53 protein-coding genes and 2 pseudogenes (2 of these 55 running past the window's edge) are annotated in these 57671 nt (G+C 58.2%); 21 read left to right on the top strand and 34 right to left on the bottom strand.

Annotated features, from left to right (window positions below; all coding sequences use genetic code 11):
- Positions 1-672, bottom strand: partial view of a type I secretion system permease/ATPase gene (locus NKH97_RS16930; RefSeq protein ID WP_352760969.1) — the 5' end (the start) only. Its footprint begins 1035 nt before the window's first position; only the first 672 of its 1707 coding nucleotides appear in the window; its start codon is at positions 670-672; its stop codon lies off the left edge, out of view.
- Positions 669-2252 carry a hypothetical protein gene (locus tag NKH97_RS16925; protein ID WP_352760966.1) on the bottom strand — a complete coding sequence of 528 codons (1584 nt, stop codon included), beginning with the start codon at positions 2250-2252 and terminating at the stop codon, positions 669-671. The genes NKH97_RS16930 and NKH97_RS16925 overlap by 4 nt, the downstream gene beginning before the upstream one ends.
- A gap of 243 nt (positions 2253-2495) precedes the next feature.
- Here NKH97_RS16925 and NKH97_RS16920 point away from each other — a divergent pair, with 243 nt between their 5' ends.
- From NKH97_RS16920 to NKH97_RS16905, 4 genes are all read left to right on the top strand, one after another.
- Positions 2496-4661 (top strand): ATP-grasp domain-containing protein, encoded by a 2166-nt coding sequence (locus NKH97_RS16920; RefSeq protein WP_352760964.1) that lies wholly within the window; start codon positions 2496-2498, stop codon positions 4659-4661.
- Between the two features lie 134 nt (positions 4662-4795).
- Positions 4796-5125 (top strand): hypothetical protein, encoded by a 330-nt coding sequence (locus NKH97_RS16915; RefSeq protein ID WP_352760962.1) that lies wholly within the window; start codon positions 4796-4798, stop codon positions 5123-5125.
- Between the two features lie 296 nt (positions 5126-5421).
- Positions 5422-7728: a CapA family protein gene (locus tag NKH97_RS16910; protein ID WP_352798025.1), complete on the top strand. Its 2307-nt coding sequence runs from the start codon at positions 5422-5424 to the stop codon at positions 7726-7728.
- A 387-nt stretch (positions 7729-8115) separates the two neighbouring features.
- Entirely contained in the window at positions 8116-9513 is a 1398-nt protein-coding gene (locus NKH97_RS16905; protein ID WP_352798023.1) for a UDP-N-acetylmuramoyl-tripeptide--D-alanyl-D-alanine ligase, read from the top strand.
- A 192-nt stretch (positions 9514-9705) separates the two neighbouring features.
- Here NKH97_RS16905 and NKH97_RS16900 read toward each other — a convergent pair whose 3' ends face one another.
- Positions 9706-11865, bottom strand: a complete 2160-nt coding sequence (locus NKH97_RS16900; RefSeq protein ID WP_352760953.1) for a CapA family protein — start codon at positions 11863-11865, stop codon at positions 9706-9708.
- 527 nt (positions 11866-12392) lie between these two features.
- On the opposite strand from NKH97_RS16900, the gene NKH97_RS16895 reads away from it, so the two are divergent.
- Positions 12393-14390, top strand: coding sequence for a hypothetical protein (locus NKH97_RS16895; protein ID WP_352760952.1), 1998 nt, complete (start codon positions 12393-12395; stop codon positions 14388-14390).
- 1200 nt (positions 14391-15590) lie between these two features.
- Positions 15591-16799 (top strand): pilus assembly protein TadG-related protein, encoded by a 1209-nt coding sequence (locus NKH97_RS16890; RefSeq protein WP_352760949.1) that lies wholly within the window; start codon positions 15591-15593, stop codon positions 16797-16799.
- A 310-nt stretch (positions 16800-17109) separates the two neighbouring features.
- On the opposite strand, the gene NKH97_RS16885 is transcribed toward NKH97_RS16890, so the two are convergent.
- Both NKH97_RS16885 and NKH97_RS16880 read right to left on the bottom strand, forming a co-directional pair.
- A complete protein-coding gene (locus NKH97_RS16885; RefSeq protein ID WP_352760947.1) occupies positions 17110-17592 on the bottom strand; it encodes a DNA ligase-like domain-containing protein in 483 nt (160 codons plus the stop codon).
- Between the two features lie 147 nt (positions 17593-17739).
- Positions 17740-18087 carry an ATP-dependent DNA ligase gene (locus NKH97_RS16880; protein ID WP_352798018.1) on the bottom strand — a complete coding sequence of 116 codons (348 nt, stop codon included), beginning with the start codon at positions 18085-18087 and terminating at the stop codon, positions 17740-17742.
- Positions 18088-18105: 18 nt separating this feature from the next.
- On the opposite strand from NKH97_RS16880, the gene NKH97_RS16875 reads away from it, so the two are divergent.
- Both NKH97_RS16875 and NKH97_RS16870 read left to right on the top strand, forming a co-directional pair.
- On the top strand, positions 18106-18294 hold the full coding sequence (locus tag NKH97_RS16875) for a DUF3606 domain-containing protein (protein WP_352760941.1): 189 nt from the start codon (positions 18106-18108) through the stop codon (positions 18292-18294).
- Entirely contained in the window at positions 18291-18494 is a 204-nt protein-coding gene (locus NKH97_RS16870; RefSeq protein WP_352760939.1) for a hypothetical protein, read from the top strand. Before NKH97_RS16875 ends, NKH97_RS16870 begins: the two co-directional genes overlap by 4 nt.
- Here NKH97_RS16870 and NKH97_RS16865 read toward each other — a convergent pair.
- Both NKH97_RS16865 and NKH97_RS16860 read right to left on the bottom strand, forming a co-directional pair.
- Entirely contained in the window at positions 18470-18625 is a 156-nt protein-coding gene (locus tag NKH97_RS16865; protein ID WP_352760993.1) for a KTSC domain-containing protein, read from the bottom strand. The two genes, NKH97_RS16870 and NKH97_RS16865, sit on opposite strands and share 25 nt — an antisense overlap.
- A 569-nt stretch (positions 18626-19194) precedes the next feature.
- Positions 19195-19461 (bottom strand): terminase small subunit, encoded by a 267-nt coding sequence (locus tag NKH97_RS16860; RefSeq protein WP_352760938.1) that lies wholly within the window; start codon positions 19459-19461, stop codon positions 19195-19197.
- Positions 19462-19868: 407 nt separating this feature from the next.
- Here NKH97_RS16860 and NKH97_RS16855 point away from each other — a divergent pair, with 407 nt between their 5' ends.
- Entirely contained in the window at positions 19869-20084 is a 216-nt protein-coding gene (locus NKH97_RS16855) for a hypothetical protein (protein ID WP_352760936.1), read from the top strand.
- A 1521-nt stretch (positions 20085-21605) separates the two neighbouring features.
- Here NKH97_RS16855 and NKH97_RS16850 read toward each other — a convergent pair.
- From NKH97_RS16850 to NKH97_RS16815, 8 genes are all read right to left on the bottom strand, one after another.
- Positions 21606-21779, bottom strand: a complete 174-nt coding sequence (locus NKH97_RS16850; RefSeq protein ID WP_352760934.1) for a hypothetical protein — start codon at positions 21777-21779, stop codon at positions 21606-21608.
- Between the two features lie 73 nt (positions 21780-21852).
- Complete coding sequence (locus NKH97_RS16845; RefSeq protein WP_352760932.1) at positions 21853-22152, bottom strand: hypothetical protein; 300 nt, start codon at positions 22150-22152, stop codon at positions 21853-21855.
- Positions 22153-22868: 716 nt separating this feature from the next.
- Positions 22869-23156, bottom strand: a complete 288-nt coding sequence (locus NKH97_RS16840; RefSeq protein WP_352753853.1) for a hypothetical protein — start codon at positions 23154-23156, stop codon at positions 22869-22871.
- Positions 23157-23840: 684 nt separating this feature from the next.
- A complete protein-coding gene (locus NKH97_RS16835; RefSeq protein WP_352760929.1) occupies positions 23841-23993 on the bottom strand; it encodes a hypothetical protein in 153 nt (50 codons plus the stop codon).
- Between the two features lie 272 nt (positions 23994-24265).
- Positions 24266-24748, bottom strand: coding sequence for a DUF2269 family protein (locus tag NKH97_RS16830; RefSeq protein WP_352760927.1), 483 nt, complete (start codon positions 24746-24748; stop codon positions 24266-24268).
- On the bottom strand, positions 24748-26034 hold the full coding sequence (locus tag NKH97_RS16825) for an SDR family oxidoreductase (RefSeq protein WP_352798010.1): 1287 nt from the start codon (positions 26032-26034) through the stop codon (positions 24748-24750). The genes NKH97_RS16830 and NKH97_RS16825 overlap by 1 nt, the downstream gene beginning before the upstream one ends.
- Positions 26031-27554 carry an FAD-dependent oxidoreductase gene (locus NKH97_RS16820; RefSeq protein WP_352798007.1) on the bottom strand — a complete coding sequence of 508 codons (1524 nt, stop codon included), beginning with the start codon at positions 27552-27554 and terminating at the stop codon, positions 26031-26033. The genes NKH97_RS16825 and NKH97_RS16820 overlap by 4 nt, the downstream gene beginning before the upstream one ends.
- Complete coding sequence (locus NKH97_RS16815; RefSeq protein WP_502895246.1) at positions 27551-28042, bottom strand: hypothetical protein; 492 nt, start codon at positions 28040-28042, stop codon at positions 27551-27553. The genes NKH97_RS16820 and NKH97_RS16815 overlap by 4 nt, the downstream gene beginning before the upstream one ends.
- A 634-nt stretch (positions 28043-28676) precedes the next feature.
- On the opposite strand from NKH97_RS16815, the gene NKH97_RS16810 reads away from it, so the two are divergent.
- The 3 genes and pseudogenes from NKH97_RS16810 to NKH97_RS16800 all read left to right on the top strand — a co-directional run bounded on the left by NKH97_RS16810 (position 28677) and on the right by NKH97_RS16800 (position 29470).
- On the top strand, positions 28677-28886 hold the full coding sequence (locus NKH97_RS16810) for a hypothetical protein (protein WP_352753860.1): 210 nt from the start codon (positions 28677-28679) through the stop codon (positions 28884-28886).
- Positions 28887-28901: 15 nt separating this feature from the next.
- A complete protein-coding gene (locus tag NKH97_RS16805) occupies positions 28902-29267 on the top strand; it encodes a hypothetical protein (protein WP_352753861.1) in 366 nt (121 codons plus the stop codon).
- Positions 29218-29470, top strand: a pseudogene (locus NKH97_RS16800) (hypothetical protein). Before NKH97_RS16805 ends, NKH97_RS16800 begins: the two are co-directional and overlap by 50 nt.
- A 37-nt stretch (positions 29471-29507) precedes the next feature.
- On the opposite strand, the gene NKH97_RS16795 reads toward NKH97_RS16800, so the two are convergent.
- The 3 genes from NKH97_RS16795 to NKH97_RS16785 form a co-directional block, all read right to left on the bottom strand.
- On the bottom strand, positions 29508-29963 hold the full coding sequence (locus NKH97_RS16795; RefSeq protein ID WP_352753862.1) for a Ros/MucR family transcriptional regulator: 456 nt from the start codon (positions 29961-29963) through the stop codon (positions 29508-29510).
- Positions 29964-31246: 1283 nt separating this feature from the next.
- Entirely contained in the window at positions 31247-31729 is a 483-nt protein-coding gene (locus NKH97_RS16790; protein ID WP_352753863.1) for a Crp/Fnr family transcriptional regulator, read from the bottom strand.
- A 603-nt stretch (positions 31730-32332) separates the two neighbouring features.
- The gene (locus NKH97_RS16785) at positions 32333-32461 is read right to left on the bottom strand and encodes a hypothetical protein (protein WP_352760916.1); all 129 of its coding nucleotides are present in this window, start codon (positions 32459-32461) and stop codon (positions 32333-32335) included.
- A gap of 245 nt (positions 32462-32706) precedes the next feature.
- Here NKH97_RS16785 and NKH97_RS16780 point away from each other — a divergent pair, with 245 nt between their 5' ends.
- Entirely contained in the window at positions 32707-32850 is a 144-nt protein-coding gene (locus tag NKH97_RS16780; protein ID WP_352760991.1) for a KTSC domain-containing protein, read from the top strand.
- A 207-nt stretch (positions 32851-33057) separates the two neighbouring features.
- Here NKH97_RS16780 and NKH97_RS16775 read toward each other — a convergent pair whose 3' ends face one another.
- The 4 genes from NKH97_RS16775 to NKH97_RS16760 all read right to left on the bottom strand — a co-directional run bounded on the left by NKH97_RS16775 (position 33058) and on the right by NKH97_RS16760 (position 35889).
- Positions 33058-33690 (bottom strand): outer membrane protein, encoded by a 633-nt coding sequence (locus NKH97_RS16775; protein WP_352760914.1) that lies wholly within the window; start codon positions 33688-33690, stop codon positions 33058-33060.
- A gap of 404 nt (positions 33691-34094) precedes the next feature.
- Positions 34095-34283, bottom strand: a complete 189-nt coding sequence (locus NKH97_RS16770) for a hypothetical protein (RefSeq protein ID WP_352798001.1) — start codon at positions 34281-34283, stop codon at positions 34095-34097.
- Between the two features lie 122 nt (positions 34284-34405).
- A complete protein-coding gene (locus NKH97_RS16765; protein ID WP_352760911.1) occupies positions 34406-34615 on the bottom strand; it encodes a hypothetical protein in 210 nt (69 codons plus the stop codon).
- A 539-nt stretch (positions 34616-35154) separates the two neighbouring features.
- Positions 35155-35889, bottom strand: coding sequence for a Crp/Fnr family transcriptional regulator (locus NKH97_RS16760; RefSeq protein WP_352753334.1), 735 nt, complete (start codon positions 35887-35889; stop codon positions 35155-35157).
- A gap of 567 nt (positions 35890-36456) precedes the next feature.
- Here NKH97_RS16760 and NKH97_RS16755 point away from each other — a divergent pair.
- The 3 genes and pseudogenes from NKH97_RS16755 to NKH97_RS16745 all read left to right on the top strand — a co-directional run bounded on the left by NKH97_RS16755 (position 36457) and on the right by NKH97_RS16745 (position 37905).
- The gene (locus tag NKH97_RS16755) at positions 36457-36603 is read left to right on the top strand and encodes a hypothetical protein (protein ID WP_352753332.1); all 147 of its coding nucleotides are present in this window, start codon (positions 36457-36459) and stop codon (positions 36601-36603) included.
- 740 nt (positions 36604-37343) lie between these two features.
- Positions 37344-37568 carry a DUF768 domain-containing protein gene (locus NKH97_RS16750; RefSeq protein ID WP_352753328.1) on the top strand — a complete coding sequence of 75 codons (225 nt, stop codon included), beginning with the start codon at positions 37344-37346 and terminating at the stop codon, positions 37566-37568.
- A gap of 75 nt (positions 37569-37643) precedes the next feature.
- A pseudogene (locus tag NKH97_RS16745) lies at positions 37644-37905 on the top strand (hypothetical protein).
- Positions 37906-38069: 164 nt separating this feature from the next.
- Here the strand turns inward: NKH97_RS16745 and NKH97_RS16740 are convergent.
- Both NKH97_RS16740 and NKH97_RS16735 read right to left on the bottom strand, forming a co-directional pair.
- Positions 38070-38723 carry an outer membrane protein gene (locus tag NKH97_RS16740; protein WP_352753326.1) on the bottom strand — a complete coding sequence of 218 codons (654 nt, stop codon included), beginning with the start codon at positions 38721-38723 and terminating at the stop codon, positions 38070-38072.
- Between the two features lie 1539 nt (positions 38724-40262).
- A complete protein-coding gene (locus NKH97_RS16735; protein ID WP_352612257.1) occupies positions 40263-42245 on the bottom strand; it encodes a BTAD domain-containing putative transcriptional regulator in 1983 nt (660 codons plus the stop codon).
- 151 nt (positions 42246-42396) lie between these two features.
- On the opposite strand from NKH97_RS16735, the gene NKH97_RS16730 reads away from it, so the two are divergent.
- The 3 genes from NKH97_RS16730 to NKH97_RS16720 are packed head-to-tail and all read left to right on the top strand — an operon-like array spanning position 42397 to position 45055.
- Positions 42397-43395 carry a DMT family transporter gene (locus NKH97_RS16730; protein WP_023813935.1) on the top strand — a complete coding sequence of 333 codons (999 nt, stop codon included), beginning with the start codon at positions 42397-42399 and terminating at the stop codon, positions 43393-43395.
- Positions 43379-44209 (top strand): hypothetical protein, encoded by an 831-nt coding sequence (locus tag NKH97_RS16725; protein WP_245273307.1) that lies wholly within the window; start codon positions 43379-43381, stop codon positions 44207-44209. The genes NKH97_RS16730 and NKH97_RS16725 overlap by 17 nt, the downstream gene beginning before the upstream one ends.
- Before the next feature lie 42 nt (positions 44210-44251).
- Positions 44252-45055 (top strand): DUF1194 domain-containing protein, encoded by an 804-nt coding sequence (locus NKH97_RS16720; RefSeq protein ID WP_023813932.1) that lies wholly within the window; start codon positions 44252-44254, stop codon positions 45053-45055.
- 107 nt (positions 45056-45162) lie between these two features.
- On the opposite strand, the gene NKH97_RS16715 is transcribed toward NKH97_RS16720, so the two are convergent.
- The 8 genes from NKH97_RS16715 to NKH97_RS16680 form a co-directional block, all read right to left on the bottom strand.
- Positions 45163-45465 carry a DUF982 domain-containing protein gene (locus NKH97_RS16715; RefSeq protein ID WP_023813931.1) on the bottom strand — a complete coding sequence of 101 codons (303 nt, stop codon included), beginning with the start codon at positions 45463-45465 and terminating at the stop codon, positions 45163-45165.
- A 138-nt stretch (positions 45466-45603) separates the two neighbouring features.
- On the bottom strand, positions 45604-46590 hold the full coding sequence (locus NKH97_RS16710) for an ABC transporter ATP-binding protein (protein ID WP_023813930.1): 987 nt from the start codon (positions 46588-46590) through the stop codon (positions 45604-45606).
- Positions 46591-46598: 8 nt separating this feature from the next.
- Positions 46599-47558 (bottom strand): ABC transporter ATP-binding protein, encoded by a 960-nt coding sequence (locus NKH97_RS16705; RefSeq protein WP_013531724.1) that lies wholly within the window; start codon positions 47556-47558, stop codon positions 46599-46601.
- Positions 47555-48526, bottom strand: coding sequence for an ABC transporter permease (locus NKH97_RS16700; protein WP_352797992.1), 972 nt, complete (start codon positions 48524-48526; stop codon positions 47555-47557). The genes NKH97_RS16705 and NKH97_RS16700 overlap by 4 nt, the downstream gene beginning before the upstream one ends.
- A complete protein-coding gene (locus NKH97_RS16695) occupies positions 48526-49542 on the bottom strand; it encodes an ABC transporter permease (RefSeq protein WP_063167981.1) in 1017 nt (338 codons plus the stop codon). Before NKH97_RS16695 ends, NKH97_RS16700 begins: the two co-directional genes overlap by 1 nt.
- 39 nt (positions 49543-49581) lie before the next feature.
- Positions 49582-51243: an ABC transporter substrate-binding protein gene (locus tag NKH97_RS16690; protein ID WP_352612259.1), complete on the bottom strand. Its 1662-nt coding sequence runs from the start codon at positions 51241-51243 to the stop codon at positions 49582-49584.
- Positions 51244-51262: 19 nt separating this feature from the next.
- Entirely contained in the window at positions 51263-52168 is a 906-nt protein-coding gene (locus NKH97_RS16685; protein WP_352612261.1) for a proline iminopeptidase-family hydrolase, read from the bottom strand.
- 54 nt (positions 52169-52222) lie between these two features.
- Positions 52223-53737 (bottom strand): leucyl aminopeptidase, encoded by a 1515-nt coding sequence (locus NKH97_RS16680; RefSeq protein ID WP_352797987.1) that lies wholly within the window; start codon positions 53735-53737, stop codon positions 52223-52225.
- 246 nt (positions 53738-53983) lie between these two features.
- On the opposite strand from NKH97_RS16680, the gene NKH97_RS16675 reads away from it, so the two are divergent.
- Positions 53984-54886 (top strand): LysR family transcriptional regulator, encoded by a 903-nt coding sequence (locus NKH97_RS16675; protein ID WP_352774271.1) that lies wholly within the window; start codon positions 53984-53986, stop codon positions 54884-54886.
- 244 nt (positions 54887-55130) lie between these two features.
- Complete coding sequence (locus NKH97_RS16670; protein ID WP_352442409.1) at positions 55131-56588, top strand: NCS1 family nucleobase:cation symporter-1; 1458 nt, start codon at positions 55131-55133, stop codon at positions 56586-56588.
- 36 nt (positions 56589-56624) lie between these two features.
- Here NKH97_RS16670 and NKH97_RS16665 read toward each other — a convergent pair whose 3' ends face one another.
- Together NKH97_RS16665 and pyrG are read right to left on the bottom strand one after the other, a co-directional pair.
- A complete protein-coding gene (locus NKH97_RS16665) occupies positions 56625-57161 on the bottom strand; it encodes a DUF1697 domain-containing protein (protein ID WP_352442408.1) in 537 nt (178 codons plus the stop codon).
- An 18-nt stretch (positions 57162-57179) separates the two neighbouring features.
- A protein-coding gene (pyrG, locus tag NKH97_RS16660; RefSeq protein WP_352442407.1) for a CTP synthase crosses the window boundary here: on the bottom strand, positions 57180-57671 show its 3' end. Its footprint extends 1146 nt past the window's final position; only the last 492 of its 1638 coding nucleotides appear in the window; the start codon falls outside the window, past its right edge; the stop codon is at positions 57180-57182.

Genomic DNA, 57671 nt, shown 5'->3' with positions numbered 1-57671 from the left:
CCTGCTCCAACGGCCGGCGATTGCGTCCGCCATTGCGAAGGCACTGACAACGTCTTTGTGCCTTTCCGCGGAAACGAGCACCTCTTTTGCCTGCTTGACGGCATCGCGTTCAGCTTGGCGGGGTTCTCGTGTGAGCTTTTCCTTCAACAGGCTCATGCAAACCAGCAAAACGGTGGCTGCCGTCGCAATAAGACAGAGAACCGGATGAATGAAGTACACGCACAACAGGAAAATGGGCGCCCAAATTACGTCCAACCAAGCAGACAACCCGCGTTCGACAAAGCCGGAGACCTTCTCGATGCTCAGCAGAAGCGGCGGATTGGCGACTCCTGACGTCAATCCGGCTTTCACCGACTGGCTGGTCAACTGATGCTCGATCCAGACTCCCCAGCGAGAAAGCATGCGGCGACGAATAGTTTCCAGCGCGACACCAGCTACCAGCGCAAGTAAGGCAGCAGAGGTCAATATAACAAGGGTTTCCACACTGCGGCTGGAGATAACTCGATCGAATATTTGTATGAGGTAAAGCGGGCCGGTAAACCGGAGGGCATTGATGAACACGCTAAATGTCATGACAGCGGCGAGACCGGGGATCGACCTTCGCCACATGTCGCTGAGGGGCGCGCTAAATCGCCGCCTGCTTCGCATGTTCATCAGCACACTGTCTTTCACGCCCGTCCTACGCTCGTATGCCTGTCAGGCTCGTTAAAAATTCCGGAAAAATTCATAACTCTCGCGTCAAGGTCCTCTTGAGCATTCACCTCGCTTGGTTCAAGTCCGATTTGTACGGCCGGCTCAAGCAGACGTAACACCCGGCCGCCTCCCAAAGCCGGCCAAGCTTCATTCACCAGACTGGACATTTGACTTGCCGGCAGCGGAGGATACCCGAGTGCCTGCACGATGCCGCTTATCGATGACTGGAGTGCACCATGACTTTTCGCCAACACAGCCGCCTCTATAAGTTCTGCCGGCGCCTGCACAGACATCAATTTGGGGATAGAACTTTTGGTCCGTCGCTTGGGGAGATTGACCGAGACGCTTCCATATGGGCTGGGCCAAATTGCCAGGTTGCTGTAGGCACCGTCTCCCAGCTCCGCGAGTATCAATTCACGCGCGACCTTCGCCAAGAAATCGATCCGCAGTTGGTGAGAGTGGGCACGATCCTCACCATCCGGCAGAGTTGTCTCCGATGATTCAGCTATACGGCGAAGATACGGGTTATTGCTCTGCCCATTAGACAACTTTTCTGCAGCCCGGACTCTCAACACCGGGTTCAGTGCGCCGTCCTGGAGTTCCCATGGAGAATAGACGTGCAGTCCGGTGGCCTCCTCAGCCTCTCTGACGCCGAGCGGCGAACGGCCAATTCTGCCACTGATGGCCAACACCTTGTGACCGGCGGCTCGCAGTGTATCAACGCCACACTTTGCTCCCATCGCATCGTAGGAAGCGAATATTGTCCCCAAAGCCATGCTACGAAACGATTCAGCCAGAATTAGCTCTGAGGTTTCCTTCTGCTGCAATCCGTCGGCGATCTCGATGACAGCAACGTCACATCCGGTCTCGGCTGCATGATTTAACAGGCGGAAAGCGCCCTTTTCAACCAACTCAACCGGCGCAAGATACGTTGTTGCAAACCCTGCATCAGTAAAGTCAAGAACAACGTCCGCACCAGCGTCTCGCACAATCCAGGTGTCACCGCCGGACCCTGTACCGGTGATTTTCAATGCAGCAACCTTAAGCCCCAACTTCTTGAATCCTCTAACCAGCGACGTGGCCGTCAGCGTCTTTCCGGCATTCATAGAAGTTCCAAGGGAAAGAACGATTGGTAAGGAAGGGCGCAAGTCGTCGGAGCTTACCTTATAATCCCACACGTTTAGCCGGCGACCGAACTTATCGCCGATCAGGCCGAGGGGGGTAATCTTTGTTGGAGGAGCCATCCGATCATGCCTGGAGAGCTCGCAAGCAGCGATCCCTCCCCCAGCTACCAAGTCACACGGCCCAAGATCGGGCCCAATTGTGGCCTCGAACTGGTCGGGTGCGTATCGGTTTCCATAGCAGAGGATTATCTCATCCCCGGGAAACATAATCGCCTTCCTGCCATTGATGAGCTCCAACCTGCTATGGTTGCCGAGTTCGTCCACTCGAGCCAGGACAAGGTCTCCTGCGACAGGCTGTAAAGACCCATTTATGAGCGTGCGCATATGAGAGGCCGCGACGCGACGAGTGGCGAATGCACGCTTGGCTTTCTTCATGCGCCCGCGCTGAATTCTACAAACAGACATGATAACACCCCAACGCTACTGAAGTTTCACAGACATTACTTTTTTTGTTAAACTTTTATTTAATTTTGTTTAGGCTCATTCCAAGCCTCTGCTGTTTTTTTTCGTTGCGTTAATCATTAGCTAACCATAATATAACGGCGGGTTGCACGCAAGCACGATGAGGGTCTAGACCTCCAAGGCCGGACCGGAAATGTGAATTCTGGGATAATGCGGATGGTTAAAGCATGCCAAACCGAAGAGTTGGGTCCATTTGAGGTAGCCGGTTTCAAGACATTGTCCGGGCTCAACATGTATAATGCAAATACGGTTGTTAAATTAACCCTGAATTTAGGTCAGATGGCGACCGCTCGCGTTTCCAGTTTTTCTCCTACGGCCCGCTCCGGGCTTTATGAACTGTTCCCGCAATGTGATCAGGATGTTGTGGTGCCCTCGTATTTGGCAGATGCAATCCTGGCTGCGGATCTTGAGCTTCGCCGCGCAATGAATTTCTATTCGTTTTCGATGGAGTCATCGCGGGTGAGCGGTCCGGACGAGGGCAATCCCGTGATCGTTTGGGAGTCTGACGACCCGCAGATGTCGCGCGCGGCTGCGGCGGCTGTCATTGAGGCGGTCGGAGAGGCCGCACGAGACGGGGATGCGTCAGCGAAGTATTCCGTTGCCCGCGAACTGAATCTGGAAAGAGCAAAGAAAAGGCGTCTTTCAAATTCGACCGCTGTTCTGGTCGCCGCAGCCAAGAGAAATCGAATCCCCTTCGAGTTTGTCGCCCGCAATCACCTCCGCCTCGGCCAAGGTAGGCATCAGAAGCAGCTTTTCTCCACGATATCGGGATCGACGTCGTTTGCCTCGGCAAAGGTGGCCTTGGACAAAAGGCTGGGCAACAGGCTTTTGGCGCAGGCAGGCATACCGGTACCTCGCCAACTTACTGTCCGCAGCAAGGCAGAGGCAGTCGCCGCCGCTAAACATTTGGGTAGGACGGTTGTAGTTAAACCCGCTCAAGCAAATCAAGGGCGCGGAGTTACTGTCAAACTACGGGGACGACGCGCCGTCGAGGCAGCGTTCGACATAGCCCAATCGGAGCGCTGCGGGGTGTTGGTCGAACAGTTTGTCGCTGGGCCCGAATATAGAGTGACAATTGTCGATTTTTGCGTCGTGGCGGCGGTCCTGTGTTGCCCGCCCGAGGTAACCGGTGACGGCGAAAAGACTCTGCGCCAGTTGGTTGATGAGTTAAATCGAGAACCCGACAGGGACGGGAGGCGTCTATCGCGTCTGGAAGTTGACGACGAACTTCTTCGGCACCTGGCCCACCATCGTCTTTCATTGGCGTCCGTGCCCATTGCTGGGCAAAGGGTGGTTCTGCGACCGAACGGTCATCTCGCACGCGGCGGTGTCCCAGTCGACATCACCAACTCCGTCCATGCGGATAATCAGAAGTTATGCGAGCGCATTGCCAAGGTCATAGGCCTCAGTATTGCCGGAATAGATCTAATCATGCCCGACATTGCGCAATCTCACAAAGAGGTCGGCTGCTCTGTCATCGAGGTGAACGCACGACCAGGGATCGAGTTTCATCTTTGGCCGCGGGCCGGCACGGCAAGAGATGTGAGTGAAATAATCCTGGCAAATATGTACAGCGATGCAAAATCATCCGAAGTCGCTACCGTACTCGTTATTGGCGACCGGCATACCGGCATGGCGGCAAAAGCAATCGAGCATAGATTACATGCAGAGGGACGAAGTACCGGCCTTCTGTCTAAAAGAGGAGCATATATCAACTCCGTTCCGCAAGAATTTGCCCAGCGAATAAATCCGCAGATGTTGGCCAGGGATCCTTCTTTGGAAGCCCTTATTTACGCGGCCTCTCCGGCAAGAATCTTGGAAAATGGGCTTGGTTTGGGCACTTGCCACGCCATTTCCTTGACGGTGACCAACGAAGAGAATCGCGGAAGCCTTGAAGTTCTGGCCAAGACGGTGCTGAATCACGCCAACCGCGGATATTTCATCGTTGACAAGGAAGACATTGTTTCAAGGCACGCATTGTCGCGCATGCCGTCTGAAAAATTAATTCTGACAAGCACCGACACTGAGCTTGGGTCTGACTTGAGAAGCCATCTGCAAGGCGGCGGATTGGCTGTCTCGCTGCGATGGAGCACCGACGGTTCCGGCCCTAAAATGGCGCTTGTGTCGGTCTCTGGCGAGCTTGTGGCGGAACCTGCCACCTTTGCGTCGCGGTCCCCGCAGCTCAGGGGCGCAATGCATGCAATGGCGGTTTCATATCTGGCAAAACGGGATGGCTGGTTCGATGAGGCAGCGTCCCCACTTTCTAATCAGTCCCAAGCGAACGCAGTTCAACCGCAGAGAGAAGTGTCTCTGCTTGAGTAAAGGGAGTAACGCTTATGAATACTGTTTCAGTGACTACCACACCAAACGTTTCGGAAGGTGATGCAGCCGCACTAGTTGCCCTAACTCTGCAACGCTAGAGGAACAAGACGGGGGAACCCCGTACTCGCGTAAGGATGTCCTACAAAACTTTCAGGCGCCTGACCGGACGGCGCACCGGTGGCGCGAAGTTCGTCAGAGAATTCTCCGCAGAGATGGTGAACCTGGGTTGGCTGATGGTCCGAATGCCGTCGGCGTTGGGTTTCGTGCGCGCGACGTCCGTCGACAAATGGCCCCGCACAAAATCGAACTTGGTGGCGAAAGAACTCAAACTTATTGACGATGGAGCTTTGGAGGAGGCTTTGAACATTGCTCGGCAAGAACTGGGTGAACCCGGTCAGGCGGGCATGTCACTAAACGGTCATAGCGCGCCTGTTGTGAAAGGACCAGCTGCGAAGGACAGGTAGGTAACGTTTGCAGCTTAACACCAGCAGGCGACTGGCTTCGGAGTACGTTAACTTGGGCGGACGGCCGTGCTAGGCAACCGGGGCGCGAGTTCGGCTGGGAATAACCCTGCGATGTTTCACACGCCAGTACTTGAGTTGACGCGGGTGCTCATTAGCCATCCGGTGCGCGCTCATCTCACACTCGCCGCCCCGCGTCGACAACGGGGTGGAGTGGAGCTGCACCATTTTGCGCAATATAAGTTTGCCGTATCGGTGCTCGACACAAGAAGAACAGCTACTTATTCGAGGGATTCAATATGGCGACTGGCTTCGTCTACCTTTGGGAGTCCTGCGACTCGGACTTCACTGGTGGCCGCGTGCAACTAGCCGAAGTCGAATTGCCTTATCTTTACCAAGATGCCGACAGGCAACGACTGCGCGGGCGGTACGTCGACGTAATCAGCCATCAAGGCGTGAAGGCGCCCTGCCCGTCAGGTTTAAATGGCGCTGCCTTGGCCGGGCCGGACGGTAACTTTACGTTCAAACCGTTTGGCGGTGGAAGTTGTTATGGTGAGCAGGAAGGCCGTGACGCAGCCACGCATTTCGGCCAGGTCAACGTCTATTACCATGTATCCTTGGTGAGCCACCGCGTGAACGAGGTGCTTCGTTCACTTGGCGCGCGGCCCTTGCCCAAGGTCAGAGCTATCGTCAATGCACAACAGTTAAAAAAGAAGGGAAGCCCTGAGGCCATCCGCACGGTGGTACCGATCAGGGATACTAAGTACCGGTACCCTGCGATAATGGAAAATCTCGATGATTTTTCAATCCCCCTCTGCGGTGAACTGCTCTTTGGCCCGGGCCGCGAGGTTACCACGGAAGGGTGGCTGCCGCGGATTTCGGGCGGCGCTTATTTGTGCGATCCATCCCACGATGCCGGCATCATATACCAGTCGTTCGGACTTCATGTTGTGCGCCACACCGCCGACGTGCAGGCCGACAGCTTGCATGCTCCGCGGGTTGCATTCAGCAGACCGACCGCCCTTGAGGTCGCGGCGAGCATGTACTTGGCGGGCGCAATGCTCTCTACCCCATATATCTCGAGCTGGCATGTTCTTCACGATGCCGAGTTCGTGCCAGCGCACAGCCTCGCCAACGACGCCCAAATAGACGATACCGAAACAGCGCCGCAAGAGGCTCTCGTCGCGCAGGCCGTCGCAGCGGCATTATGGGATCTGCATAAGGCACTTCCTCAGGACAAATCTGTCTGCATGGAGTTGATCCTTGGGGCCCTTTTGCACCTCGGGCGGCTTTCTGACAGCCCGTACGCACCTTCCCGGATTCCAACCAGAGCGATCAGATCATCGGCACGAAGTTTTGCCTCGTGCTTGCTTCATACGGACCAAGTAAGGTTCGGCGGCTATCACGAAGAGCTGATCCGAAATGTCCTCGAGAGGCGCGGGATAGGCTTTAGTTCATACGTGACTAGTATGTTGCTGGCCCCCTTGGTTCCGCCTCTCGCCTATAGCCTCAGGGAGTCGGAGGCAGTGCGGGGGCATGTTGCCAAAATTCGCGATAAGTTCGCGGAGGTGATAATTCCGGATGATGTTGATCTAATCGACCCGGACAAACTCGAGTCATTCCTATTGTCATCCGGCACCGCCCCGTACCACCTAGCAGCGGTCGGAGATGTGATGACTGGGATGCGGATGCGGCATAGAATCCGCAGGTTCGGCACAGACTATGCCTTCGCATGGGTCAGGCCGGTCTTTAAGCGCACGGCCCTGATAACCGGGAACCTGGAAGGGCCATTCTCCAGCGTCACTGAGAAGGCAAATACCACTCGAAACTATTCATACAAAGTCGATCCCCGAACGGTTTCTGTCCTGCGCCGCGCCGGTTTTGCTGCAATGACCATCGCGAACAACCATATTCAGGATTGTGGCCGCGATGGCGTTATCGAGACTTTAGATACCTTGGAGAGACACTGTATCAAGCCGTACGGTGGCGGAAAAAACCAGGACGTTGCGCACAACCCGGCGATATACGATGGCACAGATATTCGCATCGGGCTGCTGGGTTATTACTGGAACCGTCGAACGGCGGCTCGTAGCGATCTCCCAGGGTCGGCACAGGATCTGCCCGACCTGGTGGAGCGGGATCTTGCGCGACTGCGTCCGCTGGTCGACCGGATCGCCGTGATGGTACATTGGGGTGTGCCTTACCAGCGCGAACCCACCGAGGAAGACCGTGTCAAAGCACAATTGTTCATTGACTTGGGCGCCGACGCGGTAATTGGACACCACCCGCATATCCTTCAGCCGATAGAAATATATAAGCGCCGGCCTATATTATACAGTATTGGAAACTTTTCTTTTGGATCAGGTAACAGCAAAGGTGAATCTATATTGCCTTGCTTTCGTTTCAGACAGGAAACAATAAACTTGGACATCTTTCCAATATACGTCCAAAACAGAGATCCACGTCTGGATTATCAACCTAAGATAATGGGAGGGAATGCCGGGCGAGCTACAATCGACCGGCTGATTAACATGTCGCCTAGCCTGATCGGTGCGATTGACGAAATTCAAGATCGTTGCTTGAGAATATCAATACCGTCCCTCTGAGATGTTCATGTGTCAGACCGCATCAACTGGCAAGATCACGTAATGTCCTTGAAAGCGCTGAGTGCCGCCTGCTTTACGCTAGCAGAACCTTGCCTACGCAAAGGCCCCAGTGGCTAGGATCGAACTTGCGGGTAGCAGGAATATTCAGACGCCTGTCAGATTGGGAGACGGTGAATTTACAGCGGGGCTTGAAGCCCTTCGGATCGTCAGCCCACTATATCGGTCTTGAAAGCGACTGACAGATAAATGGACATGGAGGAGACTTGGCTGAGCGAGCCGTTTTAGGAAAGGAGATTCCCGCCAGTCCGTGATGCGAAGACGAGCGTGAGACGACTATTCGAAGTCGAGATGAGTGCCACTGCGATCATTCGGCGAACAGGAGCGGAAATGAATCCTTGGGCGAAGGCTGAGCTGGCGCAGATTACCGGAGGCACGTGGGAGGGCGACCTGCCGGAAGCCTGGACGACGGAACGTATAGCGTTTTGGGACGCCTTGGTCTGCCCGGGTGCGCTTGTGATCCCACATGTTAGCACGTACCGATACGGCGTGGACAAGTTAAAGATCGAGCGAGACGCACAACGGGGGCTCGCACTCTTCGTGGACGAAGAGTTCCAATCCGACAACGAAGAATTTCCGTTGCTACGGGTCGCCTCGGTCCGCATCGCCATGCGGCGCCTAGCCGAGCATGCGCGAGCAGCCTACAGCGGCCGCCTCATCGCAACGAGCGGCAGCGTCGGGAAAACCAGCACGACGGCTATGATCAACGCCATTCTCACCGCCACCGGTCACCCACAGTTTCCCGGAGGGAACTTCAATACCGTCTCCGGCGTGCTCGGTCTCATCGCTAACCTTCCACGCAGTGGTATTCATACAACCGAGGTATCCATTGGATTTTTTCGACGCCTCCAAGACCTGTTTGCGCTCAAGCCGCACGTCGCTCTTATTACCTCTATCGGTGACGCCCACCTCGAAGAGTATGGATCGCGCAGGGCCATCGCCGAGTTGAAAGCTCGCGTGTATGATGTTGCTGAGGGCGGAACAGCGATTGTCCCTCGAGATTCAGAGTATTTCAACTACCTTCGCGAACGCGCCCTGTCGTTTGGGGCAAGAGTCGTGTCGTTTGGCGAACATTCCGAAGCCGATTACCGGCTCGAGACCTATTCGCCTGGAGACAACATGGTCAGCGCGGTCCTGAAAGGCAAATATCGCCGCTACAAAATCCGCAATCCTGGACGTCATATGGCGTTGAACAGCCTTTGTGCCCTGGCTGCGGCCGATTCTCTTGGTCTTGATTTGCATGTTGCGACCAATGCCCTGGCTGTGACGGAAGCTGTCCACGGACGGGGGGAAGTCATACGTATTGCCCTCGCATCGGGTGAGGTCCAAATCGTCAATGAAGCCTACAATGCAAATCCTACGTCTGTAGCCGCCGTGTTGGCGGCATTTGCTGAGCAGCGCCGTCCCGCGGGCGGCCGAAAGCTTGCTCTCCTAGGGGACATGCTGGAACTCGGGCCGATGTCGGCCAAATTTCACGCCAGTTTAGCGGAGCCAATCCTCGCGGCTGACCTCGATATGGTGATGACGGTCGGAGAGCAGATGAGATATCTCCGCCGTACGCTACCGGAATACCTCTTGGGCCCACACTTCGCGACCGCGGACAACGTCTTGGCCGGACTTGCCACTATTTTGCGGGCAAACGATATCCTTCTTGTGAAGGGTTCAAATGCTGTGGGTTTGAATGAAATTATAGTTTCCTTGGGCCGGCAATTCAGATCCCATCAATGATATTCGACTTAGAGCAAGATGATGAGTAGTAGCATTTCAGCCTTTGCCTGATGATTGCGTAACGCATGGGATATACGCAAAGCAGACCGCCGGAGGACACTTGGTGTCGCTGCCCAACTCATCTGCTCACGTTGAGCCACGAATTTAAAATCTTTTGCAAGGATCGAAAGTCGGGAGATGACCAAATCGCGGCTACGACCGCAAACCGAAGCGTGGTGAGATGGGAGCTTGATTTCGTAGATACCACCAACCCAAATCATCTTTCCTAAGTCTAATTTGCTTATCGAAAGAGCCCGGCACTGTCGCGCGTTTCCTTAGTTCGGCTAAGACTAATGCTGCTTGACCTGCATTTACAGGGCGCGTGCGGAAATTTGTGACACGATTGTCGCAAGCCACCGGATACAGTCGCAATTCCGCTTGCCCCGGACCTAGATGCAACTGCGCAATGAGACTGTATGGGAACCCACTCTCCTCCGCATATCGGCCCGGAGCATTGTAAACGAAGTTACCCAACGAGCAAACCAACGTTCCCTCATTGCAAAACTCCACCTGCTGGAGAGAATGGGCTCCATGCCCGATGACCAAATCCACCCCGGCATGCATCGCTTCTTTCGCTACTGCGAACATCTCCCGCGTCGCCCAGCGATAATTCTTGGCACCGCCCCAATGCGGCTGAAACACAATCATTGCATCAGGAAATGCGACCCGGTAGCGTCGCACTAGCTCGGGCAAGAGATGCAAGAAACCCTTCCCAAACCCAGCCACCCCCGGCGTGGTTGGTCCAGCATAAAATTTGAAATTCTGATCGTAGTCTGCGCGGTACTCAAAAGCCGAAAACACTAGTATTTGTACAACACCCAGATCGATCAAAAGTGGCGTTGTTGCTCCGGCAAGATCAGAACCCATGCCGATCGAAAGAATCCCGCTGGAGGATAATGCCTCTCTCATCGCTATCGCCGGCCCTTGTCCAAAGTCCATCGCACGATTGTTACCAAGCGTCACGGCGTCTACCCCTAGGCGCCGAAGGACGCTTAGCGTGCGCTGAGGTTCTTCCCAAGACAGATATTTCTTCATTCCTCCGAAGATGTCCGGTGGCGAAACTGCGAGGACCGTCTCGAGGTTAAGGATCAACGCTGCACGATCGGAGATCAGCGGCTGCAGGGCGTCAAAGAAGCTGTCGGGCGCTGCAGTTATGCGGTTGCGTACCTCGGCCCATCGATCGCCCAGGTTCTCGTCACCAAGACTTGTGTCTCCACCAAAGACAATTGTCGGCATTGCGGCTTGGGAGACGTCTAGCCTGTGAAAAGGCAAGTCCGGACCAGCCGAAATCACCGGAGCAGGCGCTTTGGCTCGGGCTGGCATCCGAATAGGTTCTGGCCTACCGATGGCTCGCACATCATTTGGCTGGTGTAGCCCCGGAAATAGCTGCCTGTCGCAAGTTTCAGCAATAAGTCGGCATGCATCAATTGGCGTGCCGTGTGCTGGGTACATATAGAGCCCGAGCCCCGGTCGATTGTTGGCTTCGATGATAATGTAACTACCTGTGTGCGGCGCTGTGGTGTGATCATAAGCCATGACATCGAGGCCGATCACATCCAAGCCGGGCGCGATCTGCGTCGCTCTTTCGGCGATACGTCGCATCTCCGGGTGTACGCTGTCGGTGATGTTTCTCGTTTCCCCTCCAAGCAGCCAACCGGATTTGGCAGCAAGAGGAACGATCCGGCCGTTTGATGGAACATCATCAACCGTCATTCCCTGCCCGGACAAGAAGTTTTCGCGTGCGGTGTCGACCTGGATTGGATAGTACGACAGATGGGGATTGCGAGCCCGCCGGGCATTTTTTTCATCGATGAGGGCGGCAATGGTTCGCTGTCCATCGCCGAGAACGTGGGCAATAACCTTCTCGATGACCGCAACGCAATGTCCATCTATGACCAGATAACGCGCTTCGACTGCATTGCTAAAAAATGCTTCGATGAGAATGCCCTTTGAAGACTCTAAACTAGCCAAACCCCAGGCTTTGTCCAATGTCTCGGGCGTCACATCCACGGTGACCCCCCTGCCCTTTCTTCCGTCCGCAGGCTTGACTACAACGCTACCCATCCGTGCCACCAAGGGGCGCGCAGTCTCTAACTGATCGAAAACAAAGAAGTGCTGCTGGGCGACCTCTAGGCCTTGTTCTCTTAGGATCTGTGAAGTGAGTACCTTGTCTTTTAAGATGCGGCTCCCCAAGCGAGACATAAAACTCGTTTCACTCTCGAACAGATAACAACACCGGCCGCTTTTTTTCACTCGTAACAAATCGCCAACTTGCGTTGATGTGTACCCAAGTGATTTGAACGCGGCCTTCATGGACTGCGCCGTCCGAAACTGGGGCATTCCGTCGTAAACATTGATTGGACCCAGAAGAGGTATCTTTACCATTTGATCCACCGGTTAAATCCAACTCGGCCACTCTAACCGAGTCAAGGACCTGAGAAGTCCGACATCTTATATCAACGGCCTCAGCCACTTGGTTAAGGACGAAGATCGAATTCCCAGGTAGGTGAAACCGCTCGCGCCTTGTTGTTGTTTCGCGGTGTTGGCAACTCAAGTACGTCAATCCATAACGTGTCGATAGCGGCACAATGGGTAGAGATTGATGAAGCCTGGGCTTGCCGCGCAAAACACCTCGGGCGGTACGATCACTTCCCGGAGGCACGTATGAGGCCTAGAGCCCGGCTCTCGCTTTCCCGCTTGCGAGCACTCGACTGTTATATTATGATTAGCTAATAATCAACAGAACCGCACGCAGACACAAGACTGTAGTACTTTATTGAAATTTGAAATAACCCTCGGGCTGGGGAGCCTAGGTGTGAAACATGGGTGGGGCGCGTATCATGTCCTTGGTCAGAGTTCAACGCGGTCGGACGAGTAAAGGGGCCGAGGCATCTCGCATTCAGTCGCTTGTCAACGATCGCACCGGTGACTTTATTTTAGAGGACGCAGATAAACTAGCCAGACACAGGGGGGCGGAGTTCAGCTACACGAGGCAAGCTGGGTTCCGTAATTTCGTGCCAGCCCGCCTGATCAATACGATCGATGACCTGCGCAACGCCATGACGCGGGAAACAGCCTCTGGTGCGGCATTTGTCGACTACCTGCTCGACGGCCCGTACCAGTCGGGAAAGGGCGTTTGGATCAATCGACGTAGTGAAATCATTGATTTCTACCGCAGGTTAATTTCCCAGTGCCCCGATCTTGAATCAGAGTGTCCATATGGGGAGTACTACCGGACGAGCAATGTGCGAACGCGGGGCGACAACAAGGTCACCCTCAAATCTATCCAGGATGCACCCGTCAATCATCAGCAGGCCATCGTAGAGCACCGGCACAATCGCACGCTTGGCCGGCAGAGGCCCGTAGTCATGTTTGCCGGAGGACCTGCAGCGAAGATCGCCGCCATAATCACGTCGATGGCTACCGCGGATGGAGCAAAGCGGTATGAGGTGAAATTCGCCCTCGACGGGGCAGAGCAGTCCAACGAGAGCGGTTCCGCGAGTTACGAGCACATCAACCACGCTAATGCACTTAACGCCGAACAGGACAACACAGGTCTCGGGATTCTTTTCTCGGCTGTGAAGCGGGCTCTCCTGGGCGAGGCCGATCCGGCAGTAGCCCTCTCAGTTGACTATAAAAAAGTTGATCTATGGCCCCGCGCGGTCGCCGCTCGCGATATTCCGATCTATCTCAGCAATGAGTTCCACGGACGCTTGCAAACGATAAAGGCGATGCTTGGTCTCCAAAACGACCACGTGAAGAGCCGTCTCGCCTCCAAGGCATCAAGCGACATACTGAGCTATCTCGAACAGTGCCTCGGCTGTTCGTTTCGACTTCCAAATGAGGTTCGAAGGGCTATCTTCCTTTACTTCACACAATCTCATTTCAGGCATTCGCTGAAAGACAATGCCGCACTTGAAACAGAAGTTGGGCTCCGCCCACAAGCACTTTCGGCTGAAGACCTCACGCGTCTGTATGGCGCAAGCATTCTCAAGAAAATTGTTGCGGCGGATCTGTTCCCGGAGAATGCCTGCATCCGGCATGGCTTCGATGCCATTTGCCGCGGCATCCTCGTGCGTCACGATGCGGAATACCTGCACAGGCGCGCCATACGCCACATCTACCTGGAGAACGTAGGTGATACGACCAAAGCCGTTGCCGTCGTCGTTGAATCGCTTGTGACCGGCGAGCAAAAGTGTCTGCCCGTCGACCATTTGGCTCTTTCACTAGGGCCGACGGCGACATTTCACTATGGCGATAACCCAGGTCTGGCCAACAGAACCTTGGACCGGATGAAGATTGGCTTGCCCATTCCATACCAGACCATTGCCGCAGGCTTCTCCGCACAGGTTCTTTTCCGGATTACCGATCCTGTTAAAGCTGACAACATTCCGTTCACGGGAATGAAACAAACCCATTTCGTCGAAATCGGCAGAACCACCACTCATGTATTGATGAAGGTGACTTGCGGTGGTGTAATTGGACTGCCTGTCTATAGCCGAAGTTACGGCCTCAGCGCGTTAGCGAGTCTCCTAAGAACGATCACGCCTGACATGGGATTGCAATTTGAAGACGTGGTTTGCGCCTGGCCCTGCACCCGTGCCGTCAACGCCTCCAACAACGGTCAGATCGTACAGATTGCTCAAAATAGCGTAGTGCGTTTCGGCGAAGGCGGAACGGGTATGTCGAAGATGGCAACGAACGCGCAAACTATGATTGATCTACTTGGCTTGGATTGGCCTTTGCCTTCAAACCTTAGGATTCCTCGCGGGCTTTATGAGCACACAATCATCAGTCGCGCTCGCCGCATTAAGAGCCGGCTTTTCAAAAGTCGCTAGAGGTGCGCGGACACCCCTCCTGGGTGCCAACTAGAACGCTGTACGAGTTCGTAGGAAGTGGAACAACTCTTTACCTAAAAGCAGCTCGCATCCATTTTGCATCATCAGGGTTCAGATGAAGCGAAGATCGTCATCGGGAGTGGCACGTGCGTTATGCAATCCATCTGTTGGCCGCGGCGGTAGTCGGCTGCTGTCTGGTTTATTCCGACTGGGCGCTGGCCTGGAAGGTAGGCAACGGGACAACGACTGCGAACGTCAATGGCACGAAGCTGACCGTATACACATACCATCCAAAAAATTGCAGCAATCCCTCAATTCTGTTCGTCTTCCACGGGCTGAGTCGAACGGCTTCGTCCTACAGAGACTACGCACGACCCATCGCGGATCGAAATTGCCTGATCGTCTTAGCGCCTCTCTTTGATCTAGAAAGGTTCCCGAGTTGGAGCTACCAGCGGGGGGGCATTGTCAATAGCGGTGTAATTCAGCCTCGGGATAGTTGGACCGTCTGGTATGTGAAGGGATTAGTAAACTGGGCAAGATCGCGTGAGGGGCTTCCAAATGCGAAATATTATCTTTTTGGGCATTCCGCGGGGGGGCAATTCATGTCTCGGGTCGCGGCATTCGCCTTGCCCGATGCGAAAAGATTCGTAGTTGCAAACCCATCCACTTACGTCTTGCCGTCGCTAGGAGAGCCGACTGCATATGGCCTGGGATGTCTCTCCACGGGCTGTGTCTACACCCCGGATCAGGCCACGGCGGAATTAAAGGCTTACCTGGCTTTGCCGTTGACGATTTATCTTGGAGAGGATGACACAGGGGATGCCGAGCTAAACGAGAGCGCAGCCGCCATGCGCCAAGGAGCAACACGGCTCGAACGAGGCCAATACACATTCGACATGGCGCGAGCCGTTGCGGCCGCTAATGGGTGGCTCTTCAACTGGCGCCTCGTCATTCTGCCGGGCGTCGGACATTCCGCAAGCGACCTGCTCCAGTCTAGCCAAGCTGGGAACGTATTCGGGCTGAAATAGCGAGTTTTGTGATCCTGACATTTCAATTTCAATTAGAGATTCTATCGCGTCAACTCCCAACGTAACCGGAGGCGATCTCAAGGAGAACAAGTGGAAGAGTACAAGCATTTCCTAATTTAGGAATACGTAAACGCTTTGAGCTAAGTTGCCTTTCGTGAGAGGGGCACCTTGAATGCGACGGATGAAGCACCGGCTACTCGATACACGGGGAACTTTTGCGGTGGCGACAGCCTTAGTGGCAGTTCCGCTGAGCTTGGCATTGGGCATGGCCGTAGACTTTACCGCCGCATCCAACTGGAGGTCGCGACTGCAGGAGGTAGCTGATTCAGCAGCTCTAGCAGCTATGGGAAGCGAGGAAGGAGAGGAGAAAACTGTTCAAACGGCCAAATCTTTCGTGCTGAGCAATGGCTCCTTTGCGGCTCATCTTACGGTCGACGTCAGTATTGCATCGTCCACGCCTGTATCCCGAGAGGTAGCTGTTGAAATCGCGGCCGAAATACCGACTCAGTTTATGAGCCTTGTTGGCCTTCGTACGATCGAAATTAAAGTCAAGGCAAACGCTCGCAAGGCAGCCCCAGATTATTGCATATATGCTCTCGATCCTTACTCATACGGCGCAATGACGGTAGCCGGGTTGGGGAATTTGTCTATGCCAAACTGCGGAATCCAGGTCAATTCGTCTGATCCGAGAGCGCTGAGGCACATCGGCAGTGGAAAAATTGCCGCTACTAAGATTTCTGTGGTCGGCAATTACGAGGGGGGCGGATATACTGCGAATCCTAAGACTAACCAGCCCCCCCTTGATGATCCACTCGTGAGTACCCCAGAGCCAGTCCTGCCAAGCCATTGCGACTATGAAAATCAGATGCTCTCAGATGTTGAGATACCTGCGGGTCGCGTATTCTGCGGCAGCATAATCTTTAGCGGCAAAATATCGCTTGCGCCGGGAACGCACTATTTTAACAACGCTGTTGTAGGATTTAGTAACAATTGCCGCCTGGTTGGACATGAGATAATTATCTACGTCAGTTCGAGAACCAGCATCATTCAGGCAGGAGGAAACGGCAGGTTGGAGATTACCCCCCCGACAAGCGGCATTTATTCTGGTATTGCTATCTTTGGATCGCGAACGGCAGCGCCCGGCGAGCTGCCGATAGTATCGTTAGCAGTAAACAAAAACTATTCGATCAAAGGCACAATTTACTTGCCGAATCACAATCTCACATTAACTGGAACAGTTGATCGGAAATTGGACGCCATATTTGGGTTTGTAGTTGCGTGGCAAGTATCTTACAGTGGCAACTCAGACCTTCTCTCGGACGGATTTACGAGTAAACCGCCGGAAGGTCTCGGAAATTCGTCGATTGTGCTCCTGCCATAATGCGGCGCGAATGCTCTATAGGCGAACCACGCATCAACCTTGGGGCGCCCTAAACATTCATGGAAGAGCAGGCTTCGTCGCAGGATGGCCCGTTGAACTGGCAACGATCGTTGAATTTGTCCTCCAGTCAGTTTCCCAACCTGCACGAAGCCGCAAGGCTTACGGCGGGTCAAAGTCCCGAAATCAGCTTCGATCGCGCGACATCCTTTTTCCTCGGGCTGCTCCAGCCTACGCTAGCTGCTCCTCTCGGCGGAGGTTGACCACTTTGTGGCACCAACTATCTTCACCCCGCATGATACGGAACCGACCCTCAAAAGCCCTTCCACACCCGCGCGTGGCGCCACCATGCCGTTTCTCCTAGATGCCGATCTCGGCACAACGTCAGGCACACGATTCTGACCCGGCCGACCAAGCCTGGCTTGATCCATTCGGCCTTGTCTTTCTTCAAGCCCTTCGGCGCTGGGCCGCCGACCTTTCCCTGCACGCGGTCCCAGAGGCGCTTGCGTTTGTCGAATCTGAAATTGACGTTGGCGGTGCCGACATAGCGGCCCTTGTCGGCCATGAGAACTCTTGCCGCCTGCCCCGGATCACGCTGGACCCCGATGATCTCCATCTCCTTTTCATCGTAGCACTTGATTTTGCGCCAGTTCATCGTCGGGCCGCTGCGATAGAGACTGTCCCGGCGCTTCGAGACGATGCCTTCCTGTCCAGTCTGGTCCGCGACGTAGTAAACGACGTCACCCGTGCCGGGCATCGCCTCGCTGAATTGGATGCGGCCGCCGGCCTCGATCATTCCCTGCAGGATCTCGCGCCGGTCCTAGAGCGGGATGCTGCGCAGGTCGTGTCCGTTTAGGTGCAGCAAATCGAAGGCGACGAGATAATAGTTCTGATAGGTCTCGCGGCTGCTGACTGCCGACTGCAGCGCATGGAAATCGGAGAGTCAAGCCTCATCAACCACAATGGCCTCGCCTTCGATGATGAAATCGTCGGCCTCGATCGCCGCAGCTTGGTCGGCAAGTACCTTGTAACGTGCAGTCCAGTTATACCCTCTCCTGGTCAGCAAGCGGATGCCGTCTTCGTCCTTGATGAGCTGCGTGCGGTAGCCGTCGAACTTTATTTCGTGAATCCAGTCGCCACCCTCCGGCGGGTGATCGACAAGCTCCGGCTCCATCGGCTTGATGAACTTCAAGCGCATGAATAGACCCACACCCATGATTAAATCAGCTTTAGCTAAAATAGATCCAAGAAGGATGAACAATGCGGCCAGGTGCGCGTTGCGGATCGACAACCTCCAGGAGGAACACCAATGGGAGACGACAAGAGCAAGCGTGATTTCCGCGACCGCGACCGGGTATCAGGCGACGAAGAATATGAGGTCGGTTATCTCGCCAGCAAGTTTCAGCTTACGATCCCCGAGGTGCGTGAACTTATAAAAAAACACGGCAACGACCGGGAGACGCTGGAACGAGAAGCAAAAGCGCTGGGCAGTAGATGACCAAGCTGTCGGACCTTGGCCCGCCGATCCTTGGCGAGCAGCACGGCGGCGAGCCTGCCGACGAACGGGAGAATTTTATGATTTGCCCGGTATGCGGCCAGCGGCTCGACATGCGTGACTTCCGCCAGGTCGCTTGGCACGATCAGCCCCAACACGAGCCGTTGGAACTGGAGCTCTATGTCACGAGCCGGAATGGGTAGCGATTGCGGACGTGGTCGTTGAAATATCGGCCCTTGGCAAAGGCAGCTTTGAACGCGGTGAAGGTCTCAACCGGTACGTCCAAGAATTCGTAGTGCTTCCCGCTGGCTACAAACCAGACTGAGAGAACCATGTTGTTCGGGTCATAGTCGAACTTGCGTATCGAGGTCGACGGCATGGCGCCCAACGAATGGCGGAGGCCTTGGTTGCATTTCCGCGCTCTTGCCGCGGCAAGCGCCACGGAAAGCAGCCTATTAAGGGCCGCCTTTCCCCTCCGGCGGAGTGTTCGGTTCACCATTCATTTACGATTAGCGCAGTCTCATATGCGGACATGCTAGGTAGCTCGTACATGCCATAAGCCCCGGTGCCGCGACCCAGCGCTGGGGCTTTTTGTTCCCTGGATGAGGCCCGCCGGGGCGCCGCTGCCGCGAACCGCGAGCCGACTCGATCCATCTTGTCCGTGGGCGAAGGGCGTGGACAAGTATCGATACGACAACATGTCTGATCGGTAGCGCACGCGGCGTGGTGCGCAGCGGGCACGTGCGCGCTTGCTGCAAGCGTTCCTAAGCGGCTTGTCTTCGTGACGGTGGCTGCGGCAGCCGCCTTGGTAGCTCAGTTCGCAGTGCAGCACAGCGAAGGCGCCCCTGACCTCCATGTTTCTAACTGGATCGCGCCAAGCCGGAGGTGATCACCGGTGTCGCTTCAATCTTTGACGGCGACACGATCGAGATTCATGGTCAGCGCATTCGCTTCAATGGCATCGATGCTCCCGAGTCGGCGCAGCAGTGCGATGACGCTGCTTGCCTGGCTGCGAGGGCGGCGGCAACCAACATTCCCTAACAGACGCGGATCCTGCACATCTGCGGTCAATTCACTGTAACCGGCCCGGGCCGCCTGCGTGGCGTTCAGGTCGATCATCAATTCGTCAACGAAGCGCGCTTGCTTCGGGGTCAACTCGTTTGCGGGCATGGATGGTCTCCCCGGTCTGAGCGGGTGCGGAAATTTGGTATGTTTCGAACATTGCTAGCGGCGGCCCGCTAAGGTTGTTTTTTACTGTTGCACCTGTGGAGGAGTGCGGCGGTGGACCACCAACCAAAGAACAGTGTTTCGATTGAGCAATTACACGGGCAGTGGGCGGTTCAGATCGTCTAGGATGGCGCGATCACGCAGCAGCTTTTCGAGACCGAGGAATTCGCGAGGAATTTCGCAGCCGGTCAATGGCAAAGGCTCAACCCGAAGCCTGTTCCCCCAACGCGCCGGCAACGCTTTTAGATTGCTAAGCTTCAAAATTACTCAATTCGCAGATGCTGCACCGGGGCCGGAACTTTGATGCAATAGCGAAGTTCGGGAGGAGTATTTTCGCAGCAGGCACGCAGATGAACGGGATCGTAAACGACATCCTGGCCGAGGTGGCAGAGATACTTCCTTCGCTATCACCGGACGAAAAAGTTTCGCTGCCGAAACTCCCAGTTAACGCACCCAACTTTCCCAACGACCTGGAACCGGTGATTCGAGCGGAGACGCCACCCCCGGAGCAGAAGAAACCGTCGACCGTCAGTGCGACGGGAAGCCACCTCCAAGGTGAAGCCTGATGTCGGACGACGGGCGGAACCGAGTTCGGGAAGGCGCGTTGCTCACCAGCGCCACTTCACGAAAGGCCGGAGCAATGGCGGACAACCTATCTCGCAGGCAAGAACAACGCGGCACGCGAAGACTCATGGCGTGGGGCGTGGCGGTTATCCCCTTATTTTTCTCGGCCTGATGGCATTCTTTGTACTTACGCCTTTATCGAACGGCTCTTGGCAGACGGCACCGTTCAAGCGTGCTCCTGAGCAAAACCAGGGCGGTAATGCGCCAGCGGACACGTCACCCAGCCCAGGCGTGAACAAAGACCCTCAGGAAAATACTGAAATGCCCGAGCAGCAGTAGTGGGGGTGGCAACACTCCGCACCAGCTGGAAAACGTTTTCCGGGGCTGCCGGGCGATTTTAACAAAGAACCCGCCTGACTGGGCGGGGCTCCCGGCGCATCTCCGAGCATGAATGTGCCGTGAGCAACACGTAGGGGAATACCACAATGGGAACAAGCCAAGAACCCGTTAGGTTTTGCGATCCAATTGCCGAGCATCGATCGCTATGATCGAACTCGCCGCTTTATCCTCAGCCAAACCGATGAGGCAATCGATCTCGAGCATCGCCTCGATAGGGCCTCGACGACTTATCGACCAGCGAAAGGGTGTGGAGCGGGTCTCTGAGTTGATCGTGGCCTCCTTTATCCGAGCGACCTCGCCTTTGCCAACGCGTATTTGAACAAGTTCCGATCGAGCGCGGCTTTGAACTAAACAGTCTTGCGGCCGAGGACCTCGCAGCTTAGGTGTTCCTTCGCTTTCACAACGGCACAGTCGATGACACCGCGCCTCTTGGAGCAGCAAGGAAGAGCCTAATAACGGTGGGATCTTCGACAACCCGTATAACGCCGCAGACCTTGCCGAGAAGTACGATTGACGTTGAAGAGCGCTGCCGTCATCTTGGCATCTAACGGGCCGTGAGGGCGTGCGATGCGGCGACAGCAGCATTTGTTGCGGCAGTTGCAGTGAGAATGAAGCAGTGGATACGAGAGCCTACGGCAGGTCAGTCTCGTGGGCGGCAACCCGGTTCAAAGCCTCCGTTACTCATTGATTGCCCGCTGCGGGGTAGACCCGGCTGCAACATCGCAACTAGAAGGACGGTCTTCAGATCCTCAGTTGGCGGGCCTACCTGCGAGTCTCCGCAGGCGCTAATTTTTTTGTAAGGCTGGAACCTGTTCGTGAAATCGAAGTTTGGTTTGCAGCTTGGCTTCCGGGCCAGGTCTCGAAGCAAAAGGCCCGTCGCTGTTTCAGTGTCCCTCAGCGGCGGGCCTACTTCGTCAGCCGCTCGACCGTCTCGACGATGGCTTTTGCCAGAGATTCGCACGCCAATTACCGGCAAGCAGCACGGCAATTTCACAGGCGCATTGTGTAGGGATTATCGGGCAGCAGCCGACACGATCAAGCAGCCGAAGCATTGAGTTGAGTGACCGTGCCGACCAATGTCGGATAGAGGTCGTCAGCCGCCGCGCCCCAATAGGCGGCGGACTCTAATGGCGCTCCTTCAAAAATCGGGCTTCACGAAGCAGCGAATTCCAGTCTGTTCCGATAAGCTTGATCAGATCGCGCGCGTCCGGCTCTGAAATGCCGACTTCTTCAGACAAACGTCGGGCAAGCAGTTGCTGAGTGTCTTTGTCCACACGTCCATCGCCATCCTTTTTCATTGGCTCCTCCTTTGAACCAACTCCCGGAATGCGCTTTCGATCACGGAAGGAAAAAGCCTGCCGTCCCGGCAAGTCAGCAGCCTTCCGTGATCTTTTTCATCTGGCCAGGAGCAGCCGAGTTAGCACCGGTATCCTGTTGACCTGGCGCTGCCTGTTTGGCGCTGCCAGTTTGTTTACCCGGAGCGCAGTCCTTGGCGGAGTTCGAGCTCGTTCCACTCGTGGTGGTCGAATCCGTCCCCTGATCGGTCGTAGTGCTCGGCATGGTCTTGGTTGCCGAGGTCGACGATCCGCCTGTCGTCGTGTCGGTCGATTGCGCAAACGCGAGGCCAGTTGACAGTGCCATAATGGCTGAAGCGAAAAGAACCTGTTTCATGATCAACTCCATATCGGTTCCCTTCGGCACCGAACTTCGCTGCGAAACGACGGTTCCAAGAAAATGCGCAATCGCATACCCGCAGCCCATCGCGCGCAATGGCGACGGGCTCGTAGTCATGCTTCGGTATTGTACTCGAGGTCGATTGCCTCTTCAGAGTTAGCCATAAACCACCTCGGGAACATCACGGTCTGCGTTTGTGCGAGCATCGCCCGGAAAGATTCTTGCCAGCCTTTGCTTAGCGCCGGGATGCGCGTGACTGGCTTACTGTGATGCGAGCACGCCAACTCAGCTGGGAACAGCGATATGAGGCTCTCCCATTGAAGAAAGCACATTTGCAAGGTGGTCTCTTCGCGCAACTCCACGAGAGGCCGGCGCCTACGCAATCCCAGGGCCTAATCGAGCCGGTGGCACTCTGGTGACCGTGGTCGGGCCGACCGACGCACGGCCGCCAATGGCGGTCGACTTCGTCGCGGTCGACTTCCGATCGTGCTGAACTGAGGGAGATCGCCAGCGGACGGACGACTGGGGACGACATCGGCAACACCTCCATGTCGACGATGCCGTGTCCGCCTTCACCGACGAGCGCGGAAGACGATCAACCGCGTTCGTCCGTGTGCGACACGCGCCGAGCGGTGCGCGCGGCCGGCTGGCGCTATTCAGATCGGCTGCCGCAGGTCGATTGACATGAGGAGCGCCAAGGACCGTATCTAATTTTATGTTCTCTTCACGATTCTGGGTTTGGTCATTCGCCGGGATTGAGCCGCGCTCTCGACGGCCAAGGTCAGCCGCTTCTCGTCTTCGACGGCGCGGTCGACTGCCTCAATTTGCTCTTGGAGCGCCTTCAGCTCGGCTCCGTAGCTGGAGCCGTCGCTATCCCCAATTTGAAAGCCACTTGCCCGCATCGCGTCGCGAGTATGGTGCACATTACGAATTCCTTCGCGTCGAGTCGCGACCAGAATTTCCCTAAACTCATCAAGACGTTCAACGTGACTGCGAGTCATTGCGTTCTCCTAATTCGTCGTTATCGTCGCCGACGGCCATTCAAGAACGGTGGAACCTCACCGCGCAGAAGGCTTAAGTGACTACATGGGATGCCCTCGACAAAGCATTAGTGCGGAAGTTCAAATTTGAACGGCTTGCAATAACGTGTGGAGCGAGCACAGCTTCATTAGACATCGGTACATATTATTGCCGACGCTTGATACAACGAGGTTCGCTTCGGCATCACCTACAATTCTAGTCCTCGAAGCCCATACATAGCGTCTCACAAACCGCGACGGAGCACTGGAATAACACGCCCGATCGATGAGATCGGGTTGGATTTTCGACATCTGATCGATCGCCGACAAGTACACCAATGTACCGTCTGAATTAGCGAAGCGCGGCGCACCCTTGCCGCAATCGGCATGTTCACAGAATTGGTTTGGATCCGCGCCTGCTCGTCAGGCGCCGGCGTCATGCCTTCCGCAAACCTTAGCGGTTCGTCGGATTGGTCGGCCCGACCAAGGCCTGGGTCGATGGAAAGCTTGTTGACAACCGTCGCGTTGACCTCCCGGTCGACACGATTGAACTGCAATTGACCCTTCATATTATGGCTGAGGATGTCCTTCCTTCGGCGTCGCCGGGCCACCCAAGCATCATCGTTAGCCTGATCGAGAATGACCGCTCGCCGATCGGGCAGGTTCTCATCGGCTCTCCGCTGGGTCGATGACAATAGTGCAACTGGTGATGTCGAGATTTGATTTGGGGGCCACAGGCTGGCAGATGGAACGGCGCATGGCCGGCAGGTAGATGTTGCCAATGGTCTTCCTTGCCATCGGCCGGGCGAGATATTCCATTCAGAAGCCGTCGGCCATAATCAGACAGCGCCTGGACTGGAACGCGTCGCGAAACGCCGGTTCGGCATTGGAATCGCCGCCTTGGGTATCTCCTTCGCCCAGAAGGAACCAGCGGCCCTCGCATTCTTGGTGGTTGCTGTCCTCGCCAGCCGGGGCGAAGGGCACTGGCGCCGCGGAGGCGCAAGGTAATGCCTCGATCGTGATGGCTCGGTTTGGTTTTTCCTAGTCACGGGAACAGACGCCGCAGGGCGGCGTTTAGCGAGCCACGACGGCTAAAAGGCCAGCCACTCGATCGGCGGGCGCGCAATCATCAGCCAGAAGATGGCGAGCACAGCCGCAAAGGCTGGAAAGCCGAAGGCGAACCAGAGCCTGAACAACTGATTGTAACGCTCAGGCGGGGGTTGGTTGGACGCCGCGGCCAATATGGCGAGATTGCGCATCTTGATCTGCATCCACACCACAGGCAGCCAGAACAGGCCGGTCGCAATGTAGAGCATGATCGAAAGAACGATCCATCCTTCAGCAAGCGAATAGCCCGCGTACTGGGCGAGAGCGATTCCGGTCACAGGTTGCGCAATAACGGCCGTAGCCGTGAACAGAAAGTCGGCGAGGACGACGACGCGGGCGACAGCCGCGATGGTCGCGGCATTTCCGGTTCGGTGTGCCAGAAGCATGAAGAAGGCGATGCCGGCGCCAGTTCCCAACAGCACAGCCGCACCGATGACATGCAGGTATTTGAGCACGAAATAGATCATCAGCGTTCCTCCAGCACCGCCAGAGCGACAAAATGCAGAACCAGGATCGGCAGGATTTTCATCAGCGGGCCGAGCGGCTCGTTCCAGAGCTCCGGTCGCAGAATGCTCCCAGCGATCGCATAGAAAAGCGACAGCGCGATTGCGCCGAAGAGACCAAGCCGGCCGGTCGGGCGCCAGGCGATCAGCGCACCGACGATCATGTCGGCCAGCGCGCCGGCGACGACAGCCGGCCCGGCCAGCGCGCCGACCGCGGTGTCGATGAGCAACTCAACTCCGCTGCGCCAGCCGGTGGTGAGGGAAATAACGCCGGTCATGATCCAGAAGAAGGGTAGCACAACGAAGATGGCAGGCTTAACAACGTAGAGACCAGCGAACCATCGTTCCTGCACCGTGGCAGGGTTAAGGCTGAGTGCGGTTGCAAGACTTGACGGTTGAATGCCGGTCTCCGCTATCCACGGCTGGGGATCACCGACCGCGCCCCGCTCGATCTCCTTTGCGGCATTGCTGCGCATCGGCGGACGCCAGCCGAGCTGAGCCGCTGCATCCCCAACCCGGTATAGGATTGCTGCGGCCCAATTGGGCAGGATGAATTCCCGGGCGCTGTTCCATCCGAACCAGTGGCGGTAGCAGGCAACGACCTTGTTCATGGAAAGGGCTTCAGGCCCAGCCAGCTCCAGAGCGAGGCGCGATGGGCTGTCGGGCCTAAGAAAGAAGAGAACGGTGGAGATCACGTCGTCGAGCTGTACGACCTGAAGACGACCCGTGTCGGGCATCACAGGCAACAGTGGCAAAGCAGCGAGACCACGAAAAAGCGCGCTTGCGCCGAACGCCGGCCTCCCCAGCACAACCGAGGGGCGCAGGATCACCCAGTTGAGATCGCGCGCCATCAATGCCTCATCGCCAGCAAGCTTGCTGGCGGAGAAAGCGGACGGCTGCTGGCGAACGACGCCGATAGCCGAGAAGTGGATGACCTTTTTCACATTTGCCTGTTCACACGCGGCAAAGAGTGCCGAGGCGCCGCCTGTATGGACATGCTGGGTATTCTCACTAACGCTGTCCTGCAGAACGCCGGCGCAATTCACAACGGCATCGGCACCGGCAAGATGAGGGATCCAGTCCTGCGCCCGCAGCGCATTTGCCATGTCGAGCAAGATGGGAGGAGGCCCGGTGAACGGGGCAACACTGGGGCGATGGAGCACACGAACGACGTCATGTCCCCCGGCCGCCAGCCGCGCGCAAAGCGCGGCCCCGATCAGACCCGACGCGCCGGTGACGAGAACTCTCATTTCGCGTGCCCGGCATTCGGCGATGCTCGCGGCTCGAGCGGTCTCGTCGCGGGGCCGGAAAGAACCTCACCAGCTTTATCGAAGCGGGATCCATGGCATGAGCAGTCCCACGTCCGGTCGACCGGATTCCATCCAACAACGCAGCCGAGATGGGTGCAAATCGCGGAGCGGACGGTTACCGTACCGTCGTGCGCCTTCCTGATAGCCAGTTGCTCTCCGTCGTGCTCGATCACCCCCCCTTCTCCTGGGCGGATCTTGCTGATTTCCATAGTTCTTGAACCCAGGAGCCGTTCGGCCACCAAATGAGTAGCCGTCTTGACGTTCTCGGATATGAACGTCGGGCCGCCGGCGAGCGGCTTGATACGAGTCGCGTCGAAGATCTCCGCCGCAGGATGGCATTTGCCGAGAAGCTGCGACGCGAGGATCTCTCCTGCAACGGCACCTTGTGTGATGCCCCATGCGTCGAAACCGGTAGCAACAAGAAGGTCTGGTTTGGAAGAACTCGCCAAGCCGACAAAGGCCATTCCGTCCATTGATCGGAAATCTTCGTTTATCCAAAGGTGCGACGGTTGGTTGATAGAGAACGTTGCCTTGAGGAAGGCCAGCATGTCGGCGACGGCGCGATCCGCACCCTCGCGGTCTCCGGTCTTGAATTCGCCGCCGGCGGCCACCAGAAAGCGCTTGCCGTCACGGTTCGTCGTGCGAAAGGAATGAGACGGCCGGCCGGCACTGATGAACATGCCGTCCACTCTTGCTTGTTCCGGCAGTGGCGCTGCCGCGACCGGATGCGCGAATGGAAAAGCCTTGGCAAAGAAGAGTCCGTCTCCGATGATGGGCATCTGCGTGGCGACGACGACCTTACCGGCGGTCACAATGCCGCCAGCCAGAGTCAACTGATAAGGCCCCTCGCCTGCAATCTCAAGAACGCGGCTGTTTTCGAAAACGGAGATGGTGCTCTCGCTCACCAGACGGGCCAGCCTGCAAAGATAAAGATACGGATCGAACTGGTACTGGCCGGAAAAGCGGAGCGCCGCGGTCGCCGTAACGGGCAGCTCCGGGTCGGACAGGAATTCGGCGGGCAATCCAAGCGATGCGGCGGCGTCGGCCTCACGGCGTAACGTGTCCGCCTGTTGTTCGTCTTCAGCATAGATGAAGGCAGGTTTGGCTTCCAGCTTGGCCTTATCCACCATAAGCAAGCACTGTGCAGCGATCTCCTCCTTGGCCTTTTCATTCGCGTCCGCGTAAAGCTTCGCGCCTTCGCGGCCGAAATTGCGAATGAGGGAAGCGAATTTGAGCCCATGCTGGGATGTGACCTTGGCGGTGGAGCGGCCGGTGGCCTGCTGGCCGATCTGACGTGCCTCGAGGAGCGCTACCCTCAGACCCGAGCCCCGCAGCAGACAGGCAGTCTGCAGTCCCACGATACCCGCGCCGACGATCGCGACTTCGAAGTTGTGATCGCCCTGCAAGGCACGAAATGAAACCTCCGGCTCTCGATCTAGCCAAAACGGGATCGACTTCATCGGTCAGGCCCTCTCTCTCGCCTTTCCAAGACTGACTGTTTGGCGTCCACAGGCCTGCCGAACGCCTCCGATTCCGCGGCTTCCAGTTCGCTGAGCGATTTCGCGAGCACGATACCCCACACCATGTGCACGGCGATCATCAGCAGATTCCTCTCTGCAGGATGGCGCCATGCGGGGGCAAGAATTCGCGCTGCAGGAATCCAACCCAGATAACTGGCCGCCCACACACCGAGGCCATAGAGTGTGCCGCTGCCGCGACGGCGTGGCAAAAGCGCGAACGCTGCACCGCTCATCGCGCCGAAGCCGAAGTGGGCCAACAGAGTATTCGTTCGCGCCTGCCTTTCATCGCCCCCGATGTTCAGGCGCTCAACAATTTCACGGGGCGGCAATGGGTAGCGACTCGTGTCGTTCAGCACCCCATGGAACCGCCTCATGGCGCTGGTCATCGCCATCGTCGCCGCAAGGCCGGCCAGAGCTCCCAACATCATATGTCGCACAGCATTCTCCTGACGCGATCCTGCCCAACGGGGTTGCGGGTTGATTGTTCCTTGAGGTGTATCTCGATCGCATCGCAAGGTTGCTGCACGTCATCGAGGCGACGAGCAGGGCCTCAAGGCTGATGGTCAACGAAATGATCGTCAACACGTTTCCGAGCCGGACTGACAACCAAATCCACGCTCTTGTCGGCGCCCAAGGCAGGCCGCTCAGGCCAGGCGAGCGACATCGCCTCCGCAGCGGACTTGGCAAAGGGGTTAGGCTCAATGCTGCTCGCCGACGGGGGCTACGATGCCGAAGCATTGCTAGGGCCAATATTCCTCGCCCCAACTGTAGCCCAGATAGGCACTCCATCCACGCCCAGCCAATTCGACCTTGACAATTATGTTCCGTTTTTGTTCACTGTGCGCACAATCTTTTGGAGCGATCTCATGGACCACGTTGTGACGCTCACAGCCGCCAGGAAGCTGCTTTGCAGGCAATCCCTGACAAGTTCGTTGCTCAGCATAAGGGCGACCCTGTGAAGGCGTTCAAAGAAATGATTGTCCTCAATTGCCATCTGCAAGAACAGCTTGACCCGCCCTCTCCGCACCGCGCCGGGCAAGTCGCTAGATCTAGGAGACCGAAATGGCCGCAATGCATCTGGACGCCGACGCCGAAGCCGAATTGCACTCGAAAGCGGAGGAGCTCATCGCTCGCTACGAAAGCCCGCTTGAGGCCGTGAAGGCGCTCATGGCCTACACCTGCGAGCTTGAGACCCAAATCCTCGCTCTCGCCAACAGGTACCCTGGCTTCGTGGCGATCAGCTACGATCCCACGCCGCCTGTGCTGGCATGACTTAGGCGGCTCTCGATGCACGACCTTATCGCTTTCATTGGCAATAACGCCGAACTGGTCATCGCCCAGCCGACAGCCTTCGCCACATTCGCCGTGCTGTTCGGAGGCGGTGGATTTGCAGTTGGGCGCTATTTCTTAGCAGAGCGCATCGCCAATCTGGAAAGCCGAATTGCCAGACGAGATGACGAAATCGTTGAGCTGAGAGCTAAACAGGCACGGCCAGAGCGGGAGGCATCGATGATACCGATCATAGGCACGTCTGAGTTTGTTCCCAGCGAGCCGGTCACGTCACGCCAGCCGGTGGCCCAGCGAAGGGAGAGCCTCAGACAGCTTGCTGCCGCAACAGAAGGCCCCGAGACTCATCGTCGTCACAGCATTTGACCGCGATGAGAGCGGCGACCTTCAGCTCGTCTTTGGGCCAGCCGAGCAGCAGACCGAGGACCGCGCCATAAGGACCGCGAGGGGGCTGGCGGGTAAACACGCTGGCGTCACTGCGTGGTCGCGCGATGCCAATCCTTCGCTTGGCGAATATGGGGAGCCCACAACCCTCTTTGTGGGCGGGCGACGTGCCAGATATGGAATGACCACCGTTGCCGCAAGAAGAGTGTATACGGACCGCCGCTAGGCCTTGGCCTTCTGCCTTGTTGGCGCTTTCTTTGCTCGCGTTTTCGCAACTGCCTTGCGGCCAAGACCGGAAGACTTGGCGAGCTCCGACCGTTGAGCCGCGTAGCTCGGCGCCACCATCGGATAGTCTCGTGCGAGGCCCCATTTGGCTCTGTATTCGTCGGGTGTTATTCCCAGCAAACCAAGGTGGCGCTTCATAGACTTGAACTTGCGTCCGTCCTCTAGGCTGACGATGTAATCGGGAAAAACCGACTTCTTTGGATTAACTGCCGGAACAAGCGCGGGCGGCGGCGCTACCACCGGCTGACTCAATTGCGACAAGGCAGAATTCACACTGGCGATCAATTCGGGGAGAACGGCCGCCGGGATCGCGTTCTTCTGAACATACGCCGCCACTATGTCGGCAGTGAGCTGCAACAACTGGACCTGCTGAGCTTCAGCGTCATTCTGCATGGTTGAAGGCTTTCCCATCTGATGTGCCTCTGTCTCTATTAAGGAGGTGCACAAAGTGCAACGGCCCGCGGATCATGGTGGGTCTCTCACGCGAAGAACCTTGTCTAAATTCTAAGCTTGGAGGGCACCTCGCCTTGCTAAATAGCCCCGTATTCGGCTGTAGTGCTATCCCGGATGCGTTTGGAGGCGCCGCTCGAACTTTCTGCAGAGTCGAGTACACGACTATCATAGTTAATTGTGGCTGCCGGTGACCTCGCGTAATCAAAAGCTCACGGTAGCTTTTCCACGGAGGACGGTATGTTATATCCAGGTCGGTTTTTGGAGCCGAGCGATATTATGGTGCTTGCCCATGTTTGTAGGACGGTCTGTAAAGAGCGCGGTGTACGTGTCGCTTCGCAGGACGGAGAGCGCATAGCTACACACGTACTCAGACTGTTTATGAACGGCTTGACTGGAGAGAATGAACTGCTCGATGCTGAGCGGAATTGGGCTCGACAGCGTGACCTGTCTTCCCAGGAGCTTCCCGTCAACGACGCAGAAATGAGAGATGCCGCCTAATCAAGTTTGATTGGTGCGCCGAAGACCCCCCTCACCTGCGATTTGCCGGGTGATCGACAACAAAACTTACCTTTGAGTTTTTGTGGAGCCGTCTCAGCGGGCTAGGAACCGAAATGGTTCTTGCCGTGAAGAGTGCGACCTCGACGGCTGTTTTGGCTGGCCGGCCACCACAGATCAACAGGACGGATTTGGTCATGAAAGGAAGCCGACCGGGTATTTCGCTGTTGGATTTCGACATACTCTCTCGGACCCTTACGTCACCCATAAGGGACAGCCCGGAGTGCGATTGGAAAGTCCAGGCGCACGAGCTTTTGCGCCTATACACCGGCAAAAAGTCAGCCGACGAGAATTTGGTCGCAGCCTTGCTTCATGCCAGTGGCGCCCAGTTCGATTTTGGAAGCATCCAATGCCAGTGGCCGGCAAGTTTGACTGAATACCTGCGCAGCTCGACGTGCTCTCTCACCGAGTTCGAGGGTCCAGATTCATAAATGGGATGTTACGGCTGGGCAGAATCTTGCGATCCGGACTCCAGGCAGTTTGCACTGAGGACAGTTACCGATGTTTTCCTTCAACCGGACTCGTCGGAATGCATGCAAGCGGCGGGTACGTCATTCGTATTGAAATTTTTGTGCACTGCGCGCCGAGTAGCCAAGCAAGCAGATCGACCCCAAGGGCCGCCGAAAAACTCTTCACCGCGGCAATCTGAAGATTCCCCCCTGCAGCAATCAGTGCATCGACAAGGACTCCACCCTTCGCTTGGTCCTTGCTGAGTGCAGGTAATCGTGACGGAACTCAGCAAGAATGGCCAGCCCTTCCCAATCATGGATGGTCAATTGGCCATTCACGAGCGAAGTAAGCTGCTTTTCTCGAAGAGCCTTGAGTGTCCGGTTGATGTGGACAGCTGACAGCCCTGTGGCCTCCCCAAGGTCAGCTTGCGTCACAGCAAAAGCGCAGCTTTGATCGAACGCGAGGCCGGCGTCATCCATAGGCAGCATGATCTCACAGAGAAGATGGGCCACTCGGCCAAGTGCTTGGCGCTTCCCTACATTGACCACCCATTCGCGAAAGATCGATGCATCAACCAGTGTCGTTCGCCAAAGATTTGCCGCCAGCCTAGGGTAGCGTTCGCAGAGCAGCCGGATAGCCGAGTGATCTATGAAGCCAACACTGCAAGCGCTCACCGTTCGAACGTCGCTATGCTCCGACACTCATGCGTGTGCTCCGCATTGGTCTACGGTCCGCCGGCTCCAAGGGGCGCGCGTTGGAACGTCGACGAGGAGGTGTTTCCCCCATCCCCATGCTTTGTGGGAAGGCTGCATCACGGCCGTTAATATATCTTTTATCGCTAATATAAGGACATTCCGCGTCAGCAGCGTTGGCAAAGCCCGCCACCGTGAGGCAGCGGGCCGTCGCCGGGCTGCCTGTGCAACAAAGGTCGTCGATCCGCGTTGAGGCTTGGTCTCAGTGGAGCTTCGACAATGGACCCGGCAACCGCAGCAGTATTGCTTTTACTCTCTTGCAGCCCAGGCCAGGCTGTCTGCAAGCCCATTGATGCCGCGCCGACCACATATGCGTCGTTGGACGCGTGTCGGGCATCTCTGAAAGACAGGCTCGCAGGTGCGCCAAACGGGGAAATCGTCGGACGATGCCATCCTGTCGACGAGACTGTCACCGGTTCATTGCCCGCCGGGTACACCACCGTTGTTGTCACGCGGGGCGTTGGGAGCAAAGCCATCAGCAATAGCTACATCGTTCAACACAAGGAATAGAAACGCCCGCCACCGTGAGGCAGCGGGCCAAATGCTACAGCTTCAGGCTGCACCGCCTTCCGAAGCCTTGACCGCGTCTTCCAATGCTTCTTCCGGCAGGAACGACCAGAGCAGCGCATCAACGTCCTCGGGCTGGACGTCGCCGTATTTGCCAGTGGCGAACTCTTTCAAGAACTCGGCCTTAGTGCGGAGTTCCTCCATGGTGGTGCAACGATAGACGCACACGGCGTTCAGGGCTTGCGAAGTGCAACGGTCGACTGCTTGCCGAGATCCGGCGCCACCTTGGCGAGCGTCACTTGCTTTCTCAGTGGCGGGCCATATCCGTCCGCTGACTTCGGCCGGCAAATCCTGGTGCACCATTGCCGTCGACCTCGATACGCAAATTCGAATATGATCCGAACACCACGGTCCTCTCAGTGTGGTTTGTAGCCAGCGGGAAGCACTACGGGTTTTTGGACGTACCGGTTGAGACCTTCACCGCGTTCAAAGCTGCCTTTGCCAAGGGGCGCTATTTCAACGACCACATTCGCAACCGCAACGCGTTCCGGCTGGTGACGTAAATCTCCAACTCCAACGGCTTGTCGGGTGGAAACTCATGGGGGTTGGTGCGCTCGGCGCCACGGGCATGGCAGCGGCCGCGCTGGCGTCGCTCGTCACCGCATAATGGCATGACGTCTGGCGCGTGCTGCGGGGTGGGTGAATCGAAACGCGGCCTAAAATCTAGAATTTGTAAGCCAGACCGAAACGAACTTCGTCAGTTGCTAGGCTCAAGTCGTAGGGACTCCCATTTTGAAGTTGTCTGTGCCGAAGTCACTGTGGCGATATTCCGCTCGTCCAATCAGATGGTTAGAAAACAAATAGTCGATGCCGGCTCCAATCGTCCAGCCTTCAAGGGTTTGGGTACCCAACGACGATCTGCCGTTTCTGTCTTGATAGGAAATCTCTGCTCTGGCGAGTGCTAGGCCGCCAGCAATGTATGGAAGAAACCGCCCAACAGCATAACCCGCGCGAAGCCGGGCCGAGCCCGTCCATTGCAGACGCTCGCCAATGTCTTCACCACCCTCTAACGGCGCCCCACCCTGCTGCATGTCGGCGAAGTCGTCAGAATTGCTATATGCGATGTCACCTTCTACACCGAAGACAACGTTGCTCAGCGACTGAAAATTGTAGCCCGCGTAGACGCCACCTATGAAAGCCCTGGCCTCTGAGTCGGCAAAGTTTCCTGGGGAAGCTCCCGATCCTTCCTCCTCGGTGAAAACAAAGTGACTTTTGCCGGCGATGTATCCCGCGTCAAATCCGGCATAGGCCCCAGACCAATTGTGTGATGGCAGTACGTCCGCCGAACGTGCCGCAGACTGCGCAAACAGCAGTATGCATACGGTCGTGCCGACAGGCAGCAAGTTTGGCTAGACAGTTTCGCAATTTAACCCCGTTCGCGTTCTTCGCGGTCCCGCGCAACTGATACATGAGGTCGGCACCGAAAGCGAGATGTACAGATAGTGGGCGCGACCTGATCCAAGATATGGCGCGGGTAGGTGTAGAGCGCGAGGTCGACGACATCATTGCCGGTCTAGAACGCGTTCGCTCCCTGTCAAAGCTGCATCGGTGAGCTTGGCGTATCTGTCGAACAATGCCAATTTCTTCGGATAGGTGAGGTAAGTGAGGTGCTGGCAGCCGAAGCAACGATGTTGAGCGGCAGACTTAAACCAGCGCCCAGGCTTTACAAAGCCCAATCCACATTCCGAGCATCGGAATTCCATCTCGATCGATTGCAGGCTTTCAGACAGAGGCATCTTGTCATTTCCTACAGTCGCTTGATCTCGGAAAGTCCCAGCCGTATCCGCTGGCCTTCCGCATAGGACAGGGCGAACGATTCCAAGTCGAATGAGCGGGTAAGTTCTTCGTCGTCGGCTACTATGCGGACGAACCACTCTCCGCAGGCCTCTCCGACCTCAACGCGAGCGGGCGCCCTGTTCGTGTTGGCGCTTTCCATCGCAGCCTCCCTAGAAAGCAATGGTAAACGAAATGATTAAAGCCGATGGGATTGGGGCCGCAAGGCTGTGTACAAAACGTACAGTCGTCGCTTGCACAAGGACAAGGCCGACCCCAAGGTACCTACCCATTCAAGGCACCTAACTCAACGAGGAATGATGCAGCGATCAGGTCGTCGCCAGCAATCTGGCCGCGACCGTCTTCCATAATGGCTGCAACCTTTTGGAAGGTCTTTATTTCGGCCTTGGTTATGCGTGCTGCCCGCACTCTCGCCTGGAGATCAGCCAGGCGCGCCACGAGCGCTTGCGACGTCTCGACTTCAAGGTTCATCATCTTATTTGGTCCGGTTGAGAGTGGGCGATTGACGTGCACGTTCTGTGCCGACCACGGAAACACAGCCCCGCGCCCAACGTTCCCTTGTGGGACTTCAGTCTCAATAGCGACGGACCAAAGTCCGTCCCCAAAACGCAATGGTCCTACAGCCAGATTTAGCCGGAACAACCCGTACGAAATGATTGTTGTTTCAGTCGTGAAATCGGCACAGCTACGTCCCTTCCTGTGCTGAAAGGACCCGCAAACCGCTACCCTGGCTAGCGGGTCCTTGTTCTCAGATTTGCGCCAGCGTGATGAATGACAATCAGCCGCCGTCAAACAGGTTGGTGCACGAGCCACCGGCACAATGGCAGAATAGCGCCGGGGTGCTTCTTGCTGCCGCTGCCCTGACCTCATCCTTATGCGCCCTGCTACTGGCATCCTGGATGTTTGTATGAGCGGGCCTCAACTCTCTTGCGAAGTGGTTAGCGGACAATCCGCCCTCGTTGTCCACCGCTGGGGATCAGAGGTTCAAGGTCGGATAGCTTTGGCATGGCGGTCTACAGCAGTGGTTTACATTCGGCATGGATGGTCTTTACGAGCCGAACGTATTCGGTCTCTGGTTTGCCGTAGGTGCCATTTGCGCAAGCCGCAAGGCCGCTGCGGTCCCTAATACGCACTTCGCCTCGCCGAGAATAGATGAGCCCGCGTCCTTCCAGCATTTGAAGCCCAACTGTAACCCCTGGCCGTCTTGCTCCAAGCATGACGGCGAGAAATTCGTGGGTGATCGCGAGGCGTTCGCCGTGGACCCGATCGTCACACATCAGAAGCCATCGCGCCAAACGCTCTTCAAGGTTTGATTTTGCGTTGATCAGGGCCGTATAGCCAGTTTGGATGTGGAAGTAGTGGACATAGCGTAACAGGAAGAGGCGCAACGTTGGGCTGTTCGCAAGAGCCGCCTTGAATGGCTCCGCTCCAATCCGCAAGGCGTTGCCCGGCGACTGGACGTAACAATCATGCGCCGCATAGTCCGCGCCCATCACGAGCGCCGCACCAGTCATTCCCTCAAATCCGACGAGCCCAACCTCAGCTTCCTTGCCTGAAACGGTCGCGACCACAGAAGCGATGCCGTCCTCCGGAAAGTAAACCGTCTCGATGTCGGAATCGGCTTTCTCCAGGTTCATTTTCAAATTGAGGGCACATCGCTCAAGATGTGGCTGCAAAAGCCCCAGGTCACCAGGGTTAAGCCGACGCAGCAATTCGTTTTTATAGGAATCGTTCTGTGGATTGGTCATAGCTCAGTCCCGCTTGGGGCAAGAGCATTCCAATCTCCCTGCCGTCCGCGCCCGTAAACACGTGCAGACGATTTGGAAAACGTACGCCCTCTGGCGCGCGATTGACAGCGAAATGCGAACTGATGCACGGCGTCCCCTCTGCCGCCGAATTACAAAACACGGGTGTACAAAGTTAAAGGGTTGGAATCGTACAGAACTCTGCTTCGTACGAATCCGACAATTATGATCCGCCAACGAGCCGGCTTGATGTGGCGCAAGTCGTGGATTCGGGTCCTGCTACGTCGGACTAAGCCCATCTCGACATGGCGGGATGCCCGCCGGCTCGCCAGGCCGGTTCACGGATGGTGGAACAAAACCGCGCTGTCGAACTTCGGCAGTTGCACCGTTCCCATTCAGTGCTTTCCCCATGAGAACTGCCCGCTGGCCTCGCGGCTGGCGGGCTTTTTTCTCTTGGTGTCCAATACCGGAACCAAAGCGGTAACGTCAGACCTTAGTAGGTTCGGCACAAGACTTTAGCCCTGCCGGGTTAATAGAGGAAGTTGATGGGCTCCATATAGGGCCACCTTTATGAATACCAGACTGCGCCAATATGGTGCGATCACGGAATCCGGTGCCGAGCACGGCCCCGATTTGCGAGACATGGCGCTGGAGGAGCGGCGCGAGGCCCTTGCCAGTATGATCGAGCCCGACGGCCGCATGCATCCAGTTCAGTGAGCCGCTGCCGGCGAGCGGCTGTGGCAACGCGTCCAGGAGCGCCCAGGCACGGCGCCTAAGGGCATGAAGCGGCGGCGACGCGGTGGGCCAAGCCGGGGCTGATCGGCCGTGTGAAGCACCTGCGCGGCGAAGAAGACTTGCGGCACGCTTCACTGCAGGTTTCAGGGAGGAAGAGCAGGGTCGCTCAAGGTGTTGCTAATATACACCACCCACAGCATCTCTAACGCATCGCGCGCGGATCCGCTTCCATCGGCTACCCCGTTTCGTCAAAATCACAGCGAACAATGCGAGGCGGTGAAATGGACAAGCGGCAAGATAACAAGACCATTGAGCTGTGCTGTCTGCTAGCCGTGCCGGCATCACTGCTCCTCACTGTGGTATTCGCTGGGATGGTCCTTGGCTGACTAACGCACTGTGGGCGTCACCAGCCGCACAACATCAAGCGCGACCGTCACCACCGGGCCACCCAGGCTGACGGTTACGGCGTCCTTCTCGACCCGTGTGACGCTGCCGATCAGTTCCATGGTCTGGCCTTCGTGGTGATATCCCGAACGGAATGGGGAAATCCGTAGGTCGGTGTTGACACGCTGATCCTGTCGTCAGTGACACGTCGAATAATGGTGGCGTCGATCGCCACCTCATCGCCGATGTTGAGATCCCTAGCCATGCACTGGAGTCTGGTGCGGCCGTCTCACGGGTCAAGTAGCGGAACCTGATGTGCACTTTGAACTTATCGTTTGATGAGCACACGCAGCATCAACTTTCTCGATCGGTGGATGGCAGAGCACCTGCCCAACACGATGACTGATGATCCAGTGGCGGTTAGCGACCTCACTGACGAAATGATGAAATCTCCTGCGGATCGTGAGGGAATCGGTGCCGACGAGATCAACGAGGAGGTCGACAGCGACTTTGAGGTGATCTTCAAGGCGATGCACCACCGGGAAGGCAGCTTGGCCGAATAACCCTTGCCATCCAGGTCCGAGTGAGGAATATAATCCTCCCGTTGCGGCGATCCCCCTCAAACGGAGTTCGCTACCATGGCAAGGTCAAAACCCTCAAAGCAGTTATCACAGGCTGAAATCGAGCGCTTTTTGGGGGCAGCGGAAGCGCTGCACCTAAGGCATCGTCAAGCCGTTCATATCGCCACACTGCGACCACTACAGGCAGACACGCATCTTGCATGAGGTGCTGTTAAAGGCCGTGCGGGAAGTTACTGGGAGGGAAGTCGAATGCATCCGGTGGAATTTGACCGGCCCAGCACGACAAAGGCCGGAGCACCCGGCAGAGGAGCCCGCATAGCATGGTTCCCACCGACGAAGGGCCTGAGCCGCGAACTTTTTGCGATCCAGACCCCTGGCCGTCGGGTTCTTGGCGACATTGCGCCCGCGGAAGGCCGTTCGCAAGCTGGACCTTGGTCTTGCTATTCCTGCGGAGCGCGTCAACGTCGGAGACGCGCTGAACAGTTAGAATTTCATCGCGATGCCGACGCGGAAATCGTGCGTCTGAAGCGTGTGTTCCAGCGTGCATCCGCCGCCGCAATATTCAAGCGACTTCTTGCCGAAGAAGGAGAAGTCGTATTCGCCTCGCAAGAACACGTTGTGTGTGAGAGCGACGTCGATGCCTGCTCCAACAATACCACCGACCAAAGTTGCATCCCGCTCGGCGTTTCCACCTGGATAGAACGTCTTCAGCTTTGCGGCGGTTACACCAGCCGTGACAAACGGCATGTAGGCTCCCATGTCCATGCCAACGCGACCCTTTACGGATCCGAACAAACCTGTGGAGGCGTCGAGAACACCTGGGCCTGGAATGTCGTCGAAGGTGTTCTTCTTAAAGCGGTAGCCAAGCTCGCCTTCGACGCCGTAGACAATCTTGCCGGATTGGAAGTTATAGCCGGCAAAGCCGCCGACCGTTGCCGAGCCGACGTTGTGCGTTGCGCCAGCCTGGGCACCCGGCTCATAGATCTTGTAGTGTTCCAACGTTCCGGCGCCGAACACGCCGGCGTATGGCCCTTGCCAGGTCCATTCAGGGGTATCGACAGGAGCGGTCATCATATCGGCGGCGATAGCCGGAGCCGCCGAAAGCGCAACAAATGAAGCAAGCAAAAAAGCTTTCATGAAATCCCCATCAAAATCACCAAGCGCTTTATACCGATGAGCCTGCAACTTTGTATGTAGCTAGGAAGTCACACCTGTAGCAAAGTTGCTGCGCCTGCGGAGACCCGGCGCCATTCATTCCAGCCATTGTATGATGTTGCCCCTGCGTCCAGGGGCAAGCGACCGACGCATACTGGGGGGCGGATTACTTGAAAGCGTCGGCCGCTGCCATTTGGCGGGGGGCGTCTTCACTGACGCACCAGCACATTAGGCGCCATGCGGGCGAACTTCATTCAGATTGCCCGCGGATAGTAAATAGCCGGTTACTTTCCACAGGTATGGCGTGGATCGACGAAGCCTAAGCGCTGCCGTCCGTCTCGCCTTCCTCGTCAATCATCCAGACTGGCAGATAGGCCGTTCGTTTCCAGCCACTCACGCAATACAATCTGAACGAGATCCAAGCGCTTCCAAACTTCGATGTTGGAAAAGGTTCCCTTCCTGAGCTCCTGCGGTAGCCTTCATGTTGAAAGATGAAGGCTGCGCCAGCCGATGAGCGACATAGATCGAAGGTGATGTCAGGGTGAAATCTCGCGCCAATCAGTGGATTCGACAACAAATCATAAACTGTGCATGGTCGGGTTGGTGTCGGGGGATACCTACATGCATTGGCGTTCGTGTTTTTCTACTGTGTGGCGGTTCTAATTTCGGGCTGCGCGGCTGACTATTTGAACAACTATGATTCGGTGACGCTTGCGGCCGGCGATGCGAACCCGCCAACGGGCTTCTGCAGACCGTCGATCCCTTCAACCCAAACAGCAACAACACCCACATTGAAAGCGACGGGCAGCGGATAGCCGGCGTCGTTCAACGGTATCGCGGTACGACTTTGGCGCCGCCTGCACCAAGCGGCACGGTCGTGAATGTAGGCGATAGCGGCCACATCCCTGCGACGTTCGAACCCAAACTGACAGCGCTGGAAGACCGCGCGAACCGGTCAAAATCTTCTTCGCGATAGCGAAGCGGAAGATCTGCGCTGGCAGTTAGGCTGACTCGACTCAGGCAACATAGCAGCAGAGCCGCCCACGGCTACTCACGGGTGCGCTGGCGACGAGCGTCGTCCGATGGGCAGGAGCCGCCCAAAAAAAGCGCCTCATGAGGCCAATCGGCCTCTCCATCGCAGGAACGAAAATGGAAGAGAAGGGGAACTTTCGTGTGCAATTTTTGCACACGATCACCCGTAACTATTTGATTTTGATCACTTGTTCGTCCCATCCATCATCGGGGCTATGGCTATCCTAAACCTTTGATACTCTTGCATATTTAGTAACTTCAATAGGTTAAATCGTATCGTATGAACTCTATCACGTGCCATGATAGGCCAAGCCGCAAATTCGGCGGATGACTGGCTGGCGCGACGGCGTGCGGCGCGACTAGCTCAATCGCAGGGGTAGCTTATAGGTCGACCTGGCCGGAATTGCCAACGCGTCATCTGCTTTCGATGCCTGGGCGGAGGATGGAACCCTCCAGTTTCGTATGATGGTGTCTGCGCCAAAGATGTGGCTAGGAACTGGGAAGGCCAGCCCTCGACAGCATCTCAAGGAACCGGGAATGGTGATGATCCTTCACATAGCGCGGCACAAAGCCAGGGCAGACATTGCTCAGATTGAGATGCGGAAGTTGTGACAGGCAATGGTGGATGGCTCGGGACGCTTCTTCGTTGTTCCCGGTGGCCGACGCGGTCGCGGCCCAATAAAGGGCACCGCGAACGAAGCCCGGCTTTGTCCTGACCACTTTGCGGGCGGCTTCGAGCGCCCGCTGGTTGTCTCCGCCAGCGAAGAGCGCCACAACCAGGCCGTGGTGGCGCCAGAAGTCGATCACATCGTGCGTTCCGAGCCGGATTGCTTCGTTGGCCTCGCGCACCGCTTCGTCGACCTGCCCGCGCAACGCAAAGAGCATCGAAATATCGCCGTGGCCAGTCGGGTAGCTTGGGTTGAGGCTGATCGCGTGGCGGCATTCGGCGATCGCCTCGTCGATACGACCGCAACTTTCGAGAGCGAACGACAAGATACATCGGGCAATTTCATCGTCCGGTACCGCCCGCACCGCGGCTTCCGCGAGTTCGACCGCACGCTCGATCACCCCACGCTCCCGAGGCAGCGCGCCAAACGCCACGCCCATGGATATTACGATCGAGAGCGTCCGCTTTGCACGGGCGTTGTCGGGACCTATCGAGAAAGCCTTCTCGGCAAGCTCTACCCCCACCAAAAGCGAGTCCCGAGTCATCTCAAAATATTTCATGAGGGCTTCGTTGACCAGCCTGCGCACTTCAGGGGTACCCGGCGGGCTTTTGTCTCGAACCTTCCAGTTGGTCAGTTGAAGTTCGAGGATCACGGCAAGAACAACAGACTGTGCGATCCTGTCCTGGAATTCGAGCGCGTTTTCGGAGTGGCCGTCGAATTTCTGGGCCCAGACGTGGTGGCCGCCGGCGGCGTCGACGAGCTGGATATTCACCCTCAACCCATTGCCGGATCTCTGGACGCTGCCGCTGAGCATATATCGCGCCCGGAGTATCCCTGGCGTCTTGGCTTCTTCGCCCGGGCCGCTCTTCTCGGGCGGAAGCGCGGCGAGCACGACATAGTCGGCCACTTCGGAGAGGGCCGTCGTGATGTCCTGGACAAGTCCCTTGGCGAAAAAGTCGTCGCCTTGCTTTCCGGTCAGATTGACGAAGTCGGCAACGCTGATGGACGGGCGCCCAAGGCGCTGGCTGGCCGGAACACCACTTGTCGACTGCACATTTGAGGCGTCGTCGGCGGCAAGCAACAGAGATTGCCAAAGCGCCCGCGTTTCAGGGCCTGCTTCGACGCCGAACTCCTTCTTCAGCATGCTTCTGCAAGCTTCGTATGTCCTGATTGCCCTGTCGCGTTGGCCACATGCAAGGAGCAATTCCATCTTGAGCCGATAGGATTCTTCCCGTGTCGGTTCCATGGCCAAAATACGATCGGCTAGGATCAGCCCTGCATCGGGGTCGACGAGACGGGCCAGCTTTTCGAAGGACTCAAGCGCACGGCTAAGCAGCCTGTCGCGTTCCGATGTGATCCAGTCATCGAACGCATTGCTTCCCAGATAAAGCCCGTCGAGGAAGGGCCCGGTGTAGTTCGCCAAGGCCTTCGCGAGGTCCTGAGCGGAACGGGCCGAGAGACCCGTTTCGAACTTCTCCACGTCGATTTGAAAGGCCTCTGGCCTCAGGGCGATCAGCTCACCGCTGGAATGGATGAGATCCACCCCTTCTCGCGCCAGATCCTGGCGCAGGACACTGAGGGCTTGCCGAAGGCTGTTGCGCGAATGTTCGCCGTCACTGTCGCCCCATAGGAGGTCAGCCAGCCTCTCCCGCGTCGCCGCCATGCCCGGACACCGGGCCAGATAGGCGATGATTGCCGGCCCTCGTTTCCCGGTCAGCCGAAGCGGACCGGCCGTTTCATTTTCAATCCGGAAACCGCCGAAGAGTGAGATTCTATTTGCAGCGCCCCTGTCCTCACTTTGCATTTGCTATCCCAGCCTGACGAAATCCTAACTCAAAACTAACGCTTCGCAACAGTCGGCCTTCGCGCTCAAGCGCTGCCGTAACGGCAGGCTGTTTAGGCTTTGCTAAATTAAAGTGACCAAGTCAACGAAAGGCTTGGTTCGAGGGGGACGCGTGTCCAGGACAAGAGCCAATTTGCTGCTGCTATTCGCAGCCGCTTTGTGGGGCTTCGGCAATGTCTCGCAAAAGATGGTGCTTGTGCATCTCGACGCGCTGAGTGCGGTGGGTCTGCGCTGCCTGATCGGCGGGCTGCTTGTGCTGCCCTTTGTCTTGATGGAGAGGCGGCTTTCGCTCGGGCCGGACTATTTTTCCAGCTTGGCCAAGGTGGGCGCGCTGTTTGCCATCTCCATCACGCTCCAGCAGCTTTGCTATATCAGTGCCTCCGTCACCAATGCCAGCTTCCTGGTCAGCACGGCAACGGTAATGACACCGCTAGCCGCCTGGTTTCTCGCAGGCGAGCGTCCGACAGCGAGTCTCACGGTCGCCGCCGGGCTGACCGTTGTTGGCGCACTGCTGTTGTCGGATGGGATTGCCGGGTTCAGCAGTGGCGATCTCACCGCTGTCCTCTCGGCTGCCTGCTATGCGCTCTGGGCAGTCGAGCTGGGCCGGCACATGCAGGTGCATGCGCGGCCGTTCACCGCAGCCGCGACACAGTTCTTCGGCGCCGCAGCCTTCGCCCTGCCGCTCGGCGCAATGCAAGGCAATCTGTCGTTGGCCGCCGCATTCGCAGCCGGCCCGGAACTGGCGATCCTCGGCGTGTTCTCCACTGCGATTGCCTTCGGCATACAGACGGTTGCCCTCCGCTTTACGCCGGCCAGCCACGCCGCCGTGATCGTCAGCGCAGAAAGCGTTTTCGGGGCGCTGGGCGCGGCGATCTTTCTCGGCGAGCGGAGCTCGTCCGCGAGCGCATTGGGTGCCGCCATCATTCTGGGTGCGATCCTGTCCGTGGCACTGTCGAACCGAGCGCCGCAGGCACGCACGTCCTTGCGAACCGCTTCGGTTCAACCCTCCGACGGGGCCCCTGCCTTTGCAGCTGCCGCCGCAAATTGGGCAGGCGATCGTCACCCCAACAATTCAGGTCCAGTGGAGGAATGTGATGACCCTTGCCGGTGATGCGAAACCTATTCCGGCCCCGGCTGCCGCCCGACACGGGGCCAGTGGCGTCGATCAGCCAGGCGGCGGTGGCCTTGCCGATGGCGGCAGGACTTGTCGTGGGGGCGCAGTGATGGACGCGCGGACGATCCTTCTTCCTATCGCACATTTGGTTTCGGCGCTTCGCGCCCGCATGAAGGGACCGGGCGGCTATTACAACAGCGGTAACGCGCTCGGCCTCATTGTCGGTCTCGCGATCCAGATTGCTACCGCGCCGGTCGGCTTGCATGAGGGAAGCAGCGTCACCATGGCGGTGATCGAATATTTCGCCGGCAGCCATGGCACTGTTGCGCTGACCTTGACCACCCTGGTCTTCTTCTGGGGCGGCGAGGCCTATCACCGGGCCTGGGCAAGGCCGGATGCTCCCGATCCCACCCTCAACCGTCTGGGCGACTTCCTGTCGGGTCTGGGTGCGATCGGACTCGGTATTGCCCTGTTGCTGCTCGGCGATCCATTGCTTGCGGCGACCTCTGGCCTGCTCCATGCCCTGGGCAAATTCGGCAGCACCTTCCACAGGCCCGGCACGCCAATTCCGATGTGGCCGGCCGCTTGGCCCGATCCGTTCCGCAGTGCGGTGCTCGCCAGCCGGTTGCCGGCAATGCTGGCGACGACCGTCGCCCTCGGCCGAGCTCTGCCGGAGGTCTGGTCGGGCGGGTCCTTCGCGGCACTCGCCATGCCACTGACCTTGCTCGGCTGTTATCTTTTGTGGACCAAGGCCGATCTGCTGCTGTTCGGGGTGGGTGCCAAGGCGCCCCGCCAAATTTCCACATGTTGAGCTCGCTTTTTGAAACGACCGGATGTCGAGATGGAGAATGACATGTTTGGCAGTGTATATCATCAGGACGCCGGCCCCCTATCCTTTCGTGAACGGGTACGGACGAAAGGTTGGGGCATTCTGACGCCGGTCAGTTCAATCTCGAGAGTGACAGGAATAGTCGCAGCTTCGATGTTTTGGGCGATCTCTGCCCATGCCGCGAACGTTGACGTCGCTATCGTGTTCGCGGTCGATTTCTCGTCGTCAATCGATCCAAAGATCGCCGATATGCAACGCGAGGGACATGCCGCGGCACTCACCTCGCCAGAGATCATCGCCGCCATCAGCCGGAATTACGTTGGCTGCATCGGCATTGCCTACTTTGAATGGTCGAGCCCCGGACACGCGCGCATCGTGCTGCCGTGGACAAGCATCTGCGGACTGGAAGATGCCAAAGCGGCGGCTGCGGTGATCAGCAGGAAAGGCGATACCGGCTTCATCCGCAGAGGGCGAGGCGGAACATCCGTTTCCTCGGCTATCGACATCGGCAGTCTCCTGCTCGACCAGTTTCCGGGAAAGGCAGCCAAGAAAGTCATCGATATCTCCTCCAACGGCGAGAACAACGACGGGCTTCCCGTCCAACCGAGCAGGTCGAACGCCATAGCCAAGGGATATACGATCAATGCCATCGCCATCCCGACGGAGGATGAGAGTCCCGACGAACCTCTGGCATCCTATTTTGCAGAATCGGTCATTGGCGGTTCCCAGGCCTTCGTCATGACGCCGAAGGGGCCAGACGACTACACGATGGCGCTTCGCCGCAAGCTCGTGACTGAAGTAAGCATGATCGACGACCGTCCGCTGTGAAGTGTGCCATACAGGACGAACTTTCGACGCGCCATCCGAGCGCATTGCACAACGAGAGCCCGGCCCGCTGCAGCGCGGGACCTTGTGGGGACCGTCAGGACAACAGCCTATCGCCGCAACGCGTGTATGCTTGCCTTGCTTTCGCCGGGCACCGGCAACGCCATGTCGTCATCGAGAAGACGCGTGATGCGGGCAAAGCCGGTGAACGCTTTCCTTGCTTCCTCGGCCGACATCTGGCCCGACAAGGCGGCCGAGCAACAATTCAGCGCGCACTGATAAACCGGACCGCGCCGTCCCGTCGGCCATTTCCGCAAGAACATCATGGCTTCGGCAACACTATCGATTTCTTCCAAAGGGTGTCCCTGCCCGCGCGAAATCCGCACGGGCGAAAAGAAATGCAATTGATCCATCGTTTCCTCCCGGTCGACCGCAATGCGCTCGATCGAACCCCACCAAACGCGCCAATAGCCGGTTGGTTCCAGGCAAAAATGGAATTTTTTAGAAATCTGTCAGGCGAAGGCGATCACCCGTGCGGTGGTGAGTGTCGCCTACATCGTGGGGAAGTGGCAGGCGACTTTGCGACCGGGCCGGTATTCCCGTAACTGCGGCCGCTCCGAACGGCAGCGCTCCGCCGCGATCGGGCATCGGGGATGGAAACGGCAGCCGGTTGGAGGGTTCAGCGGGCTCGGTACGTCGCCGGTGAGGATGATGCGCTTGCGCGTCCCACCGGGCGTCGTCTCCACGACGGGAACCGCCGAGATCAGCGCCTGGCTATAGGGATGGGCTGGTGCTGCAAACACTTCTTCCGCCGGCCCTTCTTCGACGATCGAGCCGAGATACATGACCGCGATGCGGGTTGAAACCTGACGTACCACAGACAGGTCGTGGGCGATGAAGATGTAAGTGAGGTTGAGCTTCTCCTGCAGATCGGCGAGCAGGTTGACGATTTGCGCCTGCACCGACACGTCGAGCGCAGAGACGGGTTCGTCCAGGACCACAAGGTCCGGATTCAATGCAATAGCCCGCGCGATGCCGACGCGCTGGCGTTGTCCGCCGGAAAATTCGTGCGGAAACCGCATGACGTGATCCGGCAGCAAGCCGACAAGGTCGAACAGTTCCGCCACGCGTTTGGTGATCTCGCTCGACGAGAGCCTGCCATGGATGCGCAGCGGCTCGGCCACCAGGTCGCCGACGCGCCGGCGCGGATTGAGCGATGCCGACGGATCCTGGAAAACCATTTGCAGGCGCCGCCGCAGCGGCCTGAGTTCAGACAGCGACTTCGAGGTGATGTCGTTGCCTTCGAACAGAAGCTCGCCGTCCGATATGTCGTAGAGCCTCACCAGACAGCGCGCCAGCGTGGACTTGCCGCATCCGGATTCGCCGACCAGCCCAACCGTCTCGCCGCGCCACACGGTCAGGGAAACATTGTCGACCGCATGGACGGTTCGCTTGCCCTCGGCAGAAAAGCGGCTGCCGATGGAAAAGCGCCTGCCCAGCGAACGCGTCTCGAGGATTGGGCGGTTCTTGTCGATCATCGGTCCGCTCATGCCTGTGCCACCCTGAAGCATGCCGCGGCATGGGTGCCGCTCCCGAGATCGGGCTTGCCGGCCTCGCAGGGTTCGTAGTGAACTGGACACCGCGGACCGAACGCACAGCCCTGCGGCAGTCGCAGCAATGATGGCGGCGAACCGGGAATGGCCGGCAGGCGCCGTGGTTTTTCGCCGGTCAGCGGCGGGATCGAACCCAGCAGCGCGCGCGTATAGGGGTGTCGCGGATCGGAAAACAGCTCCGCGCGACTGCCGCGCTCCACCACGCGGCCGGCATACATGACCATGACCCGGTCGGCGAGTTCGGAGACCACGCCCATGTCATGCGTGATGAAGACGACCGCCGACTTGTGCGTCGCGCGCAGCTTGCGCACCAGATCGAGAATACCGGCCTGTACGGTGACGTCGAGCGCCGTGGTCGGTTCGTCAGCCACCAGCAGCGCCGGATTGCAGGACAAAGCCATTGCGATCACCGCCCGTTGACGCATGCCTCCGGACAGTTGGTGCGGGTAGCGCGACATCGCCTCGTGCGGGTTCGGAAAATTCACCTCGGCCAGCAGTTCCTCGACGCGCTCCATCGCCTTGGACTTGCTGATGTTGCGATGCGCGCGGATCTGTTCGGCGATCTGCCAGCCGATCGTGTAGACAGGCGTCAATGCGGTCATCGGATCCTGGAAGATCATCGCGATCTCGTTGCCGCGCAGCCGCCTGAGTTCGCGTGCGGGCAGTCCCACGAGTTCGCGGCCCTTGTAGCGGATCGACCCTTCGATGGTGGCGTTGGGATCGGTGATGAGACCCATGACGGCCAGCAGCGACACGGTCTTGCCGGAACCGGACTCACCGACGACACCGAGGATCTCGCTCTCCTCGAGGTCGAAGGAAACGCCATCGATGGCCCGCACCAGGCCATCATTTGTGCGGAAGGAAACTCTGAGGTCGCGCACCGACAGTATCATGATGTCCTCAGGCGCGGATCGAGAAGGATGTAGACGAAATCTACGACCGCATTGGCGATAACCACGAACATGGACGCATACATCACCGTCGCCATGATCATCGGCAGATCGAGATTCTGCAGAGCGTCATAAGTGAGCTTGCCGATGCCGTGCAGCCCGAACACCACCTCTGTCAGCAAGGCCGAGCCTCCCACCAGCGCGCCGAAATCCAGGCCGAACAGAGTGACGAAGGCGATGAGCGACGTGCGCAAGGCATGGCGCAGCAGGATGCGGGTTTCCGACAGCCCCTTGGCCCGGGCCGTGCGGATATAGTCTTCCTGCAGCGATTCGATGATTGCCGCGCGCAGCACGCGCCCGTAAATGCCGATATAGAGAATGGACAGTGTGATCCAGGGAATGACCAGGGTCAGAAACCAGCCCTTCGGATCGTCGGAGAAATTCTTGTAGCCGAGCGGTGGCACCCAGGAGAACGCCCAGCTGTCGTGGTAGCGGCTCTGGGTGATCAGGTTCATCACTTCGCCCAGCCAGTACACCGGCATCGAAATACCGAGCAGCCCCAGCGCCATCAGCAGCTTGTCCAGCCAGCTGCCGCGCGTGGCGGCGGCGGCGATGCCGATGATGATGGAGACGACCACCCACAGGATCGCCGCTCCGAACACCAGCGAGAGTGTGACCGGGATGGAATCCATGACCGCCGGCACCACCTTCCAGCCACGATTGGCGAAGGAGGTCAGGTCGCCGGTGACGAAGATCTTCTCCATCATCGTCACATATTGCACGTAGAGCGGCCGGTCGAAGCCGAAGCTGTGGCGTACCGCCTCCAGCACTTCGGGCGATGCATTGCGGCCGGCGATGCGCGCCGCCGGGTCGGCGCCCGGCGTTGCGAAGAAAATCAGGAAGACGATGACCGAGATGCCGAACATCACGAACAGCATCTGGCCGAAACGGCGCAGGATGGCGTAGATCATCAGTCGCGCCCCAGCCGAACCTTGGAGCGCGGATCGAGCGCGTCGCGCAGGCCGTCGCCGAAGACATTGAGCGCCATGACGGAAACCGCGATCGCCAGCCCCGGCACCAGCGCCACCAATGGCCTGGTGTAAAGCAGCGCCTGTCCGTCCTGGATGATGGTGCCCCAGCTCGCGGCCGGCGGCTGCACGCCGATCGAAAGGAAGGAAAGCGCCGATTCCGTAAGCATGTTCAGCGCCATCATCAGCGGCACGAAGACGATGAGCGTGGTGGTAACGTTGGGCAGGATGTCGCGCCACAGGATGCGCCATCCCGGCACGCCCAGATTGATCGCGGCCAGCACGAACTCGCTTTTACGCAGTGCCAGAACCTGCCCGCGGATTGGGCGGGCCACATAGGGCACGTAGACGATGCCGATGATGATGACAGGCAGCCACAGACTGCCGGACTCGATCTGGATCGGTCCGATCGTGATGCCATGCGCGATGGTGACGATGGAGAGCGAAATCGCCAGCAGATAGATCGGGAACGCCCACAGTATGTCGAGGAACCGCGATAGCACCGTGTCGGTGACGCCGCCGAAATAGCCGGCGATCAATCCCGCCGCCGTGCCCAGGATCAGGGTGAAGATGGTGGCTGCTCCGGAGATCAGCAACGAGCTCAGCCCGCCATAGAGCATCCTGGCCATGACATCGCGCCCCTGGCTGTCGGCGCCGAGGAAATAATTGCCCAGCCGCCAGGTCGGGCCGAGCGGTGTGTAGCCAAGCCCGAGCCCTTCCGTCGATTGTTCCATCACTGGAACGTCGGCACCGTCGATCTGGATGACGGCGTCGAGCGTCGAGGCGAAGGGGTCCACGCCTGCCCATTTTGCATAAAGAGGCGCACTGAGGCAGGCAAGCACGATGAGGAGGAACACGGCCAGCGACGCCATGGCAGCCCTGTCCCTTGCCAGCTTCGCAAACGCGACGGCCCAGGGCCCTCGCGTCTTGCGCGGCGCGGCGACAGCTACGTTCGACACGGACGTGCCCCTCCGCGGTTCGTTACTGCACCCAGGCCATTACTGTACCCAGGATTGGGTGATCATCCAGTTGAACTGCCGGTTGAACTTGAAATTGCCGAGACGTTTGCTGACAAAGTCAAGCCGCTTCGGCGTGAAGAGGCCAACGGCGGGTGCCTTGTCGGTGACTTGCCTGTCGATTTCAGCCCACATTTTGTCGGCGGCTTTCTGGTCGGTGACGCCGAGGTCCAATGCTTTTTGCATCTTGGCGTCGATTTCCTTGTCGCAGAAGCCGGCGATGTTGATCGAGGCGTCCGAGCCTTCACGGAAGGAGGCGCAGCTGAACAGGATGTTCAGGAAATCCGAGGCCGCAGGATAGTCCTTGTACCACTGGGTGACGGACATCTGCACCTTGTTGTTGGTGTTCTGGATGTAGGTAAACTGGATGTTCGACGAGATCGGCTTGACGTCGGCGACATAGCCGATGCTGGTCAGCACGCTCTGCAGATAGACGCCGATGGACCGCGAAATGGCGGTGTCCTCGACGATGATCGTCACCTTCTGGCCCTTGGTGCCGGAGTCCTCGACGAGCTGCTTTGCCTTGTCGAGGTCTCCGGCCGACCATTTGGCGCCCGGATTCTTGGTGAAGGGGCAATAGTCTTCATGGCCGGGGAAGTCCGGCGGCAGGACCTGGCAGACCGGCGAGGCCAACACCTTGCCACCGAACAGCTTGACCAGCGTGTTGCGGTCGATCGCATAGGCAACGGCCTGGCGCGCTTTTTCATTGTCGAAGGGCGCGAGACGGTTGTTCAGCGGCGCGTACCACCACGCCGAAAGCGGCGAGATGTGCAACTGGTCCATGGATTTGCTGCCGAGTTCGCCGAGGCGGTCGCTCGGCAGAGCGTCGAACATCCAGTCCGCTTCGCCGTTCTGGATCGCGGTGACGGCTGCCTCTTCGGACAGGCCGAAATCATATTGGACGACATCCGGATAGCCGTCCGGCTGGGCTTCTTCGCTCCACTGCTTGAAATTGGGGTTGCGGGAAACCGTCATGCCCTTATTGGGGTCGAAGGCGGAGATCATGTACGCGCCGGTGCTGGGAATGGGCTTGGAACCCATGTCTTCGGCGGGCGTGTCCGCCGGCAGGACCACGGCATGCGGCAAGGCAAGCTTGTAGAGCAGCTCGGCATCCGGCTTGGTGATGTTGATGGTGATGGTGCCGGCCGCTTCGTCGCCGACAACGCCGCCTTCCAGCGTGCAGCTCTTGGTGTCGGCCAGGCATTTGTCCGCGCCGACGATGCCAGCATAGAACGTGCCGGAGGTGGGTCCGGAAACCTTGAAGATGCGCTGGAAGGAAGCGACGACGTCCTTCACGCCAAGATCCTGGCCGCTGGAGAACTTGATGCCCTTGCGCAGCTTGAAGGTGAAGGTCTTACCGTCATTGCTGACCTGCGGCAGGGCCTCGGCCAGATCGGGAACGATGGTGAAGCCGTCCATGCCCTCGGCCTTGCGGAAGGCCACCAGGCCGTCATAGATCGGCTGGTACATCTGCCAGCCCTGGTCCGTGTAATTGATGTGCGGATCGAGCGTTCCGGCCGCGGAGCGGGCCAGCAGGCGGATGGTGCCGCCTCGGTGCTCCTTGAGATATTCGGCCTGTGCCGGGGCCAGCCATGTACCGGCCAGCAATGCCGCGGCTGTTGCCGCCAGAAGCAGTTTCTTCATGTCTTCATTCCCCTTTTTTTCAGTTATCGTTGTGGTCCAGGAAGTCTCCCACCACCCGCATGCACGCATCTTGCTCTTCGACATGCGGCATGTGGCTGGAATGCTCGAATATCTCCCAGCGAGACCCCTTGATGCCGTCCTTGTAGGGCTGCACGGTCGCGGGCGTGGCCTCGTCGTGACGTCCGGAGATGATCAGTGTGGGAACATCGATGGCCGGCAGGCGCTCGACGATGCTCCAGTTCTTCAGCGTTCCGATGACATGGAACTCGTTCGGCCCATTCATCAGATTATAGACGGTCGGATTGCGCACGACCTGGGCGAAACTTTCCGTGACTTCGGGCGGGAAAGGCACGACCCGGCAGACATGCCGCTCGTAGAACACCATCGTCGCCGCCTGGTACGCCGCATCGTCCGTCGTGCCGGCCTGCTCGTGCCGGGTCAGAGTCTCCTGCACATCGGCGGGCAGATCCGCACGCAACCGGTTGGCCTCTTCGACCCACAGTTTCATGGACGCCGGTGAGTTGGCAATGGTCAGCGATTTCAGACCCTTCGGCCGCGTCACGGCATATTCGGCGCCCAGCATGCCGCCCCAGCTCTGGCCGAGCACGTGGAAGCCCGCCCGAATGCCGAGATGGTCGACCAGGTTTTCAAGCTCGTCGATGAACAGCCCAGGTGTCCAGAAATCGGCGCCCTTCTCAGGCAGTAAGGTGGAATTGCCGCAGCCCAACTGGTCATAATGAATGATGGCGCGATCCCTGCGCGCAAGAAGCTTGTAGGCATCGACATAATTGTGGGCGACGCCCGGGCCGCCATGCAGGATCACCACCGGCGCCTTTTCGCCACCGAGTTCGCCACTGACCCGATACCAGGTCTCGTGGGCCCCGAAAGCGGCCCGTCCTTCCATGCCGATGATCTCAGATGACATCCCAGTTCCCAGTGCGGTTGAAGGCATCTTGTATTTGTCCGTGACTGCGGGCGCCTAACTCATGTTTCGGCTGACCTGCACCCACTCTTCCAGCATCTGCACGCCAAATGCCGTGGCGCCTTGCCTGCCCAGAGGCCGATCGGTGTCGGTCAGTTCCTTGCTGGCGATGTCGAGATGCACCCAGGGGCGGTCTTCAGTGAAGTGACGCAGGAAGGCCGCCGCATAGGGAGCGTCGCCGTCTTCCATGTCCTTGGCATGATGCCGCAGGTCCGCGAACGGCGATTGCAGACCCTCATCATAGGCCCGGTCGAGCGGCAGCCGCCAGAACCGTTCGCCGACCGCTTCTCCGGCCGCGATCATCTGTGACGCGATGGCATCGTCGGTGCTGAACAGGCCGGCGAATATCGACCCCAGGCCACGCGTCACCGAATAGGTCAGCGTCGCCAGATCGACGATCACCGAAGGGTTGAAGCGCGTGGCTGCATAGTGGAGGCAGTCGGCCAGAAGCAGGCGTCCTTCCGCATCCGTGTCGAACACTTCCACGGTCTGTCCGGACGCCGTCGTGATGATGTCGCGCGGTTTGAGCGCGGTGCCGGATGGCATGTTCTCGGCGATGCCGAGAACACCGACAACATGTACCGGGCTGCCTTGCCGGGCGAGCGCGATCAGCAGGCCGACCACAGCGGCCGCTCCGCCCATGTCGGCTTTCATGTCGAACATTTGCGCTCCGCCCTTGATGCAGAGGCCTCCCGAATCGAAGCAGACGCCCTTGCCGACGAAAGCGAGTGGTTGAGCGGGCGCACCCTTGCCCCGGTAACGCAGGACAGCGACCCGGGGCGGGCGCGCCGAGCCCGATCCAACAGCAAGAAGCGCGTTCATGCCGAGCTCCTTCAGTTGCGCGGCATCGAGCATTTCGATGTCGATGCCGGCTTCACGCAGCGGCTCCAGATGATCGTGGAAATTGTCGGGATGGAGATGGTTCGGCGGCAGGTTGACCAGGGTGCGTGCATATTCCACGCCGTCGGCGATGGCATTGATCCGCGCCAGCGCCGCGGTCAGATCCGGGCCGCCGGCCCCGACCAATTTCACCCGCAAGGTTCGATCCGCTCCTGCTCCTTGCCGCCGGTTGCGCATGTCGAAACGATAGCGGCGTAGCCGCATGCCGAGCGCGACACGCGCCAGGATTTCGGCTCCGGGCAGGTCAACGCCGGCGATGGGGTCCAGGACCAGCGTGGCCGCGCATTCTCCCTTGCCCTCCAGATGCGCGGCAAGCAGACCGCCGGCGCGTGCCAACGACAGGGCGGTTACCGTTTCAGCTTTGCCCAAGGCCAGGACGACCACGCGCTTGGTCGATACGGCCTGAGGAGCAATAAGATCGATGCAGGTGCCGGATTCGGCCAAGGCGGCCGGGTCGGAGCAGGCGCGAGAGAGAATCCCGCTCATCTCGGCATCCATGGCGACTGCCCGCGGGCCAAAGCCCGTGTGGGCAGTTTGCAAAATCACGACGACAGAGGCTTCGGCGGAAATCTCGTCCGCGGTCTCGAAAACCGGCGCTGGCGATTGAGGCATAGGCTGGCGCTCTCTCCAATTGCGGCAACACCAGCCGGTAGCGAGCAACGCTTCGCTCGCCCCGGTGGAGACTGGTCAAGCCGGTCTCCGCCGTTCGTGGTATAATGCCGGTCCCCAAACAGTCGCTTTCTTGAGACGACTTAATTGCTCTTGTCTTCTGGGTATCCCCTAACGGGGCAGGCGATCAAACGCGAATTCTGCCCATGTCGATTGACAAAAACTCAACTGACAATTCATGATCGGCCAATGGCCCTTCCCTCACTCAATGGCATGCGCGCTTTCGAGGCCGCCGCTCGCCTCGGCAGCGTAAAGGACGCGGCGGAAGAACTGCATCTGACACCCTCGGCTGTCAGCCGCCACATCCGCGCGCTTGAACGAAATCTTGGCCAGGACCTGTTCGAACGCGGTTTTCGCCAGATAACGCCAACCATCAGGGGCTCCTACTATGCGCGCAGCCTCTCGGAGGCGTTCGAAGCCATCTGGCGCGCCACCGATGACGTCAGCCTGTCCGAGGGGTCGCGCCACGGCAAGATCCAACGGGTCCGGGTCTTGTGCGTGCCCACCGTTCTGAACCTTTGGCTGGCGGACCGGTTGCCGAACTTTCGCCGATTGCATCCGTCGGTGGATCTGGAGATCTCCACTTCAGGCAAGCGCGCCAACTTCGATTTGGCCATTATCGACGAGTTCGTCTACAAGGCCGGCCCGGCTTTGACGCTGCTGATCCCGCTGCTTTTGACCCCCGTCTGTGCGCCTTCGCTTTTGGAGGGGCCTGTGCCGCTGCGATCGCCGGCCGATCTGGTCAATCATCATCTGATCCATGAATGCGAAACCATGAGATGGAAGCGTTGGCTGGAGCAGGAAGGCGTTCTGGAAACGACGCCAAAATCCAGCACGACACTGGATGATTGCACCCTGATCATGCGCGAAGCGATCAATGGCGCCGGAATAGCGCTTGCGGACACGATCATGGCGCAAGATTTTCTACAGCAAGGCAAACTGGTCGCGCCGTTCCATGTCCGTCACACCTATCCGGCCGGCATTTACCTGCATCAGCGTCGCAGCATCGGCAACAAACCAGGCACCGGCCTGTTTCAGGATTGGCTGCTCGCCGAAGTCGCGGACCACAAGCAGGTGATGGCCATCGCTTAGATGGCCCCCTACCGAAGGTGTCGGCAGCCACCGCTTCAGATTGAAATCCTGGTGTCGAACTTCGAATCATCCGTGCCGGGTTCAGCGATGACCCACCATCGCCTTGCATCGATAATCGCAGTTCTCATTGAATATCTTTAAGGCCAAAGCCGGCAAATAGGTTGCTTGTCGGTTCCCCTGCGGCAGGCTTAACCTGCACGCGGCCAACGCGTGAGGGCGCGTGCTGCAAAAGGGGAACATTGCCATGACGATACAGGGTGCTTCACCTGATCTGTACAACGAGGATCTGGCTCCGGCCAAAGTGCGAAACTGGGGACCATTCTCGATCTTCAACGTCTGGACATCGGACGTCCACAGCCTTTGGGGCTACTATCTTGCCGCCAGTCTGTTCCTGTTTTGCGGCGGCTTCGTCAATTTCATCATCGCCATAGGCATCGGATCGCTGATCATCTATGTGCTGATGAACATGGTCGGCTATGCCGGCGTGAAGACGGGCGTGCCCTACCCCGTGCTTGCCCGCGCCTCTTTCGGCATCTGGGGCGCCAACATACCGGCACTGGTGCGCGCCATCGTCGCCTGCTTCTGGTACGGCGCGCAGACGGCCGCCGCCTCGGGCGCGATCGTGGCGCTGCTGATCCGCACGCAGTGGTTCGCCGATTTCAACGCCAGCACGCATTTCCTCGGCCATACCGGCCTGGAGGTGATCTGCTTCGTGGTCATCTGGGGGCTGCAACTGCTGATCATCCAGAACGGCATGGAAACGGTGCGCCGCTTCCAGGACTGGGCCGGCCCCGCAGTGTGGGTGATGATGCTGATCCTGGCGATCTATCTCTGCGTCAAATCCGGGAGATTTGCCTTCACCAGCGACATCCCGATGGACGTGTTGCTGGACAAGACGAAGGACGCGGGCGTGCCCGGCACGCCCGGCTCGTGGACTTCGCTGTTTGCGGTGGCAGCAATCTGGGTCACCTATTTCTCGGCGCTCTATCTCAACTTCTGCGATTTCGCCCGTTACGCGCCGGACAAGGCATCGCTGCGCAAGGGCAACATCTGGGGCCTGCCGATCAACCTCATCCTGTTCTCGCTGGTCGCCGGCGTCACCACCATTGCCGCCTTTGACGTCTATGGCGAGGTGCTGCTGCATCCCGACCAGATCTCGGCGAAATTCGACAGCTGGTTCCTGGCGGCGCTCGCAGCCCTGACCTTTGCGGTTGCGACCCTGGGCATCAACGTGGTCGCCAATTTCGTCTCGCCGGCCTTCGACTTCTCCAACGTCTTCCCCAGGCAGATCGACTTCAAGAAGGGCGGCTATATCGCGGCCGTCATTGCCCTGCTGCTCTATCCCTTCGCGCCATGGGAAGGCAGTGCCGCTTCCTTCGTCAACATCATCGGCGCGACGATGGGGCCGATCTTCGGGGTGATGATGGTCGACTACTACCTGATCCGGAAGGGTGAGATCGACGTTGAGGCGCTTTACCGCGAAGACGGCGAGTTCCGTTTCCAGGGCGGCTGGCACGTCAATGCATTCATCGCCGCCGGCATCGGCGCCATCTTCTCGTCGATCCTGCCCAACTTCACCAACTGGCTGCCGTCCTGGTGGGGCGTCTATGGCTGGTTCTTCGGCGTGGCGATCGCCGGCATCATCTACTACGTGCTACGCACCGCCGCTTTAGGCGCCGGCGCCAGGACCGCGAAAGCCTGACGGGCGTCATTCGGGGCGGCGCAAAGCCGCCCCGAACTACCCGAGCATCTCGGCCAATCTGCGCACTGTGTTCCAGTTGCGCGACGTGCCCGTGCCCATGCGCTTGTGATTCATTGCCGCGAGCAGCCGCGAGCTTGTCCTCTCGCGTGAAAATACGACCCAGATGTCGCCGCCGACCGAAGTCACTTTTTCATCCTCGCCGGCATAGGCTTGGAGCCCCTTCACGGCCTCCACGGGCGCAGGCTTGCGCATCACCCGTACGGCCACCTGATCGCCTGCTTTAGCCGAATCGGCCGGGAACGGATTGCCGGCGGCAAGCTTCAGCCAGTCCTGGGCACCGCGCACGAGGATATCGACATGGCGGCCGAAGGTTTTTTCAAAGGCTGCCTCCAACCACCGTTCGAGGTCGGCGATATCAGTTGCCGGTGCCTCGAAGACCAGATTGCCCGTCGACACCAGCGTGCGCGGGTTGTTCAGCCCGAGCTCTTCGGCCATAGCCTTGAGGTCGGCCATGACGACCCGGCGGCCCTCGCCCAGGATGATGCTGTAAAGCAGCGCGACATAGGTCTGCATTGCCGCCCGACCTGATCGCTACACCAACCGGCTCTGCTCCACCGCCGCCTCGATGAAACTGGCGAACAGCGGATGCGGGTCGAGCGGCCGGCTTTTCAGTTCCGGATGATATTGCACGCCGATGAACCAGGGGTGGTCTGGATACTCGACCGTCTCCGGCAGCACGCCGTCGGGCGACATGCCGGCAAACACCAGGCCGCAATCTTCGAGCCGCTCCTTGTAGTCGACATTGACCTCGTAGCGGTGGCGATGGCGCTCGAAAATCTGTGTGTCGCCGTAAATCTCGGCGATCTTGGAGCCCTTGGCGAGTTCGGCTTGATAGGCGCCGAGCCGCATCGTGCCGCCGAGATCGCCGGTTTCGCGGCGCTTCTCCAGCATGTTGCCTTTCAGCCATTCGGTCATCAGGCCGACGACCGGTTCCTCGGTCGGACCAAACTCGGTCGAAGACGCATGCTCGACGCCGGCCAGCGACCGCGCGGCCTCGATGCAAGCCATCTGCATGCCGAAGCA

It is taken from the genome of Mesorhizobium sp. M0870, from assembly GCF_040319775.1.
Taxonomy (GTDB): Bacteria; Pseudomonadota; Alphaproteobacteria; order Rhizobiales; family Rhizobiaceae; genus Mesorhizobium.
This window is presented reverse-complemented; position numbering and strand designations above follow the sequence as displayed.

Coding starts and splice junctions, on each gene's coding strand:
- NKH97_RS16920 (WP_352760964.1), top strand. CDS start 2,496: ATGGTTAAAGCATGCCAAACCGAAGAGTTGGGTCCATTTGAGGTAGCC.
- NKH97_RS16850 (WP_352760934.1), bottom strand. CDS start 21,779: ATGAAAAAGGATGGCGATGGACGTGTGGACAAAGACACTCAGCAACTG.
- NKH97_RS16860 (WP_352760938.1), bottom strand. CDS start 19,461: ATGCCCGCAAACGAGTTGACCCCGAAGCAAGCGCGCTTCGTTGACGAA.
- NKH97_RS16685 (WP_352612261.1), bottom strand. CDS start 52,168: ATGTCATCTGAGATCATCGGCATGGAAGGACGGGCCGCTTTCGGGGCC.
- NKH97_RS16875 (WP_352760941.1), top strand. CDS start 18,106: ATGGGAGACGACAAGAGCAAGCGTGATTTCCGCGACCGCGACCGGGTA.
- NKH97_RS16710 (WP_023813930.1), bottom strand. CDS start 46,590: ATGATCGACAAGAACCGCCCAATCCTCGAGACGCGTTCGCTGGGCAGG.
- NKH97_RS16680 (WP_352797987.1), bottom strand. CDS start 53,737: ATGCCTCAATCGCCAGCGCCGGTTTTCGAGACCGCGGACGAGATTTCC.
- NKH97_RS16895 (WP_352760952.1), top strand. CDS start 12,393: ATGTCCTTGGTCAGAGTTCAACGCGGTCGGACGAGTAAAGGGGCCGAG.
- NKH97_RS16725 (WP_245273307.1), top strand. CDS start 43,379: ATGACCCTTGCCGGTGATGCGAAACCTATTCCGGCCCCGGCTGCCGCC.
- NKH97_RS16665 (WP_352442408.1), bottom strand. CDS start 57,161: ATGCAGACCTATGTCGCGCTGCTTTACAGCATCATCCTGGGCGAGGGC.
- NKH97_RS16900 (WP_352760953.1), bottom strand. CDS start 11,865: ATGAAGGCCGCGTTCAAATCACTTGGGTACACATCAACGCAAGTTGGC.
- NKH97_RS16755 (WP_352753332.1), top strand. CDS start 36,457: ATGAATACCAGACTGCGCCAATATGGTGCGATCACGGAATCCGGTGCC.
- NKH97_RS16830 (WP_352760927.1), bottom strand. CDS start 24,748: ATGATCTATTTCGTGCTCAAATACCTGCATGTCATCGGTGCGGCTGTG.
- NKH97_RS16855 (WP_352760936.1), top strand. CDS start 19,869: ATGAACGGGATCGTAAACGACATCCTGGCCGAGGTGGCAGAGATACTT.
- NKH97_RS16890 (WP_352760949.1), top strand. CDS start 15,591: ATGCGACGGATGAAGCACCGGCTACTCGATACACGGGGAACTTTTGCG.
- NKH97_RS16915 (WP_352760962.1), top strand. CDS start 4,796: ATGTCCTACAAAACTTTCAGGCGCCTGACCGGACGGCGCACCGGTGGC.
- NKH97_RS16885 (WP_352760947.1), bottom strand. CDS start 17,592: ATGATCGAGGCCGGCGGCCGCATCCAATTCAGCGAGGCGATGCCCGGC.
- NKH97_RS16760 (WP_352753334.1), bottom strand. CDS start 35,889: ATGACCAATCCACAGAACGATTCCTATAAAAACGAATTGCTGCGTCGG.
- NKH97_RS16835 (WP_352760929.1), bottom strand. CDS start 23,993: ATGGAATATCTCGCCCGGCCGATGGCAAGGAAGACCATTGGCAACATC.
- NKH97_RS16705 (WP_013531724.1), bottom strand. CDS start 47,558: ATGATACTGTCGGTGCGCGACCTCAGAGTTTCCTTCCGCACAAATGAT.
- NKH97_RS16805 (WP_352753861.1), top strand. CDS start 28,902: ATGCACGACCTTATCGCTTTCATTGGCAATAACGCCGAACTGGTCATC.
- NKH97_RS16740 (WP_352753326.1), bottom strand. CDS start 38,723: ATGAAAGCTTTTTTGCTTGCTTCATTTGTTGCGCTTTCGGCGGCTCCG.
- NKH97_RS16820 (WP_352798007.1), bottom strand. CDS start 27,554: ATGAAGTCGATCCCGTTTTGGCTAGATCGAGAGCCGGAGGTTTCATTT.
- NKH97_RS16690 (WP_352612259.1), bottom strand. CDS start 51,243: ATGAAGAAACTGCTTCTGGCGGCAACAGCCGCGGCATTGCTGGCCGGT.
- NKH97_RS16840 (WP_352753853.1), bottom strand. CDS start 23,156: ATGACTCGCAGTCACGTTGAACGTCTTGATGAGTTTAGGGAAATTCTG.
- NKH97_RS16700 (WP_352797992.1), bottom strand. CDS start 48,526: ATGATCTACGCCATCCTGCGCCGTTTCGGCCAGATGCTGTTCGTGATG.
- NKH97_RS16905 (WP_352798023.1), top strand. CDS start 8,116: ATGAATCCTTGGGCGAAGGCTGAGCTGGCGCAGATTACCGGAGGCACG.
- NKH97_RS16865 (WP_352760993.1), bottom strand. CDS start 18,625: ATGGTTCTCTCAGTCTGGTTTGTAGCCAGCGGGAAGCACTACGAATTC.
- NKH97_RS16715 (WP_023813931.1), bottom strand. CDS start 45,465: ATGGATCAATTGCATTTCTTTTCGCCCGTGCGGATTTCGCGCGGGCAG.
- NKH97_RS16735 (WP_352612257.1), bottom strand. CDS start 42,245: ATGCAAAGTGAGGACAGGGGCGCTGCAAATAGAATCTCACTCTTCGGC.
- NKH97_RS16675 (WP_352774271.1), top strand. CDS start 53,984: ATGGCCCTTCCCTCACTCAATGGCATGCGCGCTTTCGAGGCCGCCGCT.
- NKH97_RS16670 (WP_352442409.1), top strand. CDS start 55,131: ATGACGATACAGGGTGCTTCACCTGATCTGTACAACGAGGATCTGGCT.
- NKH97_RS16910 (WP_352798025.1), top strand. CDS start 5,422: ATGGCGACTGGCTTCGTCTACCTTTGGGAGTCCTGCGACTCGGACTTC.
- NKH97_RS16810 (WP_352753860.1), top strand. CDS start 28,677: ATGGCCGCAATGCATCTGGACGCCGACGCCGAAGCCGAATTGCACTCG.
- NKH97_RS16795 (WP_352753862.1), bottom strand. CDS start 29,963: ATGCAGAATGACGCTGAAGCTCAGCAGGTCCAGTTGTTGCAGCTCACT.
- NKH97_RS16770 (WP_352798001.1), bottom strand. CDS start 34,283: ATGGAAAGCGCCAACACGAACAGGGCGCCCGCTCGCGTTGAGGTCGGA.
- NKH97_RS16750 (WP_352753328.1), top strand. CDS start 37,344: ATGAGCACACGCAGCATCAACTTTCTCGATCGGTGGATGGCAGAGCAC.
- NKH97_RS16765 (WP_352760911.1), bottom strand. CDS start 34,615: ATGATGAACCTTGAAGTCGAGACGTCGCAAGCGCTCGTGGCGCGCCTG.
- NKH97_RS16815 (WP_502895246.1), bottom strand. CDS start 28,042: ATGATGTTGGGAGCTCTGGCCGGCCTTGCGGCGACGATGGCGATGACC.
- NKH97_RS16870 (WP_352760939.1), top strand. CDS start 18,291: ATGACCAAGCTGTCGGACCTTGGCCCGCCGATCCTTGGCGAGCAGCAC.
- NKH97_RS16825 (WP_352798010.1), bottom strand. CDS start 26,034: ATGAGAGTTCTCGTCACCGGCGCGTCGGGTCTGATCGGGGCCGCGCTT.
- NKH97_RS16925 (WP_352760966.1), bottom strand. CDS start 2,252: ATGAAGAAAGCCAAGCGTGCATTCGCCACTCGTCGCGTCGCGGCCTCT.
- NKH97_RS16720 (WP_023813932.1), top strand. CDS start 44,252: ATGTTTGGCAGTGTATATCATCAGGACGCCGGCCCCCTATCCTTTCGT.
- NKH97_RS16845 (WP_352760932.1), bottom strand. CDS start 22,152: ATGAAACAGGTTCTTTTCGCTTCAGCCATTATGGCACTGTCAACTGGC.